This is a genomic window from Streptomyces sp. NPDC050422, from assembly GCF_044458665.1.
Taxonomy (GTDB): Bacteria; Actinomycetota; Actinomycetes; order Streptomycetales; family Streptomycetaceae; genus Streptomyces.
In genome coordinates, this window is the sequence record NZ_JBITIE010000025.1 from 1 (window position 1) to 57671 (window position 57671).

Below are 57671 nucleotides of genomic sequence, written 5' to 3' on the forward strand. Positions count from 1 at the left end.
CAGCCCGTTGGGCATCGGTCACCGACAACGGCGGAATCTTCGGACCCGGACGACTCATACCCAACCAACGACAAAACTCCGACTCAGGTCACTAGCTACGCGGGTTCGATTCCCGTCGCCCGCTCCATGCTTCGGGCCCGGCCCGGCGGATCCCCTCGGGGATGTCCGCCGGACCGGGCCCTTCGCGTTTCCCGGGGCGCGTCCTGCGGGGCGGTGTCGCCGCCCCGGGCCGGAGGCCTCAGAAGCTGATCTGGTTGATGCTCTGCGCTATCGAGTCCATGAACCTCTGGATCGACGGCGCCATGCCGGTCGACGCCAGGAAGAAGCCGAAGAGCACCGCGACGATCGCGGGTCCGGCCTTGATGGAGCCACCTCGGATCAGGACCACCAGGATGATCGCCAAAAGAAGCACCACAGACAGCGAAATGGCCACGACTGCTCACACCCTCGGTCGGTCCGCCTTGCCGGCCCGGAGGTGTGCGGCCGCGCACTCCTCCGTTGCGTCCATCGTGCCACCAACTCCCCTGTGGTCGCTGCCAGGTGACGGATCGACCTGTCGATATCACGCCATCTTGCGCCCCCTGCGCCCCCTGCGCGCCGGTCAGTTGACGGAGCCGGGCCGGACGCCGGGCGCGTAGTCGCGGGGCCGGCACCGGCGCTTCCACCAGCAGGAACCTCATACGGAGAGGCAATTGCAACGGCGATCGTTTCCGCATCCACACAGTTTATTCACAGGGAATACCGGCGGCTGGCGAGACGTAATTCACTCTCCCCAACTACCTGCGGATTTGCACCATTTAAGCAGGATCAATATGGGCATATCGGACAGATTTCGCGGGTTTGGCATTCCATCGGACGGGAACACGCGATATCCGACGGCGGTTTTACGAATGGCAATCGAGACGTCTAGGGTGCCTGAGATGTTCCACGCTCCGAACGTATTCCAGAGGGCCACGCTCCCACCGGCGACCCGGGAGTCGGAGCCCAGACCCCAAGCACCGGAGACGACGGAGGGCGGACCCGCACCGGTCCAGGACCGGCCTGCGCAGGCGGCTGCCCCGAAGAAGCGTGACCCCTACTTCGACAATGCCAAGTACCTGGCCATCGTGCTGGTCGCGGTGGCCCACTCGTGGGTTCCGGTCATGGAGGGGAGCAGGGCCGCGCGTGCGCTGTACATGGTGACGTACACCTTCCACATGCCGGCTTTCATCATCATCTCCGGCTATTTCTCACGCTCGTTCGACATGAGCCCGGCCAAGGTGAAGCGCCTGGTCACCGGGGTGGCCGTGCCGTACGTGGTGTTCGAGACGGCGTACTCGCTGTTCCGGCGGTACGTGGACGACCCCGACGCCCCGATCAGCCTGACCGAGCCCTGGTACCTCACCTGGTTCCTGGCCGCGCTGTTCATCTGGCGGCTCACCACGCCCCTGTGGCGCAATCTGCGTCATCCGCTGGCGGTCTCGCTCGTCATCGCCTCCCTCGCCTCGCTCGCCCCCAGCATCGGCGACGACCTCGACCTGCCGCGCGTACTGCAGTTCCTGCCGTTCTTCGTGCTCGGGCTCCAGCTCAAGCCCGAGCACTTCCAGTTGGTCCGCCGCCGCGAGGCGCGACTGCTGGCCCTTCCGCTGTTCGCCGGCGCGGTGCTCTTCGCCTACTGGGCGGCGCCCCGCATGCAACTGGGCTGGTTCCTGCGCAACTCGACCGCCCAGGACATGGGTAACCCCTGGTGGACCGGCGTGGTGATGACCCTCGCGCTGTTCGGCTGCGCGACGCTGCTCACCGCCGCGTTCCTGTCCCTGGTCCCGCGGCGCCACATGTGGTTCACGGTGCTCGGCGGCGGAACGATCTGCGGCTATCTGCTGCACGGGTTCATGGTGAAGGGCGCCGACTACGGCGGTGTCTTCGACCGGAACGAGTGGCTGGTCTCGCCGACCGGCCTGGTGCTGGTCAGCGTCGTCGCCTCGGCCGGGGTGACCCTGATGTGCACGCCGCCGGTACGGCGCGTCCTGCGCTGCGTGACCGAACCGGACATGAACTGGGCCTTCCGGCGGGACTCCGCGAAGCTCTGAGAGCAGGACGTCACCGCCGCACACCTGAACACGTCGGAGCCCGGCCCGTTCGGGCTCCGACGTGTTGGCTCAATCCCGTTGCTCGGCGGGCGGTTGCGGTGCGGTGAGCCCGAGCAACCCCCGTACCAGCGCATACTTCTCGGTCAGCCGGGTACGGGTCGCCGGTTCCAGCACCGCGAGGCGGGCCGGGTCGGCGTTGTGGGCGAGGTCGGCCTCCTTGACCAACAGGGCGCCGGGCGTGGCCAGGATGCGCCCCGTGTACGCCGGCAGGCCCTCGCCGGCCCGCTTCGTGACGGCGAGCACCATGTCCTTGACCTGCTGCGACAGCGCGGCATCGGCCAGCCAGCGCTCCGACAGCGCGTCGTCCTCGACAGCGTCGTGCAGCCAGGCCGCGGCGATCTGTTCGTCGCTGCCGCCCCTGACCCGTACCCCCTCGGCGACCGCCGCGAGGTGCTCGGTGTACGGCCTGCCCGCCTTGTCCCGCTGCGCGGCATGGGCCTCGCGGGCGACGGCCTCGACTTCGGCCAGGGTCAGCTGTGCTCGTGATGCGGTCATGCCCCGACCCTAGAAGGGGCGCGGCCCCCGATGCCCGTCCGCTCCGTGGCGAGGCCGCCGGGGGCCGTCATAGTTGCAGCGTCAATCGTTCGGTAAACTAATTACTGACGATTTCTTGACGCTCTCTTGACCCGACGAAGGATCAAGCTCATCGGACACGCAGACACGCTCATCGCCATGGGCGGCGCCTTCCTCGCCGCCGCAGTACTCGCCCGCGTCGGTAGCCGCATCGGACTCCCGACCATCCCACTGTTCATCCTGGCCGGCATCCTGCTCGGCCCCCACACCCCCGGCATCGTTCTCGTCGCCGACCCGCACGACCTGGAGATGCTCTCGGCACTCGGTCTGGTGCTGCTGCTCTTCTACCTCGGCCTGGAATTCCACCTCGACGACCTCAAAGCGGGCGGCCGCAAGATGGCCGTCGCGGGTGGCGCCTATCTCGCCCTGAACGTCGGCGCCGGGCTCGGCTTCGGCTTCGCGCTGGGCTGGGGCACCTCGGAGGCGCTGGTCCTCGCCGGGGTGCTCGGCATCTCGTCCTCGGCCATCGTCACCAAGGTCCTGGTCGACCTCGGCCGCATCGGCAACCCGGAGACCAAGCCGATCCTCGGCATCATCGTCGTCGAGGACGTGTTCCTCGCCCTGTACCTGGCGGCCCTCCAGCCCATCCTCTCGGGCGCCGACAGCCTCGCGTCGGCCGCGGTCGACGGCGGCAAGGCCTTCGGGTTCCTGCTGATCCTCGCGCTGGCCGCCCGGTTCGGCACCAAGGTCATCGGCAAGCTCATCAACACCCGGGACGACGAACTGCTCGTCATCTCCTTCCTCGGCGCCGCCGTCCTCGTGGCCGGCATATCGGAGTGGTTCGGGGTCGCGGACGCCATCGGCGCCTTCATGGTGGGCCTCATGCTCGGCAGCACCACCTCGGGGGAACGCATCCTCAAGCTGGTCCACCCGCTGCGCGACGCCTTCGGAGCGATCTTCTTCTTCGCGTTCGGCCTCTCCATCAACCCCGGCGACCTGCCGACCGTGCTGTGGCCGGTGCTGGCCGCCGTGGCGGTGACCCTCGCCATGAACGTCGTCGCGGGACTGGCCGCCGCCAAGGTGTACGCCTTCGGCCCGCAGGCCACGGCGAACATCTCCACGACCCTGGTGGCGCGCGGTGAGTTCGCCCTGATCCTCGCCACGATGGCGGCCGGCGCGGGGCTGGACGAACGGCTCTCCCCGTTCATCGCGGGCTATGTGCTCGTCCTCGCGGTCCTGGCTCCCCTGGCCGCCGGGCGCTCGCACTGGCTGGCCCGGTTCCTGCCCCGCGGGCGCGAGACGATTCCGCTCCCGATCCGGTGACGGACCGGTCCTCGTTGACGTACGTCCGGTTCGAACCGGTTGCACACGGTTCCGGATTCAGGACCGGCGCGACAGCAGCAGCAGTGCCCGGTCGTCGTTGACGTCCTTGGCGCAGGCCTCGATGAGATGCCAGGCCGCGCCCTCGAAGCCCGTGGTGACGTAGCGGTCGGCCTCGCCCGTCAGCCGGTCGATGCCTTCCGCGATGTCGCGGTCGGAGGCCTCCACCAGGCCGTCGGTGAACAGCATCAGCACGTCACCGGGGGCCAGATGGCCCTTCACGGCGTCGAACTCCGCCCCGTCGTACACCCCGAGCAGCGGGCCCTCCGCCGCCTTCTCCTCCCACTGGCCGCTGCCGGCGTGGAGCTGGAGGGCGGGCGGATGGCCGGCCGAGAGGAGTTCGTAGTCCCCCGACTCCAGGTCCAGGACCAGATGGATCGAGGTGGCGAAGCCCTCGTCCCAGTCCTGGCGCAGCAGATAGCCGTTGGCCGCCGGCAAGAAGCCGTGCGGCGGCAGCGATCCGAGGAGCCCGCCGAACGCGCCGGACAGCAGCAGCGCCCGGGAGCCTGCGTCCATGCCCTTGCCGGAGACATCGGTGAGCACGGCCTCCAGCGTGCGGCCCCCGTTGGTGCGGGCCGCTACGACGAAGTCCCCGGAGAAGGACTGCCCGCCTGCCGGGCGTAGCGACATCTCTCGGTGCCAGCCCTGCGGGAGGCGGGGCAGCGCGCTCTGCACCCGGATGCGTTCGCGCAGGTCGAAGAGCATGGTGCCGCCGCGCCGCCACGGCACGCCGACCCTGGCCCGGAACTGGGCGAGGATCAGACCGAGGAACCCGCAGGCGGCGACCGTCAGCACGGTGCCGGGGGTGACCCGGGCCGGGCCGTCCTCGTACGGACCGAGCCAGACGGCCTCCACGATAAGTGCCGCCGCGGCGGTCGCGTACAGACCGAGCAAGCTGGCGGGGCGCAGCAGCAGGCCGCCCGCGATGATCGGCAGGACGAGCACGGTCGGCGAGCACCACACCGGGTTCAGCAGGGTGCCGCAGGTGATCGCCGGAATGGTCAGCAGCAGCGCGGCCAGCGCGATCCAGTCCGAGCCGTCCCCGCGGAAGTAGTCGACCCCGGACCGGCGCAGCGTGGTGCGTACCCGGTGCGCCGATTTCCTCAATCGGGCCGGGTACGTCTCTGCTCCTGCGCGTCGGGCCATTGCGGGGACCTTATCCACCCGGCGGCCTCCGGTGCAGGGGGACCCCTGTGACAATGCGTTCGAAAACGCCTCGCCCGGCTGCCGAAGCCCTGGTAGTCATGGCATATGACTACAGAGCTCCGCGTATTGCAGCCGTCCGAATGGAACAAGTGGTTCGAGTGCCTGGAGCTCGCGTTCGGCGGGAACCCCGAGTCTCCGGAACAGCGGGAGCTGGAGCAGGAACTGACCGAGTGCGAGCGGTCGATCGGGATCTGGGACGGCGACGACGTGGTCGCGACCGCGGGGGCGTTCAGCTTCCGGGTGGCCGTGCCGGGCGGGGCGCTGGTGCCGGCGGCCGGGGTCACGATGGTGAGCGTCGCGTCCACGCACCGCAGGCGCGGTCTGCTGACCTCGATGATGCGCCGCCAGCTCGACGACGTACGGGCCCTCGGTGAGCCGATCGCGGTGCTGACGGCGTCGGAGCCGGCGATCTACGGCCGGTTCGGGTACGGGGCGGCGACCCGGCAGATGTCCCTGTCGATCGACACGGACCGGGTGCGGCTGAGCGTGCCGGAGGGCACGGACGGGATCCGGCTGCGGTACGCGAAGAAGGACGAGGCGGTCGCGGCGTGCGAGAGCGTGTACGCGCGGCTGGTGGCGGGACGTCCCGGCACCCCGGCCCACGGTCCCGGCTGGGAGCGCAAGCCGCTGGTCGATCCGGTGAGTACGCGCCAGGGCGGCTCGGCGCTGCAGTGCGTGCTGGCGGAGCGGGACGGCGAGCTCGTCGGCTACACGAACTACCACATCAAGCCCGAATGGGATACGTCGGGCCCCAAGGGCCGCATCGTGGTGGGCGATCTGGCGGCGCTGGACCCGGCGGCGTACGCGGCGCTGTGGCAGTTCCTCTTCGGGATCGACCTGACGTCGACGGTCGAGGCACGGAACCGTCCGGCGGACGACGCGGTGCTGCACCTGGTGTCGGATGTGCGGCGGTGCGGGGTCCGGCTGCGGGACTCGCTCCATGTGCGGCTGGTGGACGTGGGCGCGGCGCTGGAGGCTCGGACCTACCGGGGGCCGCTGGACGTGGTGTTCGAGGTCGAGGACGCGTTCTGCCCCTGGAATGCCGGGCGTTGGCGGCTGACGGCCGACGCGAAGGGCGGCGCGTCGTGCAAGCGCACGGAGGACGCGGCGGATCTGGCGTTGTCGGTACGGGAGTTGGGCTCGGCCTATCTGGGCGGCGAGGCACTGAGCTCGCTGGCGCTGGCCGGCCGGGTGAGGGAGCTGCGGGCCGGGGCGGTGGCGGAGGCGTCGTCGGCGTTCCTGTCCGACGTGGCGCCGTGGTTGCCACGGGGGTTCTAAGGGCTGTCCCGCAATTCCTGGTGGATCAGCGCGCGGCGTCAGATGCGGTGCATCGCAAGACGGAGAGGCGCCCGCATACTGGATGTATTCGGGCGTTTCGACAACGCGGCGAGGTGCCGTAGCTGTCGTCGTGCGCCCGCCAGGAATTGCGGGACAGCCCTTAGGCGGGGTGCGGGTTCGTCCGGCGACTGGCCTTGTCCCCAATCGCCGGACGGGCTTGATTTCGCGGCGTCGACTGCCGTGCAGCACCCTTCGGGCGCTCTGCCCTCAATCGCCGGACAGGCTGGATTTCTGGCACCCCGGGCACCAGAACAGGTTCCGGGCCGCCAGGTCCGCCGTACGGATCTGCGTACCGCAGATGTGGCAGGCCCGGCGGGCGCGGCGGTAGACGTACACCTCGCCGCCGTGGTCGTCCACGCGCGGCGGGCGGCCCATCGCCTCGGGCAGGTGCTCGGGGCGCACGGTGTCGATGCGGTTGTTGCGTACGCCCTCACGCATCAGCGCGCCCAGGTCCGTCCAGATCGCGTCCCACTCGCGGCGGGTGAGGTCCTTGCCGGCCCGGTACGGGTCGATGCCGTGCCGGAACAGCACCTCCGCGCGGTACACGTTGCCGACGCCCGCGACGACCTTCTGGTCCATCAGCAGGGCGGCCACGGTGATCCGGCTGCGGGAGATCCGCTGCCAGGCCCGCTCGCCGTCGTCGGCGGGGCGCAGCGGGTCGGGGCCCAGGCGGTCGTGTATCGCGCGCTTCTCGGCGTCGGTGATCAGGGCGCAGGTGGTGGGGCCGCGCAGGTCCGCGTGGTGCGCGTCGTTCCGGATGCGCAGCCGGACCGTGTCGGTGGGCGGCGGGGCCGGGACCGTACCGAATCCGAGCTTGCCGAACAGGCCGAGGTGGATGTGGACCCAGCCGGTGTCCTCGAAGCCGAGGAAGAGGTGCTTGCCGTGGGCCTCCGCACCGTCCAGCACCCGGCCGTCGAGCAGGGCGGCGCTGTCGGAGAACTTCCCCTGCGGGCTGCTCACCCGCACGGGCCGTCCCGCGAACCGGTCCCGGTGGTCGTCCGCGAGGCGGTGGATCGTGTGTCCCTCGGGCACGGCTGCGGTTCTCCTCGGTGAGGCGCGGGGCAGGGCGGACATGGCTGTGCCGCCGGGGGTACCGGCGGCACAGTTCAGGATATGGGGTGCTCAGCCCTGCTGCGGGTGGTGGGCCGGGATCGGGGGGAGCTCGCCGGTGTTCTCGTACGCCGTGAGCATCTCGATGCGGCGGGTGTGCCGCTCCTCGCCCGAGTACGGGGTGGAGAGGAAGATCTCGACGAACTTGGTGGACTCCTCGGCCGTGTGCATCCGGCCGCCGATGGAGATCACGTTGGCGTTGTTGTGCTCGCGGCCCAGCGCGGCGGTCTGCTCGCTCCAGGCGAGTGCGGCACGTACGCCCTTGACCTTGTTCGCGGCCATCTGCTCGCCGTTGCCGGAGCCGCCGATCACGATGCCGAGGCTGTCCGGGTCCGCGGCCGTCTTCTCGGCGGCGCGCAGGCAGAACGGCGGGTAGTCGTCCTGGGCGTCATAGATGTGGGGACCGCAGTCGACGACTTCGTGGCCCTGTGCCTTGAGCCACTCGACGAGGTGGTTCTTGAGTTCGTAACCGGCATGGTCGGATCCGAGGTACACGCGCATGGGAGGAGTGTGGCACGAGCGACGCCGGGTAACCGACGACGGGGTGCGGTGTGGCCCCGATGTGCGGGCCCTGTGTGTGCGATGCCACTGAGGCAACGATCCGGTCAAGGAACCGGAGGAAAGGGTTCCGCTTTCGGGGTTCACCGGGCTTCAATGCATCGCTTGCCGCTCCGCCACCGCGGCGCGGCGGAGCACGCAACCGAGTGATCCGAAAACGTGAGGATTCGATCCATGACGTCGCAGACGACTCTGGCAGGGCCGGGCCAACAGCCCGACGGGCCGGACCGTTCGGGCCGGACGGAGTCCGGGGACGGGCTCCAGGCCGGTCTCAAGAACCGTCACCTCTCCATGATCGCGATCGGCGGTGTGATCGGCGCGGGCCTGTTCGTGGGCTCCGGGGCCGGTATCGCCGCCGCCGGACCGGCCATCCTTCTGTCGTACGCACTGGTCGGCCTGATGGTCGTCTTCGTGATGCGGATGCTCGGCGAGATGGCGGCCGCCCGCCCCGCCTCGGGCTCCTTCTCCACCTACGCCGACCAGGCGCTGGGCCGCTGGGCCGGGTTCTCGATCGGCTGGCTGTACTGGTTCTTCTGGGTCGTGGTGCTCGCCGTCGAGGCCACGGCGGGTGCCAAGATCCTGGAGAGCTGGGTGCCGGGCGTGCCGCAGTGGGGCTGGGCACTGATCGTGATGCTGGTGCTGACCGCGACGAACCTGGTGTCCGTCGGTTCGTACGGCGAGTTCGAGTTCTGGTTCGCCGGCATCAAGGTCGTCGCGATCGGCGCGTTCGTGATCATCGGCCTGCTCGCCGTCTTCGGGGTACTGCCCGGATCGGACCACGCCGGATCCGGACTGGCCCACCTCACCGACACCGGCGGCTTCTTCCCCAAGGGCCCCGGCGCGATCCTCACCGGCGTACTGATGGTCGTCTTCTCCTTCATGGGCAGCGAGATCGTGACGCTGGCGGCCGGTGAGTCGGAGAACCCGCAGCGCGCCGTCCAGAAGGCCACCAACAGCGTCATCTGGCGGATCGCCGTCTTCTACCTGGGCTCGATCTTCATCGTGCTGACCCTGCTGCCGTGGAACGACCCGTCGATCCTCGAGAAGGGCAGCTACGTCGCGGCGCTCGACGTCATCGGCATCCCGCACGCCGGCCAGGTAATGGACGTCATCGTGTTGACGGCCGTGCTGTCCTGCCTCAACTCCGGCCTCTACACGGCCTCCCGGATGGCGTTCTCGCTCGGCGGCCGCGGTGACGCCCCCAAGGCGTTCGCCCGGACCAACAAGCGGGGCGTGCCGCAGGCGGCGATCCTCTCCTCCGTGGTCTTCGGCTTCGTCGCCGTCTTCTTCAACTACCAGTGGCCCGACACCGTCTTCGCGTTCCTGCTGAACTCGTCCGGCGCGGTCGCCCTCTTCGTCTGGCTGGTCATCTGCTTCACCCAGCTGCGGATGCGCGGCATCATCCTGCGCGAGTCGCCCGAGAAGCTGGTCGTACGGATGTGGCTCTTCCCGTACCTGACCTGGGCGACCATCGCGATGATCTCGTTCGTGCTGGTCTACATGCTGACCGACGACGCCGGGCGTGAGCAGGTGCTGCTCTCGCTGCTGGTCGCGGTGCTGGTGGTGGCCGTGTCGCTGGTACGTGAGGCGCGCAGGCGCCGGAGCGGCGAGCCGGTCGCGGGCGGCGAGAAGTGACCATCCATACCTGACGCTCCTTGTCAGGTATACCGGGGAGGCTCTCCGTCGTGACGACCTCGCGGACGAGGTCGTCAGCGCATCGAGCGAGCGACTGGAGAGCCTCCGCCATGACTGCCGTCCCCGCCGGATACCAGACCGGCTTCGCAATCCGCCCCGACCTCGTCGTCGAGGCCGCCGACGCCGAGGTCGTACGTACCGCCGTGACCCGGGCCGCCCGGGAGGGGCTCCGGGTGGGCGTCCACGCCACCGGCCACGGGCTGGCCGGCCCCGTCGAGGGCGGCGTCCTGATCAGCACCCGGGCGATGGACTCGGTCCTGGTCGACCCGGTGCGCCGCACCGCCCGGATCGGCGCGGGCGTCACCTGGGGCCAGGTCATCGAGGCCGCCGCCCCGCACGGGCTCGCCCCGCTCAACGGCTCCTCCCCCGGCGTGGGCGCCGTCTCGTACACGCTCGGCGGCGGGCTCGGCGTGCTGGCCCGGGAGTTCGGGTACGCCGCCGACCTGGTCCGCTCGTTCGACGTGGTGACGGGGGACGGGGTGCTGCGCCATGTCAGCGCCGAGGACGAGCCCGAACTGTTCTGGGGGCTGCGCGGCGGCGGGCACCGGCTGGGCGTGGTGACCTGGATGGAGACCGGCCTGGTCCCGGTGGCCCGGCTCTACGGCGGCTCGGTCCTCTTCGACGGCGACGGGGAGGCGGGTGCGCAGGTACTGCGGCGCTACCTGGAGTGGACCCGGACCGTGCCCGTATCGCTGACCTCCTCGGTCGGCGCGCTCGTGTACCCGGACATTCCGCAGGTGCCGCAGGAGATGCGTGGCCGGTACGTGGTGTCGGTGCGGGTCGCGTACACCGGCTCGGCCGCAGAGGGCGAACGCCTCGTCGCGCCGCTGCGGGCGATCGGCCCCGCACTGGCGGACTCGCTGCGGGAGATGCCGTACACCGACAGCCACACCATCCACAGCGATCCGCCGTTCCCGCACGCCTACTACGGGGACGGGCTGATGCTGAGCGGGATCGATCCCGAGCGGGCGGCACGGGTGCTGGAGCTGACCGGGCGGAAGGCGCCGATGATGACCGTGGTGCAGCTCAACCACCTGGGCGGCGCCCTGGCCGCCGCGCCGGACCCGGACAGTGCGGTGCCGTACCGGGACGCCGGCTTCCTGCTGCGGCTGCTGTCGCCGCTCGACGGTACGGACGTGGCGTCGGTCCGGGCGCTGTACGAGGAGGTGGCCGCCGTCCTGGGGCCGCTGGTCGTCGGCCGTTCGCTGAACTTCTCCTTCGGCGGCGGAGACCGTACCGAGGGGTTCCACGGACCGCGGACGCGCGAGAGGCTCGCCGGTCTGGTGTCGCGATACGACCCGGCGAGCCTCTTCGGAGGGAGCTACGGCATCAGCCGCGACGGCCGATGAGCTTCCAGGACGCGGGCAGCGCGCCCATGGCGAGCACGGCCTTCAGCGCGTCGCCGAGCAGGAACGGCGTCAGGCCGGCCGCGATCGCGGCGCTCGCCGACATGCCGGTGGACAGCGCCAGGTAGGGCACGCCGACCGCGTAGATGATCGCCGAGCCGAGCACCATCGTGCCCGCGGTGCGCAGCACGGAGCGGTCGCCGCCGCGGCGGGCCAGGCCGCCGACCACCGTGGCCGCGAGCAGCATGCCGAGCACGTAGCCGAAGGAGGCGCCGCCCGCGCCGGAGCTGCCGGCCGAGAACCACGGCATGCCGGCCATGCCGACGAGCGCGTACACGGCGAGCGCGAGGAAGCCGCGGCGGGCGCCGAGCGCGGTGCCGACCAGGAGCGCGGCGAAGGTCTGGCCGGTGACCGGGACCGGGGAGCCGGGGACCGGGACGGCGATCTGGGCCGCTATGCCGGTCAGCGCGGCACCGCCGAGCACCAGGGCGGTGTCCACGGCGTAGCGGTGCCGGGCGGCGGGCAGCAGGTCGGCGAGGACCGCTCCGGTGCGGACGGGGGCGGCGGCAGCAGTGCTCATCGGGACTCCGCGGGGTGAGGGCAGGCGAGGGTGGGTGGGGACGGACTGAGGCTGACGTTAGCCGACGGAGTATGGCTGGATCACCATCAGCGGCCCACAAAGCGTCGGTTGGGGGTTTGGTGGGGTTCACACAACAGACAGCGCGCAATCACGTCGAGGCGTGATGCTCGTCACTGAGGTGGGGGCGGATAATGCCGCATGCGACCGGGAAGGGACTCGGGGGTCAGACTGTGAATTCCCTCTAAAGCGACGGTCCATGACGGTGAGCGACCCCACGCGGCCGGGTGTGCGCGGCGTGTGAGCCTGGTGCCCGTATAGCGGACGGTCGTTCCCCGTGAACGGAGCGCGTGTTCAGACTGGGTACCCATCCCCCGTCTCACCGACCGAACAGAGCTCGTCCATGCCTCGGACCTCCGCGCCTCCCCCCACAGGCTCCCCGGCCGTCGCCTCCGACACCGGAAGCGACTCGGCCCTCACCCACGGACTCAAGCAGCGCCACCTGTCGATGATCGCCCTCGGCGGTGTCATCGGTGCCGGGCTGTTCGTCGGCTCCGGCGCGGGCATCGCCGCCGCCGGACCGTCGATCATCATCGCCTACGCGGTCTCCGGGCTGCTGGTCATGCTCGTGATGCGCATGCTCGGCGAGATGTCGGCGGCCAACCCGGCCTCCGGTTCGTTCTCCGTCCACGCCGAGCGGGCGATCGGCCCGTGGGCCGGGTTCACGGCGGGCTGGGCGTTCTGGGTGCTGCTCTGCGTCGCCGTCGGCCTGGAGGGCATCGGCGCCGCGCAGATCATCGGCGGCTGGCTGCCCGGGACTCCGGAGTGGGCCTGGGTGGCACTGTTCATGGTGGTGTTCCTGGGCACGAACCTGGCCTCGGTGACGAAGTTCGGCGAGTTCGAGTTCTGGTTCGCGGCGCTCAAGGTCGCCGCGATCACGCTGTTCCTGGTGCTGGGGATCCTGGCGATCCTCGGCGTGCTCCCGGGCACGGACGCTCCGGGCACGGCCAACCTCAGCGGTGAGGGCGGATTCATGCCGAACGGCTCCGAGGGGCTGGTCATCGGGCTGCTCGCCTCCGTCTTCGCGTACGGCGGTCTGGAGACGGTCACCATCGCCGCGGCGGAGTCCGAGAACCCGGTGCAGGGGGTCGCGAAGGCCGTGCGGACGGCGATGTGGCGGATCGCGCTGTTCTACGTCGGCTCGATGGCGGTCATCGTCACGCTGGTCCCGTGGGACGACGCGAAGGTGGTGGAGGTGGGCCCGTTCTACGCGGCCCTGGACCACCTGGGCATCAGCGGTGCGGCGGAGATCATGAACGTGGTCATCCTGGTGGCGCTGCTCTCGGCGATGAACGCCAACATCTACGGCGCCTCGCGCATGGCCTGCTCACTGGTGGCCCGCGGCCAGGGCCCGAAGCGGCTGGGCCGGGTCACCTCGGGCGTGCCGCGCACGGCGGTCCTGGTCTCGTCCGTGTTCGGGTTCCTGTGCGTGCTGCTGAGCCACTGGCGTCCGGACGACGTGTTCCCGTGGCTGCTCAACATGATCGGCGCGGTGATCCTGGTCGTCTGGATCTTCATCGCGGTCTCCCAGCTGATCCTGCGCACCCGGATGGAGCGCGAGGCGCCCGAGAAGCTGGTGGTGCGGATGTGGCTCTTCCCGGGCCTGACGGTGGTGGCGCTCCTCGCCATGGCCGGCATCTTCTTCCTGATGCTCCGCCAGCCCGACACCCGTGACCAGCTACTGGCGACGGGTGCGCTGACGGCGGTCCTGATCGTGATCGGTGTCGTACGACAGCGGCGCGCCACGACCACCACGGACGGGTAACCCCGGTACGCGGAAACGCCGGGCGGGCCCGATCACCCGGGCCCGCCCGGCGTTTTCGCGTGCGCCTGCGGGGCCGTGGTCCTACGCCGAAGGGCTGATGACCTCCCAGTCACTCCTGCTGTTAGCCTGCTCTTGCATATAGGTTGCAATAACAACAGTTCAGCAGCTGGAGGGTTCGATCATGGCCACGTACACGCTCCCGGAACTCCCGTACGACTACGCGGCGCTCGAACCGGTCATCAATCCGCAGATCATCGAGCTCCACCACGACAAGCACCACGCCGCGTACGTGAAGGGCGCGAACGACACCCTGGAGCAGCTGGCGGAGGCCCGGGACAAGGAGGCATGGGGGGCGGTCAACGGGCTCCAGAAGAACCTCGCGTTCCACCTCTCCGGCCACATCCTGCACTCGATCTACTGGCACAACATGACCGGCGACGGCGGTGGCGAGCCGCTGGCCGCGGACGGCGTCGGGGACCTCGCGGACGCGATCACCGACTCGTTCGGCTCCTTCGCGGGCTTCAGGTCCCAGCTGACGAAGGCCGCGGCCACCACGCAGGGCTCCGGCTGGGGTGTCCTCGCGTACGAGCCGCTCAGCGGCAGGCTGATCGTCGAGCAGGTCTACGACCACCAGGGAAACGTGGGCCAGGGCTCGGTCCCGGTCCTGGTCTTCGACGCCTGGGAGCACGCCTTCTACCTCCAGTACAAGAACCAGAAGGTCGACTTCATCGAGGCCATGTGGCGTGTCGTCAACTGGCAGGACGTCGCGAAGCGTTACGCGGCTGCCAAGGAGCGCGCGGACGTGCTGTTGCTCGCACCCTGAACGCCGGGCCGAAAGGCCCCGGCGCACCGAGAACGTCCTGCCTCGTGATCGTCTTCTCAACTGTCGCCGGGCAGGCGGATGAAGGAGGGCCCCCTGCGAGGACGTGACTCGCGGGGGGCCTTCTGTGTGGCGGACAGCGGTACGGATCAGCCGGCCAGCGGACCGCTGAGGGTCGGCACGGGCACAACGCCCCCTGCGGGCACGGCCGTCCGGACCGTCTTCCCATGGTCCGTCAGGTTCATCGTCGCCACGGTGCTCCCGACCTCCCCCGTTATCCAGTCGAGCCGGGTACGCACGAGTCGGCCGCTCCCGTCGACCCAGACCTCCGCGTGGACGGGTATCGAGCCGAGCATCTCCTGCAGGACGTCGGCCTGGGCGCGCACGTCCTTCGCCATCCGCAGGGTGACGGTCTCCCAGCCGAGCTCTCCGCGGTAGTGGTCGGCGCCCATGCCGTCCACCTGGTCCTCGCCGAGGTACTTGACCTCACCCATCTGCGCCACCTGCTCCAGGACGTGCCGGGGGTCGTTCACCGGGGCGCGCAGCAGGTAATGGGCCTCGGCACGGTCCTGGCGGATCGACCCCCAGCGGCCCTTCGACTCGGAGAACCCGCCGACGTAGACAGTGCCGTCGTGGAAGATCTCGTCCACCCGGGGCGACTTCTTGCCGGGGCTGTCCGGGCTGCTGAGACCGACACCGAGGCGCCCGCGGTTGCCGGCCCAGTCGAAGTCGCCGTCGATGGAGACGACGAAGCTATCGGTCCCGCCATCGGTCCCGCCCCCCACCAGGATCTCCTCGTCGATCCGGGCGCTGCTCTTCTGCATGGCCGCCACCGCAGTACGTACCGCGGCCCCGTAGTCGACCTCCGGGGCGGCGACTGCCGCCGGCTCGGCCGTGGCCGAGGCCTCGGCCTCGGCCGGTCCGGATCCGTCGGAGCACCCGGCGCACAGCAGTGCCGCGACGAACACGAGGGGAACGAGGGCGCGCCGCATGGTCTCTCCGGAGGGTGGTGGCCGCCGCACCGGCAGGTCACCGACACCGGGCGGGTGATCGTACCAACGTCCCCACGTCCCCACGTCCCCACGTCCTCAGGTCGATGTCAGACCTCTGCCGCATGCTTCGTCCCATGGACACCAAGGACTTCTGGAAGCTGATCGACGACGCGCGCGCCCTGGTCGTCGACCCCGCCGACGCCGAGGCCGTGGCCGGGCGGGTGGCGGCGCTGCTCGCGGAGCGGCCGGCGGACGACATCCTCGCCGCGCAACAGCTGGTGTGGGACCTGATGGCGGCTTCCTACCGGGCGCCGCTCTGGGCCGCGGCCTACACGATCAACGGCGGATGCTCGGACGACGGTTTCGACTACTTCCGGGGCTGGCTGATAGCGCAGGGCCGGGAGGTGTTCGAGCGGGTGGTGGCCGATCCGGACGCGCTGGCCGGTCTGCCGGCGGTCAGGGCGGCGGCGACCGAGGGCGTGGACCTGGAGTGCGAGGACGTGCTCGGGGTGGCGTGGGACGCCTACCGGGAGGCGACGGGCGAGGAGTTGCCGCAGGAATCGTTCACGATCGACTACCCGGCGCTGGACCCGGAGTGGGACTTCGACTTCGACGACGCGGAGCGGGTGGCGCTGCGGCTGCCGGAGCTGGACGCGCTGTACGGGTGAGGGGCGGGGCTGCGGGGCCGGCCGGGGACCGGCCCCGCAGCGCACACGGTCAGTCGAAGACCGGGCCCTGCGTGCGGGTCCGCTTGATCTCGTAGAAGCCCGGGATCGACGCGACCAGCAGCGTGCCGTCCCAGAGCTTCGCCGCCTCCTCGCCCTTCGGGGCGGGGGTGACGACCGGGCCGAAGAAGGCGATCTGCTCGCCGTCCGCGCCGGGCACCGCGATGACCGGGGTGCCGACGTCCTGGCCGACCTTGTCGATGCCTTCCTGGTGGGAGGCGCGCAGCTCGGTGTCGTACGCGTCGGAGTCGGCGTAATCCGCGAGCTCGGCCGGCAGGCCGACGTCCTTCAGCGCACCCTCGATCGCCTCGCGGGTGGGGCCCTCGCCCTGGTTGTGGAAGCGGGTGCCGAGTGCCGTGTACAGCGGGCCGACGATGTCGTCGCCGTGCTTCTGCTGGGCGGCGATCACCACGCGGACCGGGCCCCAGGCCTTGTTCTCCAGCAGGTCGCGGTACTCGTCGGGCAGCTCGTCCAGCCGGTTCTCGTTGAGCACGGCCAGGCTCATCACATGCCAGCGGACCTCGACGTCGCGGACCTTCTCCACCTCCAGCATCCAGCGGGAGGTCATCCAGGCCCAGGGGCAGAGCGGGTCGAACCAGAAATCGGCGGGGGTCTTGCCGGTCACCGTGCTGTTGTCAGACATCTCTCTCCTCATGAGGACCGATCGCATCCTGTGCCCGAGAACACCGCCGGGCGCTTCCGCCATTCCCGAACGCGTGGCCGGAAGACGGCATGGGAGGATCAAAATATTCGAAGGTGACACAAAGGAGTGTGCTCGTGCCTGGTGAGAACCTGTCCCGCGACGAGGCCCATGAGCGGGCCGAGCTGCTGACCGTCGACGGTTACGACGTCGTCCTCGACGTCCGGTCCGCGGTCGGTGGGCCCGACGGAGAAGGTGAGCAGGGAGCCGGTCCACGGACCTTCCGCTCGGTGACGACGATCCGGTTCCGCTCGGCGCGTGCCGGTGCGTCGACCTTCGCCGATCTGATCGCCCCGTCCGTGAACGCGGTGACGCTGGACGGTACGGCGCTGGACCCGGCGGCCGTCTTCGACGGGGTGCGCGTGACCCTGGCCGATCTGTCGGAGGGCGAGCACGTCCTGGTGGTCGACGCGCAGTGCGCGTACAGCAGGACCGGCGAGGGCATGCACCGCTTCGTCGACCCGGAGGACGGCGAGGTCTACCTCTACACCCAGTACGAGCCGGCGGACTCGCGGCGCGTCTTCGCCAACTTCGAGCAGCCCGACCTCAAGGCCCCCTTCCGCTTCCAGGTGACGGCCCCCGAGGAGTGGACGGTCTGGAGCAACGGGGCCGAGGAGTCCCGCGAGGGCGGGGTGTGGCGCTTCGCCGAGACGAAGCCGATCTCGACGTACATCACGGCGGTCGTCGCCGGTCCGTACCACTACGTGACCGACTCCTACAGCCGTACGTTCGATGACGGCACGACGCTGGACATCCCGCTCGGCGCGATGTGCCGCAAGGGGCTCGCCCGGCACTTCGACGCCGACGACGTCTTCCTGATCACCAAGCAGGGTCTGGACTTCTTCCACGACAACTTCGACTACCCGTACCCGTTCGGCAAGTACGACCAGGCGTTCGTGCCCGAGTACAACCTCGGTGCGATGGAGAACCCCGGCTGTGTCACGTTCCGCGAGGAGTACATCTACCGCGGGAAGGTGACGCAGGCGGCGTACGAGCGCCGGGCCAACGTCATCCTGCACGAGATGGCCCACATGTGGTTCGGCGACCTCGTCACCATGCAGTGGTGGGACGACCTGTGGCTCAAGGAATCCTTCGCCGACTTCATGGGCGTCTTCGCGATGGTGGAGGCCACCCGGTTCAAGAACGGCTGGATCACCTTCGCGAACAACCGCAAGGCCTGGGCCTACCGCGCCGACCAGCTGCCGTCCACGCACCCGGTCACGGCCGACATCCGTGACCTGGAGGACGCCAAGCTCAACTTCGACGGCATCACGTACGCCAAGGGCGCCTCGGTGCTGAAGCAGCTGGTGGCGTACGTGGGGCGGGACGCGTTCCTGGAGGGCGCGCGGCGCTACTTCAAGAAGCACGCGTACGGCAACACGCGGCTGGGCGACCTGCTGTCGGTACTGGCCGAGACGTCCGGCCGGGACATGACCTCCTGGTCGCGCTCCTGGCTGCAGACCGCCGGCGTCAACTCGCTGACCCCGGTGGCGACCTACGACGCCGCGGACCGGATCACCGAGCTTGCGGTCCTCCAGGAGGCGGCCGAGTCCCACCCGGAGCTGCGGCCCCACCGGGTCGCGGTCGGCCTGTACCGGCGCACGCCCGACGGTGACCTGGTGCGTTACGCCCGGGCCGAGGCCGACGTGGCAGGGCCGCGCACCGTGATCAAGGAGCTGGCCGGGGCCGAGCGGCCCGAGCTGATCCTCGTCAACGACGACGACCTGACGTACTGCAAGGTCCGCTTCGACGAGGTGTCGCTGGCCACGCTCCGGGCCCACCTGGGAGACATCACGGACCCCCTCGCGCGGGCACTGTGCTGGTCCGCGCTGTGGAGCCTCACCCGGGACGGGCTGATGCCGGCCCGCGACTTCGTCTCGCTGGTCCTGGCCTTCTCCGGCCGGGAGACCGATATCGGCGTCCTGCAGATGCTGCACGCCTGGACGCAGACGGCACTGGTGCACTACGCGGCCCCGTCGTGGCGCGAGGAGGGCGGCCGGGCACTGGCCGAGGGCGCGCTGCGCGAGCTGCGGCTCGCGGCGCCGGGCAGCGAGCCCCAGCTGGCCTGGGCCCGCTTCTTCGCCGCGGTCGCCTCCTCGGACACGGACTTCCAGCTGCTGTCCGGGCTGCTCGACGGCACGGCCCGGATCGACGGGCTCGACGTCGACCAGGAGCTCCGGTGGGCGTTCCTGTCGCCGCTGGCCTCGCACGGCGTGGCCGACGAGACGGCCATCGGCGCCGAACTGACCCGCGACGACACGGCATCCGGCAAGCGGCACCAGGTGCGCTGCCTGGCCTCGCGGCCCTCCGCCGCCGTCAAGGCGCAGGCGTGGGCGGGCGTCGTGGAGTCGGACGCGTTGTCCAACGCGCTGGTGGAGGCCACGATCCTGGGCTTCTCGCAGTCCTCGCAGCGGGAGTTGCTGGCGCCGTACGCGGCCAAGTACTTCGAGGTGATCGAGCGGGTGTGGGCCGAGCGGTCCATCCAGATCGGGATGGCCGTGGTGAAGGGCCTGTTCCCGGACCTTCAGGACGACCCCGCCACCGTGGCGGCGACGGACGCGTGGCTGACGGCGCACGCGGATGCGGCGCCGGCGCTGCGGCGGCTGGTGCTGGAGGCGCGGGACGACCTGGCCCGGGGGCTGCGCGCCCAGGCGTGTGACGGCGTAGCCGTCTGATTCGGTGCCGGCCCGTCCGGCGTGACCTTCCCGTCAGGGTGCCCGGCACCACGGCGAGGGTTCCGTCCTCAAACGCCGGACGGGCGGGGTTTGCCGGGTGAGGCAGGTTTGCCGGGCGGCGGGGTTTGCCGGGTGAGGCAGGTTTGCCGGGCGGCGGGGTTTGCCGGGTGAGGCAGGTTTGCCGGGCGGGCGGGGTTTGCCGGGTGAGGCAGGTTTGCCGGGCGGGGTTTGCCGGGCGGGCGGGGTGAGGCGTGCGCGTGCGGCGCGTGGGATCGGCGGTGCGCCCCCGGCGGCAGGCTCGCAATCCCCGGCGGGTCAGCCCTTTTCGGCTGTCGAACGTCCGTACTTTAGGACGGCGTTGTCCTGGAATGTCGACGGGCATGTAACAGGGGTTAAGTGCCCCGCCGCCGGCGGGATACACCGGAGCATGAACCAGAACACCCCGCTCTCTCCCTGCCAGCTCCGCATCACCTCCGATGTCCGGCAACGCGTCATGTCCGCTGCTCAGTTGAAGGCCCGCGGGGTCTCCTCCGCACAGGCCTCCGCGCAGTGCCGGGACGGTGGCCCGTGGCAGCAGCCGCTGCCGGGCGTCTTCGTCCTGCACCCGGGACCGATCGGCGGCCGGGAGCGGCTGCGGTCGGCCCTGCTGTACGCGGGACGGCCACCGGCCTCCGGGCGGCGGACCGTACCGGCGCAGGCGGGCGGCGGCACGGACCCCGGCTACGGCGAGGCGATGATCACCGGGCTGGCCGCCCTCTCGCTGTACGGCTTCGCGGCCGCGCCCCCCACCCTTTCCACGGACCGCGTCGAGGTGCTGGTGCCCCGCGTCCGCCGACTGCGGTCGGTCCGCTATGTCCGTCTGGTGCGCTGTTCCGAGCTGCCACGGCCGGAACAGGTGGACGGGATGCCCGTGGCGCCGGTGGCCCGCGCCCTCGCGGACGCCGTGGCCGGGCTCGCTGACGCCCATGCGGTACGCCGGCTGCTCACCGAGGCGGTCCGCGGCGGCCACTGCGAACCGGCCGTCGTGGTCGGGGAGTTGAACCGCGCCAAGGTGCTCGACCGCCCCCAGGTGGTGAACGCCGTGGACTCGCTGCTCGCCGAGAGCCGGGCGCTGGCGGAGGAACGGCTGTACGACATGGTGCGGACCCACGGGCTCCCGGAGCCGCTGTGGAACGTGGACCTGCGACTGCCCGGCGGCCCGCACCTGGGCGCGGTCGACGCCTACTGGCCCGAGGAGGCGGTCGCCGTGGAGCTGGACACCAGGGCCCCGCGGCACAGCCGGCTCGACGACGGCCCCCGTCAGGAGGAGCACGAGGCCGAGTGGTCCGCGTACTCCGCCCGGCGTGAGCACCTGGAGCGGCTCGGCGTCACCGTCGTCCACCTCACTCCCAGAAAGCTGCGGGACACCCGGGAGCATCAGGCGGCCGTGGTCCGGACGGCGTTGATGGCGGCGGCCGACCGCGAACCGGCCGCGTACGTGATGATCCTGCCCCGGTGAGGCACCTCCGCACGCCACGTATCCGCCGTTTCGTCCCATGTGACGCTTCGGCCCCACTGGCGGAAGTCCGCCATGTACACAACTAGCCCCTCACAACTCTCCACAAACCCCTGTCATTTACGAAAGGGTGAGCGGTCATCCGGTACCGATTTCCGGACTCTCTCTTTCACATACAGGGATGCTGATGACCTCCGAATCCCCCAGCTACATACCCGGGGCGAGACGCGTGGCCCGCGTCGCGGCCGCCGCCGGACTGGTGGCCGCACTGGTCGCCACCGGTGCCGCCCCCGTCTTCGCGGCCGACGACCCGGGCACCGCCCCCGTCAAGGCCGCCGCCGGCGACAGCCCGGCGGACAAGCTCGGCACGGCCGACGCCGATGTTCTCGCCAAGGCCAGGGCCAAGGGCGAGAAGAACATCACGATGATGGTCGCCACCGCCCCCGGTGCGACCGAGCAGGTCAGCAAGCAACTGGACGCCGTCAAGGGCTCCGTGCTGGGGCGCTCGTACGACAAGCTCGGCTATGTGCGGGCGACCGTGCCCACCGCTGCCGCCGAGGCCACCATCAAGGCCGCCTCGAAGCTGGCCTCCGTCCACGGCATCGATCTCAAGCAGGAGATCATGCTGGACGACCCGACGCCCACGGCCGACCGGGCGACCGGCAGCCGCGCAGCGGTGAAGTCGACGGGGACCTACCCGGCGCCCGGGAAGAAGACCCCGGCGAAGAACCCGTACAACCCGTCCTTCGAAACGGGCGCGGTGGACTTCGTCAAGCAGCACCCGAAGGCCGACGGCCGGGGCATCACCATCGGCGTCCTGGACGCGGGCGTCGACATCGCGCACCCCGCGCTCCAGAAGACCACCACCGGCGAGCGCAAGATCACCGACTGGGTGACGGCCACCGACCCGGTCAGTGACGGCGACGGCACCTGGCTGCGGATGACGGACGCCGTGTCCGGCCCGACGTTCACCTACGAGGGCCGTACCTACTCGGCCCCCGAGGGCTCGTACCGGATCAAGGTGTTCAAGGAGTCCGCCACCAAGGGCGGCGACATGGCGGGCGACCTCAACCGCGACGGTGACACCACCGACACGTGGGGCGTCCTGTACGACCCGGTCACCGGCACCACCCGGGTGGACCTGAACAACAACGCGGACTTCTCCGACGACGCCGTCCTGAAGCCGTACAAGGAGAAGCACCAGGTCTCCTACTTCGGCACGGACGACCCGCGGACCGACGTCGTCGAGCGCATCCCGTTCGTCGTCGAGACCCGCAAGAGCGTCGTGTACAACGCGGCCGGGGACACCTCCGACTACGTGTCCATCGGTGTCATCGAGTCCGAGCACGGCACGCACGTCGCGGGCATCACCGCGGCGAACGGCCTGTTCGGCGGCAAGATGAACGGTGCCGCGCCCGGCGCGAAGATCGTCTCCTCGCGCGCCTGCACCTGGTCCGGCGGCTGCACCAACATCGCGCTCACCGAGGGCATGATCGACCTCGTCGTGAACCGCGGTGTCGACGTCGTCAACATGTCGATCGGCGGACTGCCGCCGCTCAACGACGGCAACAACGCCCGCTCGGAGCTGTACAAGCGCCTCATCGACATCTACGGCGTCCAGCTGGTCATCTCGGCCGGCAACGACGGTCCGGGCGTCAACACCATCGGTGACCCCGGTCTCGCCGACCACGTCATCTCGGTCGGTGCGTCCATCTCCAAGGAGACCTGGGCCGCCAACTACGGCTCCGGCGTCACCAAGAAGTACGACATGCTTCCGTTCTCCTCGCGCGGACCGCGTGAGGACGGCGGCTTCACGCCGACCCTGACGGCTCCCGGCGCGTCGATCAACTCGACGCAGACCTGGCTGCCCGGCAGCCCGGTCAAGGAGGCGGGCTACTCCCTCCCTGCCGGCTACTCCATGCTCCAGGGCACGTCGATGGCCTCCCCGCAGGCCGCCGGCGCGACCGCGCTGCTGCTCTCCGCCGCGAAGCAGAAGCACATCGAGGTACCCCCGGCCGACCTGCGCACCGCGCTGACCAGCACCGCCACCCAGATCAAGGGGGTGCCCGCGCACGCCCAGGGTGCCGGCCTGATCAACATCATCGGCGCCTGGAAGCAGATCCAGAAGAAGGGCGCCCCGGCGCACGAGTACACGGTCAAGGCCCCCGTCGACACCGCGATCGACTTCGCGCTGAAGACCCCCGGCTTCGGCACCGGCCTGTACGACCGCGAGGGCGGCCTCAAGGCCGGCCAGAAGAAGTCGTACGACGTCACGGTCACCCGCACCACGGGCCCGGACAAGAACGTCAAGCACAAGCTGTCGTGGAAGTACGACGACGGCACCTTCGAGCTGACCGGCCCGAGCACCGTCTCGCTGCCGCTCGGCAAGCCGGTGACGGTCAAGGTCCAGGCGAAGCCGGGAAGCGCGGGCGTGCACAGCGCGATCCTGCAGCTCGACGACGCGAAGACCTCCGGTGTGGACCAGCAGATCCTGACGACGGTCGTCGTCGCCAAGGACCTGGTGAAGCCGGGTTACGCGTACACGGCGTCCGGCTCGGTGCAGCGCAACGGCACCACGTCGTACTTCGTGAACGTGCCTGAGGGCTCCAAGACCCTCGAGGTCGCCATGAGCGCCCTGCGCTCGGGCAGCCAGACCCGCTTCATCTCCATCCACCCGTACGGGGTCGCGGTGGAGGACAGCGGGACGCCGTTCTGCTACCCGAACTACGAGAACCCGGCCAACACCTGCCGCCCCGACGTGCGCTCGTACGCCGACCCGCAGGCCGGTGTCTGGGAGATCGAGGTCGAGGCACGCCGTACGTCTCCGCTGCTCGACAACCCGTACAAGCTGGACGTCTCGCTGCTCGGCGCCACCTTCGACCCGGCGGTGCAGACCATCGCCGAGGCGAAGATCGGCACCCCCGCCGCGGTGAACTGGACGGTCACCAACAACGCGGGTGACCTGACGGGCAAGCTCAAGGGCGGCTCGCTGGGCTCGGCCGACGTCGAGCGTCCGTCGATCTCCACAGGCGGCGAGTACGTCAAGGAGGTCACCATCGGTGAGGGCGTCGAGAAGCTGGACGTCGCCATCGGCTCCACCTCGGACGCCAACGCCGACCTGGACCTGTACGTCTACAAGGGCGGGGACGAGGTGGGCTCCTCCACCACGGCGGGATCCGAGGAGACCGTCAGTCTGGTGAAGCCCGCCGCGGGCACCTACACGGTCGTCATCCAGGGCTACGACGTCCCGGCCGGCACCACCGAGTACGACTACCGCGACGTGTACTACTCGCCGTCGCTCGGCAAGATCAACGTCGACGAGTCGAAGGCCGTAGACCTGGCCAACGGCGCATCGGCCCAGGTCGGTGCCGAGGTCGCGGTCGCCGGGGCGGCCCCCGAGGGCCGGCAGTTCTTCGGCGAGGTCCAGCTGGTGAACGCGCGCGGCACCGCCGCGGGCACCGGCAGCGTCGTGATCGAGAAGGTCACGCCGTAACCGCATCGCGCTGAATATGTGATCCGCACGACAGTGGGGCGGGTGCCCAACGGGCGCCCGCCCCACTGTGCTGCGCGCCACGTGTCCGCAGGTCGGACAATGGATTGGACAAGGAAGCCGTGGACATACGCATCATGAAGCGGCAACCGTGCCCGTTCGTATGTCTGAAGGAGTCCCCGTGAAGGTCGGAATCGTCGGCGCCACCGGTCAGGTCGGCACAGTCATGCGCAGCATCCTGGCCGAGCGGAAGTTCCCCGTCGCCGAACTGCGCCTCTTCGCTTCCGCACGCTCCGCGGGCTCCACGATCGCCTACGAGGGCACCGACATCACCGTCGAGGACGCCTCCACGGCCGACTACACGGGCCTGGACATCGTGCTGTTCTCGGCCGGCGGCTCGACGTCGAAGGCGCTCGCCGAGAAGGTCGCCGCACAGGGCGCCGTCGTGATCGACAACTCCTCCGCCTGGCGCAAGGACCCCGAGGTCCCGCTGGTCGTCTCCGAGGTCAACCCGCACGCGATCGCGAACCGCCCCAAGGGCATCATCGCCAACCCGAACTGCACCACGATGGCCGCCATGCCCGTGCTGCGCCCGCTGCACGACGAGGCCGGTCTCCAGACGCTGACCGTCGCCACGTACCAGGCGGTGTCCGGCTCCGGAGTGGCCGGCGTCGCCGAGCTGCACGGCCAGGCGTCCAAGGTCGTCGCCGACGCCGACAAGCTCACCCACGACGGCGGAGCGGTCGACTTCCCCGAGCCGGCCGTCTACAAGCGCCCCATCGCCTTCAACGTGCTGCCGCTGGCCGGTGCCATCGTGGACGACGGGTCCTTCGAGACGGACGAGGAGCAGAAGCTCCGCAACGAGTCCCGCAAGATCCTGGAGATCCCGGAGCTGAAGGTGTCCGGCACCTGCGTCCGCGTCCCGGTCTTCTCCGGTCACTCGCTCCAGGTCAACGCCCGTTTCGCCCGTCCGATCAGCGTGGAGCGCGCGTACGAGCTGCTGAAGGACGCCCCCGGCGTCGAGCTCTCGGAGATCCCGACCCCGCTGCAGGCGGCCGGCCAGGACGCGTCCTTCGTCGGGCGGATCCGCGTCGACGAGACCGTGGAGCACGGTCTTGCGCTGTTCGTCTCCAACGACAACCTGCGCAAGGGCGCCGCGCTGAACGCGGTGCAGATCGCGGAGCTGGTGGCGGCTGAGCTCGCCGGCTGACGCCGGGGGGAGGCGGGGCGGGGCGCCGTGCGGGGCGGGTGCGGTGCCGCTGCGGGTGCGGTGCCGCTGCGGGTGCGGTGCCGCTGCGCGGAGCTGTCCCCTCCCCGCCCCTTCCCGAAACCGGGGGCAAGCCCCCCGGGCCCCCTTTTGTCCTCAATCGCCGGACGGGCTTGAGATTCCGCGCGGCGGGCTTGAGATTCCACGCGGCGGGCTTGAGATTCCCTGCGGCGGGGCACAATCAAGCCCCTGGAGTCCCCCCGGACGGAGTCTGGGGGGAGATTGAGGAGCGGGGTCCGGGGCGGAGCCCCGGGGGTGCTCAGGGGCGCCGTACCTCGAAGTGCCAGCAGCCGTACTCCACGGCCCGCACGTGCACCAGCGCCACCTCCGGGTCGGCGAACGCCTCCGCGAAGACCTCGTCGTACCCCCGCTCCTCGTCCGCCGGGATCTCCAGCAGGCGGCCGCCCACGATGTGACCGTCCGCGTCGTAGCGGCGGACGGTGCGCAGCGCGCCCGCCCGCGAGAACGGATAGCCGGGCCGGCCGGCCGCGGGCCCGTCGCACACCTCGGCGTGGATGAAGACCGGGCCCTCCTCGTCGTACGCCCCCGGGCGGGCCCAGGTGGCCGCCGCCCAGCGTCGCAGCGGCGCGTACGACACGAGGGCGATCTCCTCCCCCACCTCGTTGCCCCGCAGGCAGCAGCGCAGCGGGCTGCCCGCGTCCGTGGCGGTGTACGGGACGCAGGGGCGCCCCGCGTCGTCCGTGTCCCGGAGTTCCTTCAGCGCGGCCTGGTCGATCGCGCGTGCCTCGTAACTGGTCATATGACGAGAATGGCCCGCCCCACCGGCGCGGTCCGGCGGAAAATGGACATCGCCCTGGGTGCGGGTCACGTGGAAGGATGACCGGAAACATCACATATCAAGGAGATGACCGCGTGCCTGGCACGAATCTGACCCGCGAAGAGGCACAGGAGCGGGCGCGCCTGCTGACCGTGGACGCGTACGAGATCGATCTCGACCTCTCCAGAGCGCAGGAGGGTGGGACCTACCGGTCCGTCACCACCGTGCGCTTCGACTCCGCCGAAGCCGGTGCGGAGACCTTCATCGACCTGGTCGCCCCGGCGGTGCACGAGGTCGAGCTGAACGGCAAGGCGCTGGACGTCGCGGCCGTGTTCCGTGACTCCCGGATCGCGCTGGCGCATCTGGTGGCGGGTTCCAACGAGCTGAAGGTCGTCGCCGACTGCTCGTACACCAACACGGGCGAGGGCCTGCACCGCTTCGTCGACCCGGTCGACGAGCAGGCCTACCTGTACACCCAGTTCGAGGTCCCGGACGCGCGCCGCGTCTTCGCGAGCTTCGAGCAGCCGGACCTGAAGGCGACCTTCCGGTTCACCGTGAAGGCCCCGTCCGGCTGGACCGTGATCTCCAACTCGCCGACGCCGGAGCCGAGGGACGACATCTGGGCGTTCGAGCCGACGCCGCGCATCTCCACGTACATCACCGCCCTGATCGTCGGCCCGTACCACTCGGTGCACAGCAGCTACGAGAAGGACGGCCAGTCCGTCCCGCTCGGCATCTACTGCCGCCCCTCGCTAGCCGAGTACCTCGACGCGGACGCGATCTTCGACGTGACCCGGCTGGGCTTCGAGTGGTTCCAGGAGAAGTTCGACTACGCGTACCCCTTCGCCAAGTACGACCAGCTCTTCGTCCCGGAGTTCAACGCGGGCGCGATGGAGAACGCGGGCGCGGTCACCATCCGCGACCAGTACGTCTTCCGCTCCAAGGTGACGGACGCGGCGTACGAGACGCGGGCCGAGACGATCCTGCACGAACTGGCCCACATGTGGTTCGGCGACCTCGTCACCATGGAGTGGTGGAACGACCTGTGGCTGAACGAGTCGTTCGCCACGTACACGTCGATCGCCTGCCTGGCGTACGCCGACGGATCGCAGTGGCCGCACTCCTGGACCACGTTCGCCAACTCCATGAAGACGTGGGCGTACCGCCAGGACCAGCTGCCCTCGACGCACCCGATCATGGCGGACATCCGTGACCTGGACGACGTCCTGGTCAACTTCGACGGCATCACGTACGCCAAGGGCGCCTCGGTCCTGAAGCAGCTGGTGGCGTACGTCGGCATGGACGCGTTCTTCCAGGGCGTCCAGGCGTACTTCAAGGCGCACGCCTTCGGCAACACCCGCCTCTCGGACCTGCTGGGCGCGCTGGAGAAGACCTCCGGACGTGACCTGAAGACCTGGTCGAAGGCGTGGCTGGAGACGGCCGGCATCAACGTCCTGCGCCCGGAGATCGAGACGGACGCGAACGGCCACGTCACCTCGTTCACCGTGCTCCAGGAGGCGCCCGCGCTGCCCGCGGGGGCGAAGGGCGAACCGACGCTGCGCCCGCACCGGATCGCCATCGGTTTCTACGATCTGGACGGGGCCGGGAAGCTGGTCCGCACCGACCGGATCGAGCTGGACGTCGACGGCGAGCGCACCACCGTGCCGTTCCCGGCCGGCGCCGCGCGTCCCGCCGTCATCCTCCTCAACGACGACGACCTCTCGTACGCGAAGGTCCGCCTCGACGAAGAGTCGCTGCGGGTCGTCACGGAGCACCTGGGCGACTTCACCGAGTCGCTGCCGCGCGCCCTGTCCTGGGCGTCCGCCTGGGACATGACGCGCGACGGCGAACTGGCCACGCGCGACTACCTCTCGCTCGTCCTGTCCGGGGTGGGCAAGGAGACGGACATCGGCGTCGTCCAGTCGCTGCACCGTCAGGTGAAGATGGCGCTGGACCTGTACGCGGCTCCGGAGTGGCGTGAGGCCGGGCTGACCCAGTGGACCGAGGCGACGCTCGCGCACCTGCGCGCGGCGGAGCCGGGCAGCGACCACCAGCTGGCCTGGGCCCGCGCGTTCGCGGCCACGGCCCGTAACCCGCAGCAGCTCGACCTGCTGCAGGCGCTGCTCGACGGCACCGAGTCGATCGAGGGCCTGGCCGTCGACACCGAGCTGCGCTGGGCCTTCGTCGAGCGGCTGGCCGCCACCGGTCTGCTGGACGACGAGGAGATCGACGCCGAGTACGCGCGTGACCGGACCGCGGCGGGCGAGCGCCACGCGGCGGCCGCCCGGGCGGCGCGGCCCTCCCAGGAGGCGAAGGCGGAGGCGTGGGCCTCGGTCGTCGAGTCCGACAAGCTGCCGAACTCCCTCCAGGAGGCGGTCATCGGCGGCTTCGTCCAGACCGACCAGCGCGAGCTGCTGGCCCCGTACGCCGAGAAGTTCTTCACCGCGGTGAAGGACGTCTGGGAGTCGCGGAGCCACGAGATGGCACAGCAGGTCGCCATCGGTCTCTACCCGGCGCTCCACGTCTCGCAGGAGACCCTGGACGCCACGGACGCCTGGCTGGCCTCGGCCGAGCCCGGTGCCGCGCTGCGGCGGCTGATGTCGGAGTCCCGGTCGGGCGTGGAGCGTGCGCTGAAGGCCCGCGCGGCGGACGCGGAGGCGGCGACCGCGTAGGTGGGTACGGGCGGCGGGGGCGGGTGTCCAAGACACCCGCCCCCGCCGTGCGTTGGGCCGAAGAGGCCCCGGTAAAGGTGGTGTGACCCTGTGGTGTAGGTTCCGGGCACGACATGGGGGTACCTGGCGTTTCTGCGGCAGTCGAGCTGCCGCCTTCATTCGGGGGGATGCTGAAATGCGAAGAATCCTGGCCGTTTCGGGCTCGGTGGCGCTTCTTGCCGCCGGCGCTCTCGCGGGGGCCGTGCCCGCCGCCGCGGCCGACGATTTCGCCTTTGACATGGGGCGCGACTGGACGCTCATGCCGGGCGAGGGAAGGGCCGATCTCGGTCCGGAATCCTGGTACAACGAGGCCGACGGAACACTCGTCTACGCCTTGAGCAAGAAGCAGTTGAACGACCCTTCCTGGGCCGCCGGGGGCGTGCCGGCGGGGCTCGAGGTCTCGCTCGACTCGAACTGCAGGAAGGCGAGCACGGTCGGCGTCTTCCTCTGCAACGCCGACGGTGACGTCTCCTATCCGGAGGTCTCCGCCACGGCGACGGCGGCGGACGGCACCACCGCCTACGTCGGGCTGGCGTACGCGCCGAGCGGCACGAACGTCGACAAGGCGGTCAAGGAGGCCCAGACCGCGGCGACGTTCTCCGAGGACGGTCTGCACGCCGCGCGCACCGTCACGGTCAGGTCGGCCGAGCACGTCGCGCAGAACACGCTCGCGCTGAACACGCCGACGCTGAAGGCGGGCGGTTCGGTCACCCAGTCGATCACCGTGCACGCGGTGGACACGGGGCGTCTCTCGATCATGTTCGCCCCTTCGGAGGGCCAGCGCGGCTGGGAGGAGTCCGAGGCCGACATCAGGATCGACTCCGTCTCGCGCGGCGACAACACGAGCTGTGACCACACGCTGGGATCGCTGGCCTACGGCGAGATCTACTGCGATGTCACGCCGGGCGACGTCACGATCGACTACACGCTGAGTGCGGGGGCGAAGACGGCCGCGTGGAAGGTCGATGCCGCCGCGGTGTACGAGGTCTACAACTGGGGCACCCACAACCCGGAGACGTCGAGCAGCTTCGTGATCGACAGCCCGTACCCGGTCAGGCCGCACCATCTGCTCCTGGCCCGTGGCAAGGACGGGCTGCTCCGCTCCCACTACGGGACCGGGAGCGCCTCGCAGCCCTTCCGCGACTCCGACGAGATCGTCGGCCACGGCTGGAACATCTACAACCAGCTCACCAAGCTCGCCCCGGTCACCGTGCAGGCGGGCGGCGGCGGTCTGGTGGGCCGGGACACGTCCGGTGTGCTGTGGCACTACCGGACGACCGGCGACTGGAACACCCTCGCGGGGCGGACCAAGGTCGGCGGCGGCTGGAACGCGTACAACAAGCTGGCGGGTGTCACGGACGTGACGGCCGACGGCAGGGCGGACCTGCTGGCCCGAGACAAGTCCGGTGTCCTGTGGCTGTACAAGGGCACGGGCAACAACACGGCCCCGTTCGCCGCGCGGACGAAGGTCGGCGGCGGCTGGGGCGTCTACAACGAGCTCACCGGCGCGGGCGACGTGACGGGCGACGGCAGGGCGGACGTACTGGCCCGCGACACCTCGGGGGTGCTCTGGCTGTACAAGGGCACCGGCAAGGCGGCGACGCCGTTCGCGGCCCGGACCAGGGTCGGCGGGGGCTGGAGCGCGTACCGCTCGATCACCTCGCCCGGTGACCTGACCGACGACGGCCGCGCCGACCTGGTCGTCCAGGACAAGTCCGGCGTGCTGTGGCTCTACCGGGCGACCGGCAGCGCGACGGCCCCGTACGCGGCGCGCGTCAAGGTCACCGGCGCGGGCGATACGTCGACGATCAGCGGGTACAACACCCTGCTCTGACGGTTTCGCCGAACACACACGTGAGCCCGGACCGGCGTCGCCGGTCCGGGCTCACGTGTGTGGCGGAAAGCCTGGTGAACCACCCGGCGAACGGGGCGCAGGGCTCAGCCGTTCGCCGGGCGGCAGTTCGCGGGGGCGGGACAGTCTTAGGTCCTGTCTGGAGTTCCAGCGCGGGAGAAGGAGCGGCGTCCGGTGCCGTCGGATCCAAGGCGGAGGAGGGAGTCGACGCGGAGCGTCGGCGACTGACGACAACGCCGGAGGCGACGGCACCGGACGCCGTGACGCCGCGGGGGAACTCCAGACAGGACCTAAGCGCCCGACTCCTCGTAGCGGCGGGCCAGTTCGGCCGTGCCGGACTCGGTCAACGATCCGTGCAGGCGCATCCTGGCCACTCCGCCGTCGGGGAAGGCGTCGAGGCGGACGTGGGTGACGACGGCCTGGGCGCGGAGCGGGAAGCGGTGCGGGGTGTCGGGCTGGAGCCTGGTGCGCGGGATGATCTCGAACCATTCGCCCGTCTCACCGTTGCGGCCCTGGAGGGCGATCCAGCCGGCCGCGTTGCCCTTGAGGTAAGCCGTGTCGATCTCGACCGCGCGGACCGCGCCCTGGGCGGGCAGCCGGAAGCGGACCCAGTCGTTGGTGTCGCGCACGCGGCGGCGGCGGTTCTCCCAGCCGTCGTCCATCTTGCGGGACGTGCCGGGCAGGATGATCTGGGTCGGCGAGGAGTAGAAGCGGTCCGAGGCGTCCTCGTAACTGCCGCCGTTCAGCACCGAGATCAGGTCGAACGTGCCGAGCGTGGCGAGCCAGGACGGGTCGGGGAGCACCTCGCCGTGCACGCGGAGGCGGGCGATGCCGCCGTCGGGGTGCTGGCAGAGGCGCAGGTGGGTGTAGCGCCGCCCGCCGGTGATCTCGAAGCCGTTGGCGGCGTGGCCGCGTACGGGGGTCGGCGGGATGATCTCCTCCCACTTCACGTCGTCGGCGAGGAGTTCGGCGGGGCCGGGCGAGCCCTCGACGGACGCGGCCTGGACCGAGACGCGCTGCGGGTAGTTGCCGCGGAAGTGCGCGGTGTCGACGACGATGCCGCGGATGACGCCCGGCGCGCCGAGACGGATCAGGGCCCAGTCGTGCTCGTCCGGGGCGGGGAACGGGTGGGCGGCGTCCGCGCCGCGCCGGCGGCGGGTCTCCCAGCCGTCCATGATCTTGCCCTTGTGGCCGAAGTGCTCGGGGTCGAAGGTGGCGCGCTCCCGGACGAGGAGGTTCTCGCGCTGGGCGAAGAACTCGTCGTTGGCGGCGATCACGCCCGCGCCGAGCCGGCGGTCGGCGAGGTCGACGAGTTCGGTGAAGGGGAGGTCGGTGGTGCGGTAGTCGGCGTACGGGTCGCCACCGCCGTACGGGGCCGCGTCGTTGGCGTGGGGGTCCTCGTGGTGGTTCTCATTCTGTTCGAAGGTCATGCGTTCACTGTCGTACGACGGAAGCCGTTAGGTCCATCGAAAGTTTTCGCATGCATCATTAAGACAGACTGAACGGTTTCGCCGCCTCGCGCAGCGCCGCGAGGATCCGGGTCACCGCCGGGCCGTCCTCGGCCCCCTGCCGGACCGCGGCCACCACATGGCGGCGGGGCCGGTCCGCCTCGAGGACCCGCATCACCACACCGTCCCGGCCCTGCCGCTCCGCCGAGGCCATGCGCGGGATCAGCGCGACCCCCATGTCCGCCTCGACCATGGCGAGGATCGCGGTCCAGCCGGAGGCGCTGTGCGCCTGCTCCGGGACGAAGCCCGCGGCCTCGCACGCGGCCGTGGTGATCTCGGACCAGGGGCCCGAGCCGCCGAAGATCCACGGCTCGGCGGACAGGTCCGCCAGCCGCAGCCCGGGTGCGGCGGCGAGCCGGTGGCCGGCCGGCAGCGCCACGTCCAGCGGGTCCGCGAGCAGCGGCAGCACGGCGAAGCGGGGATCCCGGGCAGTCGGGGCGTGGGCGGCCAGGGAGAGCGCCAGGTCCACCTCGCCGGCGACGAGCAGTTCGTACGCCTGCGCCGCCTCGGCCTCCCGGACCCGTACGTCCGGCCCCGGGCGGTCCTCGCCGCGCAGCGCCTGCACGGCCGGCACGACCAGGGCGGGCACGGCGGTGGCGAACGCCGCGATCCGCACCTCGCCCGCCTCGCCGTGCAGATAGCCGGTCAGTTCGGCGTCGGCGCGCTCCAGTTGGGCGAAGACCGCCTCGGCGTGGCGGAGTACGAGGTGGGCGGCATCCGTCAGCCGGACGCGCCGGCCCTGCGCTTCCAGCAGCGGTACGCCGAGCTGTCTGGAGAGGTTGGAGAGCTGCTGGGAGACGGCCGACGGGGTCATCAGCAGCGCCTCGGCGGCCGCGGTGACGGTGCCCCGGTCGTGCAGGGTGCGCAGGATGCGGAGCTTCTTGACGTCCCACTCGATCATGGCCGCAACCTACCGGAGCGCCCGGGGCCGTGTCCGGGTCCGGACATGCGGATGCGCCGCTCGGCACGTCGGTACCGGCGGCGCACCCGGGATGTCCGGGGGGACTAGGCCTGCTTCTTGGACTTGTCGAGGACCATGACCAGGCCCGCGATGACCGCGAACAGGGCGATGGGCGCCACGACGAACAGACCGATCGTGTCGATCACGCTCAGGCCGGGACCCGGGTCGTCGCCGTCGTCGCGGGTGAGCGCGAGCGCGGGGGACGACATCAGCAGCATCATCAGCGTCGTTCCGGCAGCGACGGCGCCGGCGCGCATAGCGTTCTTCTTGTCCACGGTGCAAACGTAGCGAACGCCTACGAGGGGCGCGCGCCCGGGGGTGCCGTACGGGGTCTCGGAGGCTCCTGACGGGGTCTGAGGACTTCCATCAGCCGGTGCAGCCGGGGCGAGGCGGCGAGTTCCTCCAGGGTCACCGGGTGGCCCTCGGCGTCGGCGATGGGCAGCCTCCAGTTGGGGTACTCGTCCCAGGTGCCCGGCAGGTTCTGCGGGCGGCGGTCGCCGATGGTGTCCGGGAGCCAGACCCCGGCCATGCGGGCGGGGGTGCGCAGCAGGAAGCGGTGGACGGCGCGGACGGCGGCCTCCTCGTCGTCGCCGCCCTCGGGGAGCAGGCCGAGGCGGGAGAGCAGGCCGAGCCACTCGGCGGTGTCGGTGCCGTCCTGGCTGCGTTCCTCGTCGAGGGGGCGGGTGAGCAGGCCGAGGCGGTGGCGCAGCGTCACATGGTCGCCGGTCAGCCGGGCGGCGGTGGACGGCAGGTCGTGGGTGGTGGCGGTGGCCAGGCAGTCCTCGCGCCACTCCTCGGGGGCGAGCGGGCGGCCGGTGCCCGACCAGTCGCGCTCGAACCAGAGCACGGAGGTGCCGAGGACGCCGCGGCGGGCGAGCGCCTCGCGGACGCCGGGTTCCACGGTGCCGAGGTCCTCCCCTATGACGACGGTGCCGGCGCGGTGGGCCTCCAGGACGAGGACGGCGAGCATCGCCTCCGCATCGTGGCTCACGTAGGTGCCCTCGGTGGGCGGGCTGCCCTCGGGCACCCACCAGAGCCGGAACAGGCCCATGACGTGGTCGATGCGCAGGGCCCCGGCGTGGGCGAGGAGGCCGCGCAGCAGTCCTCGGTACGGAGCGTAGCCGGACGCGGCGAGCGCGTCGGGGCGCCAGGGCGGCAGCCCCCAGTCCTGGCCGCGGGCGTTGAAGGCGTCCGGGGGTGCGCCGACCGACATGCCGTGCGCGAAGGCGTCCTGCTGGGCCCAGGTGTCGGCGCCGCCGGGGTGGACGCCCACGGCGAGGTCGTGGACGATCCCGACGGCCATCCCGGCGTCCTTCGCGGCGCGCTGGGCGGCGGCGAGCTGAGTGCCGGTCAGCCAGGCGAGCCGGCAGTGGTAGTCGACCCGGTCCAGCAGTTCGGCGCGGGCGCGGGCGGTCTCCTTGGAGCGGGGGTCGCGCAGGCCGGCCGGCCAGGCGTGCCAGTCGGAGCCGTGCACCTCGGCGAGGGCGCACCACAGGGCGTGGTCCTCCAGGGCCTGCCCCTGCTCGGCGAGGAAGTCGCAGTAGGCGGCGCGGCGGCCGGGCGTGAGGGGGACGCCCACGAGGATGTCGAGGGCCTGCCGCTTGAGCGCCCAGACAGCGTCCCGGTCGATCAGGGCGCCCTTGTTCAGCACGGCGTCGCTGAGCTCTCCGGCGCGGCGGCGCAGTTCGTCGAGGGCGGCGGGGTCGGGGGCGTGCCCGTACTCCGGGACGGACTCGATGCGCAGGTGCACGGGGTCGGGGAACCGCCGCGAGGACGGGCGGTAGGGCGAGGGGTCGGTGGGGGTGCCGAGGACCGCGGCGTGCAGCGGGTTGACCTGGACGAAGCCGGCGCCGAGGGAGCGCCCGGACCAGGAGGCGAGGTCGGCGAGGTCGCCGAGGTCGCCCATGCCCCAGGAGCGGGCGGAGAGCAGGGAGTAGAGCTGGACGAGGAAGCCGTGGCTGCGCTCGGGCGGCTGCGGGACCCGGGCCGGGGCGACCACGAGCGTGCAGGTCTCGGCGGGCGCACCCGGCGGCCGGACGGTCAGCCGGTGGACGCCCGGCGGCTGCTCGGTCCACCAGCCGGGCGTGGCGGGGGCCGGTCGCGCTGTCGGTGTCCCGGGGCTGTCGGCACCCTGGCCGGAACCGGCCGGAACCGTACCCCCGGTGGGGACGCGCATCGGGGCCGGCGGGGCCGCGGCGGGCTCCTCCGGGCGGACCGTCAGTTCCGTGCCGGGCGGCAGCGCGGTCAGGGCCGGGGGCAGCGGCTCCCCGGTCCACACCACCAGCGTGGCCGGGAGCAGCCGGGAGGCGGCCGCGGACTCGGCGGCGGCGAGCGCCTCCCGTACCGCTTCCGGCGTGGCGGCGTCGACACCGAGCGCGGCGAGAACCGCGACGACCGTGCCCTCGGGGACGGGCACCGTGACATCGGCGGACGGGGAGAAGGAGGTGGCGACGCCGTGCAGTGCGGCGAGCCGGGACAAACCCATTCAGACTCCTGGGGACTCCATGCCCCGAGCGCTGCCGGAAGAAGCCGGCTCGCTGGTCAGCGGGGCGAGGACGGCGAGCGGGGGTTCGCTGGTCAGTGGTGTGGCATCGGCGAGCGGGGGCTCGCTGGTCAGGGGTATGGCATCGGCCAGCGGCGCCTCGCTCGTGAGCGGGCCGGGCGTGCTGAGGGTGGCCGGGGGCGCGCTGATGAACGGGGCGGGACCCGGTACCTGTTTGGACAGGGCGGAGAGCAGAAGCTGCGCTGCGGCGGGCATGGTGGCCTCCTGGCCGTGGAGAACAGGACACAGCAGGCCTACCCAGCGGACGCGGCCGCAGACGTAGGCGTTATGACAACGAGTTCAACGTGCTCCGGGTCACAATCCGTTCCCCGGAGGCCGGTTATCCGTAAGACGTCCGCCGATTTCGGCCATTCGGCGCCGTCTTTCGCGTGCGCCGACGATCACCGCGAATCCTTCACCGCGACCGTCATATCGGGCATTTAACCCACAGCGACCATGCGCATTGACACCCTCGCGCGCGGGTGGTGGGCTCGGAGCCCACCGGTGGGGCGCGAGGGGAGACAGGCATGCAGCTCAGGCGCAGGAAGCACGCGACGGCCGTCGCCGTGGCCGTGCTCGGCGGGCTGCTCTCCGCAGGGGCCCCGGCCGCTGTCGCGGCCCCCTCGTCGCCCGGCACCCCGGCCGTCACCACTCCGGACCGCGGCAACGACGCCGCGCCGCCCGCCGTGTGGCCGCGGCCGCAGAGCATCAAGGCGTCCGGGTCCTCGGTCCCGCTCGCCGGCGAGGTGACCCTCGTCGCCGACGACCCGGCCGACCCGTACGCGGTCGAAGCGCTCCGCCAGGTGCTGCGCGACGTGGGCGTGCGGACCGTCCACGAGACGCTGCCCGGCGGCGGGCCCGTCATCCGGCTCGGCGGGGACGGCGCGCTGGACGCGCTGCGCACACTGCACACCCCGGAGCGCGGCGATCTGCCGTCCGGTGGCTACCGGATCGCGGTCGGCCGGGTCGCGGGCCGGGACACCGTCGCCGTGGACGGCCTCGGCGACGACGGCCTGTTCCACGCGGTGCAGACGCTGCGTCAGCTGACCGGGGGCGGCCGCATCGCCGGCGTCACCGTCCGGGACTGGCCGGCCGGCGCCGTACGCGGGATGACCGAGGGCTTCTACGGACAGCCCTGGTCCCAGGAGGAACGGCTCGCCCAGCTGGACTTCATGGGCCGCACCAAGCAGAACCGCTACCTCTACGCGGCCGGCGACGACCCGTACCGGCAGGCCCGCTGGCGCGAGCCGTACCCCGCCGAGCGGCGCGCCGAGTTCCGCGCGCTGGCCGAGCGGGCCGCCGCCGAGCACGTGACGCTCGGCTGGGCCGTGGCGCCGGGCCAGTCCATGTGTCTGTCCTCGGAGCGCGACGTGAAGGCACTCGCGAAGAAGATCGACGCGATGTGGGCGCTGGGCGTGCGGGTCTTCCAGGTGCAGTTCCAGGACGTCAGCTACAGCGAATGGCACTGCTCGGCCGACGCCGACACCTTCGGCAGCGGCCCGGAGGCGGCGGCCAGGGCGCAGGCCCGCGTCGTGAGCGAGGTGGCGCGGCACCTCGCGGACCGCCACCCGGGCTCGGAACCGCTGTCGATGATGCCGACGGAGTTCTACCAGGACGGGGCGACGGACTACCGCACCGCGCTCGCCAAGGAGCTCGACGAGCGGGTGCAGGTCGCCTGGACCGGCGTCGGGGTCGTACCGAGGACCATCACCGGCGGCGAACTGGCCGGTGCCCGCACCACGTTCCGCCATCCGCTGGTGACGATGGACAACTACCCGGTCAACGACTACGCGCAGGACCGGATCTTCCTGGGCCCCTACACGGGCCGGGACCCGGCGGTCGCCATCGGTTCCGCGGCGCTGCTGGCCAATGCGATGGAGCAGCCGTCCGCGTCCCGGATCCCCCTGTTCACCGCCGCCGACTTCGCCTGGAATCCGAAGGGGTACCAGCCGCAGGAGTCCTGGCAGGCGGCCCTGGACGATCTCGCAGGCGGCGACGCCCGCAGCCGGGACGCGCTGCGCGCGCTGGCGGGCAACAGTGCGGGCTCCGTGCTGGGCGGCGACGAATCGGCGTACCTGCAGCCGCTGTTCGCCGCGTTCTGGAAGTCCCTCACGGCCGACGGCGCCCCGGCACGCGACGAGGCGGCGCGCCGGCTGCGGGCCGCGTTCACCGTGATGCGCGAGACCCCGCAGCGGCTGGCCGGACTGGCCGGCGGGCGGCTCGACGACGAGGTGCGGCCGTGGAGCGAGCAGTTGGCCCGCTACGGCCGGGCCGGTGAGCTGGCCGTCGATCTGCTCCAGGCGCAGGCGCGCGACGACGGGGCGGCCGCCTGGGAGGCCTCGCTGGCCCTGGAACCGGCGCTCGAGGCCGTGAAGACGAGCGGCGCGACGGTCGGCAAGGGGGTGCTCGGCCCGTTCCTCGACCGGGTGCGCAAGGAGGCCGACGCCTGGACGGGTTCGGACCGCGACCACGGCACGGTGACCGAGGCCCCGGGCAGCTACACGGTGCGGTTCGGCCGGGCGCGCCCGCTGGAGGCCGTCACCGCGATGACGGTGCCCGGCGGCGACGCGGCGGCGTCGGGGGCGACGGTCCAGGCCCATGTGCCCGGCGAGGGCTGGCGGAGCCTCGGCGCCCTGTCGGCGCGGGGCTGGACCCAGTCGCCGGGCCAGGGCGTGCGGGCGGACGCCGTCCGGATCAGCTGGCCGACCGCCACCCCGGCGGTCACCGGCGCGCCACCCCTGATCATCCCCCCGCTCGCGGGCACCTCCCCGTCCACCGGAACGGCACCCCGGGTGCGCTCGCTGGTGCCGTGGTTCGGCGACGAGCCGGCCGCCCGGCTCGCCCTCGCACGCGGCGAGACGGACGCCGTGATCGGCGGCGATCCGCTGCGGATCGGCGCGCAGCTCTCCGCGCGCCGGCCGGCCGAGGTGCGCGGAGCGCTCACCGCGAAGGCGCCCAAGGGCATCAAGGTGCGGGTGCCGAAGCAGACGACCGTGCCGCGCGGCTCCCGTACCGAGGTGCCCGTGGAGATCACCGTCCCCGCGGGCACGCCCGCGGGTGAGTACGAGGTGCCGTTCTCCTTCGGTACCGAGGAGACCACCCTGACCGTCCGGGCCTTCCCCCGCACGGCGGGCCCCGATCTGCTGCGTACGGCCACCGCCTCCTCGTCCGGGGACGAGACCGCGGACTTCCCGGCGGCCGCGGCCTCCGACGGCGACGGGAAGACCCGCTGGTCCTCACCGGCCGAGGACGGCGCCTGGTGGCAGGCCGAACTGCCGGCCCCGGCCCGGGTCGGCCAGCTGGTGCTGGACTGGCAGGACGCTTACGCCTCCCGCTACCGCATACAGGTCTCGGCGGACGGCCGCACCTGGCGCACGGCTGCAACTGTCGACAACGGCGGGGGCGGGCGCGAATCGGTCCGGATGGACGCGAAGGACACCCGCTTCATCAGGGTCCAGGGCGACGCACGGGCGACCGAGTACGGCTACTCGCTCTGGTCGGTCGAGGCGTACGCCGTAGCGGAGTAGCCCGGCCGGGAGCCGTCGCACCACACCCGGTTCACCGCTCCCCCCGGCGATTGCCCGGCGCTCCCCCTTCGCCGGCCCGGCAATTGCCGGCGATTGCCCGCGTAGAAGTATTCACTCAGTACATATACCGAGTATATAGTCACGCCCCATGAGCACCCGTCACATTCTTCTGGGACTCCTTGCCGGAAGTCCCAGCCACGGCTACGACCTCAAACGGCGGTACGACGAACTCTTCCCCCAGGCCCGCCCGCTGGCCTACGGGCAGGTCTACACGACCCTGCAACGCCTGGTCCGGGACGACCTGGCCGCCGTGGAAGGCACCGATTCCGACGGCGGCCCCGAGCGGACCCTCTACCGCACCACGGACCAGGGGGCGCACGAGCTCGCCGCGTGGACCGAAGGGGTCACCCCGCCCGCCCCCTTCGTGACGAACGAGATCTTCGCCAAGGTCGTCATCTCGCTCCTGGTCGCGGGGGCCGAGCGCAGCGACCGGACGGCGGAGGCGGCCACGTACCTCCACGCCCAGCGTGCCGCCCACATGGTGCGCATGCACGAACTGACCGGGCTCAAGACCACACCGGGCGCCGACCTGAGCACCGTTCTCTCGGCCGACTACGCCCTGGCCCATCTGGACGCCGACGTGCGGTGGATGGCCACGACGGCCACCCGTCTCACCACCCTGACCGCGGAGGTCGACGCAGTATGAGCACGCAAGCCGCACAGCCCGCCGGGGCCGCAGGCCCGCTGATCAGAGCCACCGGCCTGACGAAGCGGTACGGAGCGTCGCAGGCACTGCGCGGCGCTTCGGTCGAGCTCCGGGCGGGCGAGATCCTCGCCGTCACCGGTACCAGCGGCAGCGGGAAGTCGACACTTCTGCACTGCCTGGCCGGCATCGTCCGCCCCGACGAGGGCGAGGTCTCGTACGGCCGGGAGCGGCTGGACCAGTCCTCGGAGAACCGCCTCAGCGAGCTGCGGCGCACCGAGTTCGGTGTGGTCTTCCAGTTCGGACAGCTGATCCCCGAGCTCACCGCGCTCGACAACGTGATCCTGCCGCTGATGCTCGCGGGGACCACCCGCGCCGCGGCACAGGACCGGGCGGACGAGTGGCTGGAACGCTTCGGCGTGCGCGGACAGGCCGCACTGCGGCCCGGGGAGCTCAGTGGCGGCCAGAGCCAGCGGGTGGCGCTGGCACGGGCCATGGTCACGGCCCCGAAGGCGGTCTTCGCGGACGAGCCGACCGGGGCCCTGGACTCGCTCGCCGGGGAGCAGGTGATGACCGCGCTGGTGCACGCCGCCCGTGAATCCGGTACCGCGGTACTGCTCATCACACACGACGCCCAGATCGCCGCGTACGCGGACCGGGAGGTGTGGCTGCGGGACGGGGCCGTGCACTCCGGTGCCACACCCTTCGTCGTCCAGGAGAACGCCCAGGAGGCCGCCCACCATGAGGGCTGACGCACGCATCGCCTGGAGCCTGGTCCACGGCTCGGACCGCCGCGAGTGGTGGCGGATCGCGCTCACCGCCGTGGGCGCCCTGCTCGCCACGGTCCTCGCGCTCGCCGCGATCACGGTCGCCGCCGTCCGGGGGCAGGTCTCGATCCCGTTCGGACACGGTTTGCTGAACCAGCCGGGCGAGCGCGGCGGTGTGGTCGTCGCCCTGCTGCTCCTGCTCGTCCCCGTGCTCGGCCTCCTCGGCCAGTGCGCCCGGATCGGTGCCGTGCACCGTGACCGGCGGATGGCCGGACTGCGGCTCGCAGGGGCGTCACCCGCGCAGGTGCGGCGGATCAGCGCGCTGGAGTCCGCGCCGGTCTGCCTGGCGGGGTCGGCCGGCGGACTCGCCGCCTTCGCCGTGGCTCTCGCCGTCCATGGACACACACCGCCCGCGGCGGCCTGGGTGGCCTTCGTCGTGGTCACGCTCGGCGTGCCGGTGATCGGCGCGCTGGTGAGCGTGTTCGCCCTGCGCCGGGTGGTCGCGTCGCCGCTCGGTGAGGTACGCCGGGTGCGTCCGGAGCGCGCGCCCCGGACGCTGCTGATCCTGTTCCTCGTGACCCTGCCGATCGCCGCCGGGGCGAATGCCCTCGTCGCGCGCGACAGCAGCCCGGCCGCGGTGTCGTTCCCGATGCTGATGTTCGTCGTGGTGTTCCTCACCGGCGCGGGCGCCGTCTGGGCGGCCGGTGCGTCGGCCGCCCAGATCGGTCGGCGGCTGACGGCGAGTGCCAAGAGCCCGGCCGTCCTGATCGCCGCGAGCCGGCTCAGGGACGACCCGTGGGCCGCCGCGCGCACCCATGCCGTGCTGCTCCTGGTGACCGTCGTCGGGATCGGCATCGTGGGCGTACGGGAAGCGATGCTGGCCGACCTCCACGAGCGGGACGGCCGCCTGCCGGAGGACCTCGGCTTCTACACCACCGGGCTCGACCTCGCCGGGGCAGCGGTCCTGGTGGCCCTCGTCATCGCCCTCTTCGCTCTTGCCGTAGGAACGGCGGAGTCCCTGGCCACCCGGCGCCGCGCCCTCGCCGCCCAGACCGCGGCCGGGGTGCCGCACACGGTGCTGGCCAGAGCCACGCTGCTGGAGACCGCGCTCCCGCTGGCCCCCGCGATCCTGCTCGCCACCATCGGCGGCATGGCGGTGCACCTCGCGTACTCCGCCGCCACCGCGCCCGGCACGGTTCCCTCGATGCTGCCGCTGCTCGTACCCGTGACGGTGTACGCCGCCTGTCTGCTGGCCGCCGCGACGTCGCTGCCGCTGCTGCGCCGCATGGCTCACCCGGCGGAGCTGCGGTTCGCCTGACGCGCTGCGCGCCCGCAGACACGGAAGCCCGGATCGTCAGGCTGAGATGCCGTCGATCCGGGCCATCGCGTCGTCCGCGCCGAACGGTTGCAAATAAGGCAGCCAGCGCGGGTCACGGTGTCCCGTGCCGATGATCCGCCAGGCCAGTCCGGTCGGCGGGGCGGGCTGCTGGTTCAGCCGCCAGCCGAGCTCGGGCAGATGGCGGTCGGCCTTGACGTGGTTGCAGCGGCGGCAGGCCGCCACCACGTTGTCCCAGGCGTGCTGCCCGCCGCGGCTGCGCGGAATGACGTGGTCGACGCTGGTCGCGGCGGCGCCGCAGTACATGCAGCGCCCGCCGTCCCTGGCGAAGAGCGCCCGGCGGGTCAGCGGGACGGGCCCCCGGTAGGGGACGCGCACGAACCGCTTCAGACGGACGACGCTGGGTGCCGGGACGGCACGGGTGGCACTGTGCATGAAGGCGCCGGACTCCTCGAGGCAGATGGCCTTGTTCTCGAGGACGAGGACGAGCGCGCGGCGGAGCGGTACGACGCCGAGCGGCTCGTACGACGCGTTGAGAACCAGGACATGCGGCACGTGGACGCCTCCTTGTACGCCGGCGGCGCGTGGCTCGCGCCGGGACGATCCGGTCTCAGTCTCCCCTCCTGCCTGGTCGAAGCGCCACCACGTGCGGGTAACGGGCCGGAAGGATTTTCCTCCGGGGCCGTGGCGCCCGTACGACGGGACGCGCCGGAACAGGCGCTTCGGGGGCCTGCCCGCTTCGGCCGTGCCCGGTGTGCGATCGGCCACAGGCCGGACCCTTCTTACCTCTTCCATATCCCCGGGTGAGACGCGTCTCTCCCCTCGATCACGGCAACGGAGCATTCCGGATGCCCCGTTAGTGTGGTTGTTCAGCGCTCGCCCAACTGGAGGTTTCGCCGTGCCCCTGTCCGCCCTGTTGGCCGCTGCCCCGTCACCCGAGCCCGGTGGCTCGCTGGACGAAGCCGCGAAGCAGGCAGGCAACGCCGCGAGCTGGGTCGAGGAGAACTGGTCCACCTGGCTGAACACCGGTCTGCGGATCGTGCTCATCGCCGCCATCGCGATCGCGTTGCGCATCGCCGTCCGCCGCACGCTGACCAAGCTCATCGAGCGCATGAACCGCAGCGCCCAGGCGGTGGAGGGCACCGCGCTCGGCGGTCTGCTGGTCAACGCGGAGCGGCGCCGACAGCGCTCGGAGGCGATCGGTTCCGTACTCCGTTCGGTGGCCTCGTTCCTGATCCTCGGCACGGCCGCCCTGATGATCCTGGGCGCGTTCGAGATCAATCTGGCCCCGCTGCTGGCCTCCGCGGGGGTCGCCGGGGTGGCGCTCGGCTTCGGTGCGCGCAACCTGGTCACCGACTTCCTGTCCGGTGTCTTCATGATCCTCGAGGACCAGTACGGCGTCGGCGACACGATCGACGCGGGCGTCGCCTCCGGCGAGGTCATCGAGGTCGGTCTGCGGGTCACCAAGCTGCGCGGTGACAACGGCGAGATCTGGTACGTCCGCAACGGCGAGGTGAAGCGGATCGGCAACCTCAGCCAGGGCTGGTCCACCGCCGGCGTCGACGTACAGGTACGCCCCACGGAGGACCTCGACCACGTCCGTACGGTGATCACCGAGGCCGCCCAGCTGATGGCCAAGGACGACCCGTGGACCGAGCGCCTGTGGGGCCCGGTCGAGATCCTGGGGCTGGACAGCGTGCTGCTGGACTCGATGACGGTCCGGGTGACCGCCAAGACGATGCCGGGCAAGGCGCTGGGCGTGGAGCGCGAGCTGCGCTGGCGCGTCAAGCGCGCCTTCGACGAGGCGGGCATCCGCATGGTCGGCGGCATCCCGGCGCAGCCGGACGAGCCCTCGGCCGCCGACCCGACGGCCGCGATGGCCGCCCCCTCGGCCTACGCCTCGGCCACCTCGCCCCAGTCCCTGGCGGCAACGCCGATACCTCCGTCCGCGCCGAGCATCACGAAGTAGGGCGCGGCCGTACGCCCGCCGCACAGCCGAGGGGCACCCCGCGAGGTCTGCGGGGTGCCCCTGATGCGCGTTCCGGGTCAACTCGGTTCGTCATGAGCGGCGTTGGGTACCCATGCTTCCGCGACACCGCCCCGGCCCGGGCCTCACCGCCCCCGTGCAGGTAACGCTTTGGCTTCCACCGCGGTGCGGACCATTGACGCCCCGGTGGCGTGCGCCCTACGGTCCTCTCACCGAATAGGAAACTTTCCTAACAGAGGGCAGGTGCAGTGGCCATGGCCGGAACCACACCGGGTACACCCCGCGTTCTGCGCGCCATGAACGACCGTGCCGCCCTCGATCTGCTGCTGGAGCACGGGCCCCTGTCGCGGACCCGGATCGGGAAGCTGACCGGGCTCTCCAAGCCCACCGCCTCCCAGTTGCTGGCCCGGCTGGAAGCGGCCGGACTGGTCGTCGCGACCGGGACCGCGGCCGGGCGCCCCGGACCCAACGCGCAGCTGTACGCCGTCAACGCGTCGGCCGCCCATGTCGCGGGGCTCGACGTGAACGCCCAGCGGATCGTCGCCGCCGTCGCCGATGTGACGGGCGAGACGGTGGGCGAGTTCGAGCTGCGGACCCCGGGTCGGCGCGCCGACAGCGTGGTGCGGCAGGTGGCGGACGCGCTGGACGGGGCCGTCAAGGAGGCCGGGCTGACCCGGTCCGACGTGCACCGGGTCGTCATCGGCACACCGGGCGCGTTCGACCCGGGCACGGGCCGGCTGCGCTACGCCTCGCACCTGCCCGGCTGGCACTCCCCCACCCTGCTGGACGAGCTGGCGGCCTTCCTGCCGATGCCGGTGGAGTACGAGAACGACGTGAACCTCGTCGCGGTGGCCGAACAGCGGCTCGGCGCGGCGCGGGGGCACGAGGACTTCGTGCTGCTGTGGAACGAGGAGGGGCTGGGCGCCGCCCTCGTCATCAACGGCCGCCTCCACCGCGGCTTCACCGGTGGCGCCGGTGAGGTCGGCTTCCTGCCGGTGCCCGGTGCCCCACTGGTCCGCCAGGTCACCAAGGCGAACGCGGGCGGCTTCCAGGAGCTGGCGGGCGCCCAGGTGCTCGCCAGGCTGGCCCGTGAGCTCGGCATCGACGACGAGGCGGTGCGCGGCCCGGGCACCCACCACGAGGTCGCGGCCGAGCTGGTGGGCCGGGCGGCCGCGGCCGTGGAGCGGGGCGAGGGCGGGCCGTACGGCCGGCTGCTCGATCTTTTCGCCACCGGTCTGGCGACCGGTCTCGCCTCCATGGTCGCCGTCCTGGACCCCGAGGTCGTCGTGCTGTCCGGTGAGCTGATCGCGCGCGGCGGAGAACCGCTGCGCGCCCGGGTGGCGGCCGAGCTCGCCGAACTGGCGGCATCCCGGCCCCGGCTGATCACCGGCCAGGTGACCCACCGGCCCGTCCTGCGCGGCGCGCTGGAGAGCGCGCTCGCGACCACCCGCGACGAAGTGTTCGACACCTCGCGCTGAACCACACCTCCCCCTGCTTGCCCGCACCTCCCCTTCCCCGTCCCAACCCTTCATCGGGAGACACCACCATGTCCGGAAACCGCCGGAAGCCGGCCGTCGCGCTCGCCGCGACCGCCGCGATAGCCCTGTTCGCCTCCGCCTGTACCGGGCAGAGCAGCTCCGGTGCCAGTGATGACGCGTCCAAGGAGACGACCATCAACTTCTGGCACGGCTGGAGTGCCCCGAACGAGGTCAAGGGGATTCAGGCCACGGTCGACGCCTTCGAGAAGGCGCACCCCAACATCCATGTGAAGGTCGTCGGCAACATGACCGACGACAAGATCAACCAGGCGCTGCGCGCGGGTGGTTCGAAGGCACCGGACGTCGTCTCGTCGTTCACCACGAACAACGTCGGCAAGTTCTGTTCGTCGAAGGCCTTCGTCGACCTCAACCCGTTCCTGAAGAAGGACGGGATCGACGCGGACGCGACCTTCCCGAAGGCGATGAACGAGTACACGCAGTTCGAGGGCGTGCGCTGCACGGTGCCGCTGCTGGGTGACGCGTACGGGCTCTACTACAACAAGGACGCGTTCGAGGCGGCCGGGATCGCCGGTCCGCCGAAGACCTGGTCCGAGTTCGCCGCCGACGCGAAGACGCTGACGAAGACCAAGGGTGACTCGTACGAGCAGCTCGGCTTCATGCCGAACTACCACGGTTACGAGTCGACGACCGAGCACTACCTCGGTGGCTGGAACCCGACGTACTTCGACGCGGACGGCAAGTCGAACATCGCCAAGGACCCGGCGTTCGCCACGATGCTCACCAACCAGAAGAAGCTGGTCGACTCGCTCGGCGGCTACCAGAAGCTGGAGAAGTTCCGCACCGGCTTCGGTGACGAGTGGGGCGCCAAGCACCCGTTCCACACCGGCCAGGTGGCCATGCAGCTGGACGGCGAGTGGCGGCTCGGCATGGCGGAGGACACCAAGCCGAAGTTCGAGATCGGCGTGGCCCCGATGCCCGTCGCCGACGACGAGGCCGACACCTACGGCAAGGGCTATCTGACCGGCACCATCGCCGGGATCGCCGCCACCTCCAGCAAGCAGAACGCCGCCTGGGAGCTGGTGAAGTACATGACGACCGACACCGACGCGGTGGTGAACTTCGCCAACGCCATCCACAACGTGCCCTCCACGCTCGCCGCGCTCAAGTCGCCGAAGCTGAAGTACGACCCGCGCTTCAAGACCTTCCTGGACATCGCGGCGAATCCGAAGTCCACCACCACCCCGCCCTCGGTGAACGGCGGCGCGTACCTGGTGTCCCTGCAGAACCTCGGCTTCGATATCGAGAAGGGCAACCAGAAGGACGTCAAGGCGGGCCTGGAGAAGACCGCGAAGGAAATCGACGCGGCGATCGCACAGGCGAAGTAGAGCCGACGCGATGAGCACGTACACACTCCGTTCGAAGCGCCGCCGCTCGGCGCTTCGGACGGCGGCCTTCATGTCGCCGTGGCTGATCGGGTTCTGCGTCTTCTTCGCCTACCCGCTGATCTCCACGCTCTACTTCTCCTTCACCAGCTACGACGGTTTCTCGGCCCCGGAGTTCAGCGGGCTGAAGAACTGGTCGTTCGTCTTCAACGACTACCCGCTGTTCTGGCCCGCCCTGCGCAACACGCTCTGGCTGGTCCTGGTCATGGTCAGCTGCCGGGTGGTCTTCGGACTCGGCGTCGGCATGCTGATCACCAAGATCAAGACGGGCGCCGGGGTCTTCCGGACGCTCTTCTACCTGCCGTACCTGGCGCCGCCGGTCGCCGCCACGCTGGGCTTCGTCTTCCTGCTCAACCCCGGTACGGGGCCGGTCAACTCGATCCTCGGCGACCTCGGGATGGGGACCCCCGGCTGGTTCACCGACGCCACGTGGTCCAAGCCGGCGCTGACGGCCCTCGCGGTGTGGGGGGTGGGCGACCTGATGGTGATCTTCATGGCCGCACTCCTCGACGTACCGAAGGAGCAGTACGAGGCGGCGGAACTGGACGGGGCGAACCCGTACCAGCGGTTCCGCTTTGTCACGCTGCCGAACATCTCGCCGATCATCATGTTCGCCGTGGTCACCGGCATCATCCAGACGATGCAGTACTACACCCAGCCACTCGTGGCCGGGAAGGTCGCCTCGGGTGTCATGGGCGGTTCCGGGCAGCAGTTCGAGCCGGGTTATCCCGACAAGTCGACACTGACGCTTCCGCAGCTGGTCTACAACCTCGGTTTCCAGCGCTTCGACTACGGCTCCGCCTGTGTGGTCGCGCTCGTTCTCTTCGTCCTCGCCATGGCGTTCACCGCACTGCTGATGCGGCGCCGCAGCGGACTGATCCAGGCAGGTGAGTGACGTGGCGCAGGTTCTCGACACCCCGAAGGCCGCCGGCCCGGTCAGTGACCCCGTCACCCCGGCCGAGCGGGTCGCACGCCGCAAGTCGCTGCTGCACTGGATCGCCGTGCACTCGCTCGGCGTCGCGGCCGCACTCTTCTTCGTGCTGCCGTTCGTCTTCCTCTTCCTCACCTCGCTGATGAGCGACCAGCAGGCACTGACCCGTGACCTGTGGCCGCACCCCTTCGAGTGGAGCAACTACAAGGAGGTGTTCAACACTCCGGGCTTTCTGACCTGGTGGAAGAACACCCTGCTGTACGCGGGCCTGGGCACCGTCCTCACGGTCGTGTCCTCGCTGCCCGTGGCGTACGCGCTCGCCAAGTTCCGCTTCCGCGGCCGGCATCTGTCGCTGATGCTCGTCATCTCGATGATGATGCTGCCGCCGCAGGTCGTCGTCATCCCCATGTACCTGTTCTGGGCCAAGCAGCTGGACATGTCCGGCACGCTCTGGCCGCTGATCATCCCGATGGCGTTCGGCGACGCGTTCTCCATCTTCCTGCTGCGGCAGTTCCTGCTGACCATCCCGAACGAGTACCTGGACGCGGCGAAGGTCGACGGCTGCGGCGAGTTCCGCACCCTGCTGCGCGTCGTGATCCCGATGGCCAAGCCGGGCATCGCCGCCGTCGCCCTCTTCCAGTTCTTCTACGCCTGGAACGACTACTTCGGCCCGCAGATCTACGCCTCCGAGAACCCGGCGGCCTGGACGCTGAGTTACGGACTGGAGTCCTTCAAGGGCGCACACCACACCGACTGGAACCTGACCATGGCCGCGACCGTTCTGGTCATGGCCCCTGTGATCGTCGTCTTCTTCTTCGCACAGAAGGCATTTGTCGAGGGCGTCACACTGACCGGAGTAAAGGGCTGATTCATGAAGCTCGCAGTAGTGGGTGGCGGGTCCACCTACACACCTGAACTGATCGACGGCTTCGCACGGCTGCGGGACACCCTGCCGGTCGAGGAGCTCGTGCTCGTCGACCCGGCGGCCGACCGGCTCGAACTCGTCGGTGGCCTCGCCCGGCGGATCTTCGCCAAACAGGGCCACCCGGGGAGGATCGTCACCACCTCGGACATCGACGCGGGCGTCGCCGACGCCGACGCGGTCCTGCTCCAGCTGCGCGTGGGCGGCCAGGCCGCCCGCAACCAGGACGAGACGTGGCCGCTGGAGTGCGGCTGCGTCGGTCAGGAGACCACCGGGGCCGGCGGCCTCGCCAAGGCCCTGCGCACCGTCCCGGTCGTCCTGGACATCGCCGAGCGCGTCCGGCGCACCAACCCGAACGCGTGGATCATCGACTTCACCAACCCGGTGGGCATCGTCACCCGGGCGCTGCTCCAGGCCGGGCACAAGGCCGTCGGCCTGTGCAACGTGGCGATCGGCTTCCAGCGCAAGTTCGCAGCTCTGCTCGACGTGACCCCCGGCGAGGTGCACCTCGACCATGTCGGGCTGAACCATCTGAGCTGGGAGCTCGGGGTGCGTCTCGGCGGCCCGGAGGGCGAGAACGTGCTGCCGCGGCTCATCGCCGAGCACGGCGACGCGATCGCGGACGACCTGCACATGCCGCGGGCGATCGTGGACCGGCTCGGTGTGGTCCCCTCGTACTACCTGCGCTACTTCTACGCGCACGACGAGGTCGTGCGGGAGCTCGGCACCAAGCCCTCGCGGGCGGCCGAGGTCGCCCTGATGGAGAAGGAACTCCTCGCCATGTACGGGGACCCTGCGCTCGACGAGAAGCCCGCGCTGCTCGCCAAGCGGGGCGGCGCCTTCTACTCGGAGGCGGCCGTGGACCTGGCGGCCTCGCTGCTCGGCGGCAGCGGCTCCACGCACCAGGTCGTCAACACGTACAACAAGGGGACGCTGCCCTTCCTGCCGGACGACGCGGTGATCGAGGTGCAGGCGAAGGTCGGCGCGTCGGGCGCGACGCCGCTCGCCGTGCCGGCGCTGGACCCGCTGTACGCCGGACTGATCGCCAACGTGACGGCGTACGAGGACCTGGCGCTGGAGGCCGCCCTGCGCGGTGGCCGCGACCGGGTGTTCAAGGCGCTGCTCGCGCACCCCCTGATCGGCCAGTTCGAGTACGCCGAGGCGCTCACCGACAAGCTGGTCGCGCACAACCGGGAGCACCTCGCGTGGGCGTGAACGGTTCGGTCCTCGCGATCGACGCGGGGAACAGCAAGACCGATGTGGCACTCATCGGTGAGGACGGCACCCTGCTGTCCACGGCCCGCGGCGGCGGCTTCCAGCCGCCGGTGGTCGGTGTCGGTACGGCCGTGGACGTGCTCGGCGCGGCGGTGGAGCAGGTGCTGGAATCGGCCGGTGCGGACGCCCGGTCCGTCGCCCATGTGTCCGCCTGTCTCGCCAACGCCGATCTGCCGGTCGAGGAGGAGCAGTTGACCGCAGCCCTGCGGGCCCGTGGCTGGGGCCGCACGGTGGAGGTGCGCAACGACACCTTCGCGATCCTGCGGGCCGGGGCGGACGAGCCGCGCGGGGTGGCCGTCGTGTGCGGTGCGGGGATCAACTGTGTCGGCATGGTGCCGGACGGGCGGACCGCGCGCTTCCCCGCGATCGGCCGGATATCCGGTGACTGGGGCGGCGGTTCGGGGCTCTCCGAGGAGGCGATGTGGTTCGCCTCGCGCGCCGAGGACGGCCGCGGTGAGCCGACCGAGCTGGCCCGTGCGCTGCCCGCGCACTTCGGGCTCGACTCGATGTACGCGCTGATAGAGGCGCTGCATCTGGGCCGGATCGAGTCCGGGCGGCGCCATGAGCTGTCGCCGGTGCTGTTCGCGACCGCCGCGGCCGGTGACGCGGTGGCACGCGGGCTCGTGGACCGGCTGGCCGATGAGGTCGTGGCGCTGTCCTCGGTCGCGCTGTCCCGCCTGGGGCTGCTCGGGGAGGAGGCCCCGGTGGTACTGGGCGGCAGCGTTCTGGCCGCCCGCCACCAGCAGTTGGACGACCGCATCGCCGGACTCCTCGCCGTGCGCGCCCCCAAGGCGGTGGTGCGGGTGATGAAGGAGTCCCCGGTGCTGGGTGCCGGGCTGCTGGGTCTGGACCGCACGGGCGCGGTGCCGGAGGTGCACGCCCGGCTTCGGTCGCAGTACGTCTGACCAACGGCTGTCGGCCGCTCCGGCGGGTGTCGGAGGCGTCCCGTAACCTTCGGGTTGTGGGACGCCTTCTGCGTACGGGAACCGATCAGTTGCCCCGGACGTGTTCATGAGTGGGGAGATCGATTCGCTTCGGGGGATTGCGCCGTTCGTCTTGATCGACGGCGTCGGCCTTGATCGAATGCTGTGTGACTGCAGCTGATCACAGGTGGCTGCTTCATGGACCGGTGCAGGATCCGGGCGTTCGCCATGTGGACGCCGGTCCCTGCGGCCATACTTCTGGCCGGGTACCAGTCCCCCGATCGGCCGGGGGGCGGGCCACCGTCAGTGACCGAGGGGGAGGTCAAGTGACATACCCGCCGAATGTACGCCCGGCGCCGCAGCACGCGCCGGAGCAGCAGCCTGCGCCCGCGTCCGTACCCGCGCCGGCGCCGCACAGCGCCCGGGCGGTCGTGGCGGAGCGGCTGCGTGCCGCGGCGACCACCGAGCCTGGCCGGCTCCAGATCATCGGGGCCGTGCTGGCCCTGCTCGTCGTCGCGTTCGGGGCCGTGACGGCGTTCGAGATCAACGACCGCGCGGCGGCGGCGAACGACGTGGTGGAGCACAGCCAGCCGCTCAGCGCGACCGCGGCGAACATCTACCGCTCACTGGCCGATGCCGACGCGGCGGCCGCGAGCGGCTTCCTGGCCGGACCGCAGGAACCCCGCCCGGTGCACGATCAGTACGTGAAGGACATCGACGACGCCTCCCGCCTGCTGGTGGAAGCCGCGGCCAACACGGACGCGTCGACGAAGTCCGGCCACGAGATCACCACGCTCAACGAGGAACTCCCGCGCTACACCGGGCTGATCGAGCGCGCCCGCGCCAACAACCGGCAGGGGCTGCCGCTCGGCGGCGCCTACCTCCGCTACGCGAACCAGAAGATGGCGAACGAGCTGCTGCCGGCCGCCGAGCGGCTGTACACGGCGGAGACGGACCGGCTGGACCAGGACTACCGGTCCGCACGGACGTGGCCCTTCCTCTCGCTCGGCGTCGGCGTCATCGCCCTGGCCGTGCTGTTCTGGGCGCAGCGGCGCAACTACCGCAGGACCAACCGGGTGTTCAACCACGGCCTGCTCGCGGCCACCGCGGCGGCGACCGTCGTGCTGCTGTGGCTGGCGGTGGGGCACACGGTGGCCAGGTCCGATCTGGCCGAGGCCAACACGCACGGGCAGCAGTCCCTGGACGTGCTCAACCGGGCGCGGATCGACTCGCTGAAGGCGCGCTCCAGCGAGAACCTCACGGTGGTCGCCCGCGGTGCGGTGCTCACCGCTGACGGCAAGAGCGACAAGTACGAGACCGACTACGGCACGGGCATGAAGGCACTCGGCGAAGAGCTGAGCAAGGCCGCGAAGCTCGCCGATGACACCGACGACACCGAGGGCGGCAAGCCCGTGGCGGACGCCATCAAGGCTGTCACCGAGTGGCAGGGCCGCCACCGGACCGCCCGCAAGACCGACGACGGCGGCGACTACGACCTGGCGCTGGAGCAGATCATCGGTTCGGAGAACTCGACGGGTGAGTCCTTCAGCCGGGTGGACGAAGCGCTGCGCAAGGCGCTCGCCCACGAGCAGAGCGAATTCACCCAGGCTGCCGAGGACGGGCGCGGCGCCCTGGGCGGGCTGCCGATCGGGGCCGCGGTCCTCGCCGTGCTGGGCGCGGTGGCGGCGATCGTCGGGGTCAACCGCAGGCTCTCGGAGTTCCGGTGACAGGGGGAGCGATGACAGCGAAGGACCCGAGGACGGGCCCGGGGACGGCCCGCAGGGGCCGGCTGCGCGGCTGGGGCGGGGTGACCGCCATGGCCGCGGCCTGTGCGGTGACGGCATCGCTGACCTTGCTGCCGCTCTCCCGCAGCGGCGAGTCCGCCTTCGACGCGGAGGGGGCCGGACCCGGGACGGCCCATGCCGTTCAGGCGCGGGCCGACGACTGCAAGGACCCGGAGGCCAGCCTGCTGCCCGGCCTGGCCGAGAGCGGCGCGATCAAGCGGATCAAGGAGCGCGGCAAGCTGATCGCCGGCGTCGACCAGAACAGCTTCCAGTGGGGGTTCCGCAACCCGGAGTCCGGGAATCTCGAAGGCTTCGACATCGACCTGGTGCGGGCCATCGCCAACGACATCCTCGGCAGCCCGGACAAGGTGATCTTCCGGGCGATCCCCACCAACCAGCGCATCGCCGCGCTGGAGAACGACAAGGTGGACGTCGTCGTCCGGACGATGACGATCAACTGCTCCCGGCTGGACCAGGTGTCGTTCTCCACGGCCTACTTCCAGGCCGGTCAGCAGGTCCTCGCGTCGAAGGAGGACACCGCGATCACCGGTTTCAACTCCTCGCTGGCCGGCAAGCGGGTCTGCACCGCCGAGGGCTCCACCGCGTACGAGGCGCTGGAGAAGGAGTCGTTCGGCTCCGTGTTCAAGGACGACCACGACGGCAGCGCGGCCGACGAGGACAAGCTGACCGTCCCCAACCAGCTGGACTGCCTGGTGCGGCTCCAGATGGGCGAGGTCGACGCGGTCGTCACGGACAACGCGCTGGCGGCCGGCCAGGCCGCCCAGGACCCGGCCGTGGAGCTCAAGGGAGACCCCTTCACCACCGAGTTCTACGGAGTGGCCACGAAGAAGGGTGCCGACGACCTGGTGTCCCGGGTCAACAAGGTGCTGGTCGACTACCGCGCCGGTGGCGCGGACAGTCTGTGGATGCAGTCGTACCGGAAATGGCTGAAGAAGGGTCTGCCCGGGATAACGGCGCCGCCGGCGCCCAAGTACCGGAACTAGAACCTGGTTCCCGGCCGGTGAGCAACTGATGACCGGCCGGCGGTCGACAGCACTGATCCTGCCGGGCCCCGCCCGGCAGGAAGAGCGGAGAGGTGATCGATGGGCGTCGCGGGCCCCTTCCCCAGCTACGCGGCCCGGCCTCCGGGCCCGGTCATGGACCGGGACGAGGCCGACCGCGCGCTGGCCCGGCTCGGTGCGGAGCACGAGGCGATCGAGACCTCGCTCCTCGCCCTGCAGGACCACGCCGGGCGCCGGCTGCTGGAGGGCGCCGACCTCACCGGTGTCACCAAGGAGCGCTGGAGCTCCACCGAGCAGTCGATCACGCTGTTGTGGACCTACTTCGACGCGTACGCGGGAGCGCTGAACCGGGCACGCGAGGTGCGGGCCCGGCGCCGTCAGCCCAACCGCGAGGACCTGGTGGCGCTCACCGAGCTGCTGCGCGGCGAGGGGATCACGGTCGCGCACGCCGCCGCCGGTCACGATCCGTCGATCACCGGCCCGGCCCGGCTCTCCGAGCGCTTCACGCTGGAGGAACTGGTCCACCGGATGAACGAGCTGTACGCGCGCTCGCTCGACATGGTCGTCGCCTCCGACTCCGTGTGGTCGGCGATGCCCGCCCGGATAGATCTGCTCGCCGCCGAGCTGCGCCGCACCCACTCGCTGGCGCACTCGGTCGGCGTCCGGCCCGGGGAGCACCCGGCGGGCGATGACCTGGAGTCGATCGTGCAGGAGCTGACCACGCTGCGGGTGCAGGTGATCTCGGACCCGCTGGCGTTCTGGCTGCCGGGGCCCGGCAGTTCGGCACCGGGCGGCGGCCGCCCGGACACGACGCGCTACGACCGGGCGGCACGGGCGCTGGACGACGTGCGGCGGGAGGTCGAGGCGGTGCTCGCGGTCCGGCAGGACGCCGAGCAGCGTCTGGTCCAGCTGCGCGATGTCCTGTCCCGGGCGGACCGCACCCTGACCGAGGCCAGGGCGGCGCGCGGTGAGGTGCTGGCGAAGATCGCCGCGTCCGAGGTGCCCGCGGTCAACGGGCCGCCGACGGCGCTCCAGGAGCGGCTGGCCGCCGCGTCGGAGTACCGCAGGCATGCCCAGTGGCACCGGCTCTCACCGTTGTTGGAGTCCCTGGAGCAGCAGGCCGGCGAGGAGTTGCTGAGGGCCCGGGAGCAGCTGACGGCGGTCACGGCGCCGCTGGCCGTCCGGGCGGAACTGCGGGGCCGGCTCGACGCGTACAAGGCGAAGGTCGCCCGGCACGGCCTGGCGGAGGACCCGGTCCTCATCGAGCGGTACGACGCGGCGCGCCGGATGCTGTGGAGCGCCCCGTGCGATCTGCGGGTCGCCGCGCTGGCGGTGCAGCGCTATCAGGACGCGGCGCTGGACATGCTGGCCGGGCGCGGGCCGTTGGGCCCCGAGGACCGGAGGGGGCGACCGTGAGACGTTCGGGGGCCTTGGGTCACCTGGTGTGCGGGACGGGTAGTGACGGAGCGTCGTGGCCGCCGCGGCTCCGGGGCGAACAGGGGGAATGACCATGAGTACGCAGTGCCAGCGCCCCGCGTGCGAGGGCAGTTACGAGGACATGGGCGGCGGTGAGCTGTACTGCGACACCTGCGGTCTGGCTCCGGTCGTGTCACCGAATGGCATGGTGAGTTCGCCGCCCACCGGTATCGCGGGCGGCGGCCGGGGCAGCAGGGGCAGCAACAGCTCCTCGGCCCGCAGCAGTTCGCAGGCGTCGTCGAGGGCCTCCTCACGGTCTTCGTCGCGTTCGTCGACGTCGCGGCGGTCGGTGTCGGGTCGGCTCTCTCGCGCGTTGTCCGGGAGCGCCACGTCGCGTTCGGTCTCGGTGCGTTCCTCGGCCAAGTCGACGGGCTCCTCGGGCCGCAACCGGCTGGGCGCCGGGCTGGTGCTCGTACCGGACGTGCCGCGTCCCGATCCGCGCACCGCCGTGATGGACAACCCGGAGGTGCCGGAGCGCAAGCGGTTCTGCTCGCGTTCGGACTGCGGGGCGCCGGTGGGCCGGGCCCGGGGCGAGCGGCCGGGGCGTACGGAGGGGTTCTGCACCAAGTGCGGCCACCCGTACTCCTTCGTGCCCAAGCTCCAGGAGGGCGACATCGTCCACGGCCAGTACGAGGTCGCGGGGTGTCTGGCGCACGGCGGGCTCGGCTGGGTCTACCTCGCCGTGGACCGTGCGGTGTCCGACCGCTGGGTGGTGCTCAAGGGCCTGCTCGACACGGGTGACCAGGACGCCATGGCCGCGGCCATCTCGGAGCGCCGGTTCCTCGCCGAGATCGAGCACTCCAACATCGTCCGGATCTACAACTTCGTCGAGCACCTCGACCAGCGGACCGGTTCGCTCGACGGCTACATCGTCATGGAGTACGTGGGCGGCAAGGCGCTCAAGGAGATCGCCAACGAGCGCCGCACCCCTGCCGGGAAGCGGGATCCGCTGCCGGTCGAGCAGGCGTGCGCGTTCGGCATCGAGGCGCTGGAGGCGCTGGGCCATCTGCACAGCCGCAACCTGCTGTACTGCGACTTCAAGGTCGACAACGCGATCCAGACCGAGGACCAGCTGAAGCTGATCGACATGGGCGCGGTGCGCAGGATGGACGACGACGAGTCGGCCATCTACGGCACGGTGGGGTACCAGGCGCCGGAGGTCGCGGAGGCCGGCCCTTCGGTGGCCTCCGACCTGTACACGGTCGCGCGGACGCTGGCGGTGCTCACCTTCGACTTCCAGGGGTACACGAACGTCTTCGTGGACTCGCTGCCGGACCCGGACAACATCGAGGTGTTCCGGACCTACGAGTCGTTCTACCGGCTGCTGGTGCGCGCGACCGATCCCGATCCGGCACGGCGGTTCGCCTCCGCCGTGGAGATGGCGGAGCAGCTGACGGGCGTGCTGCGCGAGGTGGTGTCGCTGCAGACGGGGCGTCCGCGCCCGGCGCTGTCGACGCTGTTCGGTGCGGAGTTGCGGGTCACCGACACGGAGCTCTTCACCATCCGTACCGGTGATGTCTCGCGGCTGGGTGCCAGGTCGCCGGAGCCCGGCCGGGCCGGGCTCTTCGGACGGCGCAGGGGCGGCGGGGTGCCGGTGGCACCGCCCGCGTCCCCGCCGGCCGCGGTGGCGCCGCCCGGCGGTGTCCCGGGCGCCCTGCCCGCCGGCCCGCCCGCCGGGTTCGCCGCGGGGGCCGGACCGCTGCCCTCCACCACGACGCATGTCCGCGGCGGAGCCCCGGGCTCCGGGGGGAACGGCATCCCGGCGCCGTACGCGCAGACCCAGGCGGCCATTCCGGCCCCCCGGGTCTCGGTCGAGAGCCCCGGCGCCGTGCCGGGGCCGTACAGCGCGATCGGACCACGGCTGGCCGGGCTCGATGTGCGCGG

General features: G+C 71.1%; 44 protein-coding genes (1 of these 44 running past the window's edge). 29 read left to right on the plus strand and 15 right to left on the minus strand.

Annotation, left to right across the window (positions count from 1 at the left end; genetic code table 11):
* Positions 1 to 238 precede the first annotated feature (238 nt).
* A complete protein-coding gene (locus ACIBJG_RS32560) occupies positions 239 to 433 on the minus strand; it encodes a hypothetical protein (RefSeq protein ID WP_399313043.1) in 195 nt (64 codons plus the stop codon).
* A gap of 487 nt (positions 434 to 920) precedes the next feature.
* Between ACIBJG_RS32560 and ACIBJG_RS32565 the strand changes: the two genes are divergently transcribed.
* The gene (locus ACIBJG_RS32565) at positions 921 to 2069 is read left to right on the plus strand and encodes an acyltransferase family protein (RefSeq protein ID WP_399313044.1); all 1149 of its coding nucleotides are present in this window, start codon (positions 921 to 923) and stop codon (positions 2067 to 2069) included.
* A gap of 69 nt (positions 2070 to 2138) precedes the next feature.
* Here ACIBJG_RS32565 and ACIBJG_RS32570 read toward each other — a convergent pair whose 3' ends face one another.
* Positions 2139 to 2624, minus strand: coding sequence for an HD domain-containing protein (locus ACIBJG_RS32570; RefSeq protein WP_399313046.1), 486 nt, complete (start codon positions 2622 to 2624; stop codon positions 2139 to 2141).
* A gap of 177 nt (positions 2625 to 2801) precedes the next feature.
* Between ACIBJG_RS32570 and ACIBJG_RS32575 the strand changes: the two genes are divergently transcribed.
* Positions 2802 to 3965, plus strand: coding sequence for a cation:proton antiporter (locus ACIBJG_RS32575; protein WP_399313179.1), 1164 nt, complete (start codon positions 2802 to 2804; stop codon positions 3963 to 3965).
* A gap of 57 nt (positions 3966 to 4022) precedes the next feature.
* Here ACIBJG_RS32575 and ACIBJG_RS32580 read toward each other — a convergent pair whose 3' ends face one another.
* On the minus strand, positions 4023 to 5168 hold the full coding sequence (locus tag ACIBJG_RS32580) for a PP2C family protein-serine/threonine phosphatase (protein ID WP_399313048.1): 1146 nt from the start codon (positions 5166 to 5168) through the stop codon (positions 4023 to 4025).
* Positions 5169 to 5273: 105 nt separating this feature from the next.
* Between ACIBJG_RS32580 and ACIBJG_RS32585 the strand changes: the two genes are divergently transcribed.
* Complete coding sequence (locus tag ACIBJG_RS32585) at positions 5274 to 6506, plus strand: GNAT family N-acetyltransferase (RefSeq protein ID WP_399313050.1); 1233 nt, start codon at positions 5274 to 5276, stop codon at positions 6504 to 6506.
* 267 nt (positions 6507 to 6773) lie between these two features.
* Here ACIBJG_RS32585 and ACIBJG_RS32590 read toward each other — a convergent pair whose 3' ends face one another.
* Positions 6774 to 7598: an Fpg/Nei family DNA glycosylase gene (locus ACIBJG_RS32590; protein WP_399313052.1), complete on the minus strand. Its 825-nt coding sequence runs from the start codon at positions 7596 to 7598 to the stop codon at positions 6774 to 6776.
* A 90-nt stretch (positions 7599 to 7688) separates the two neighbouring features.
* Positions 7689 to 8177 (minus strand): ribose-5-phosphate isomerase, encoded by a 489-nt coding sequence (locus ACIBJG_RS32595; protein WP_148018694.1) that lies wholly within the window; start codon positions 8175 to 8177, stop codon positions 7689 to 7691.
* 231 nt (positions 8178 to 8408) lie between these two features.
* Here ACIBJG_RS32595 and ACIBJG_RS32600 point away from each other — a divergent pair, with 231 nt between their 5' ends.
* Together ACIBJG_RS32600 and ACIBJG_RS32605 are read left to right on the plus strand one after the other, a co-directional pair.
* Positions 8409 to 9869, plus strand: a complete 1461-nt coding sequence (locus ACIBJG_RS32600; RefSeq protein WP_399313053.1) for an amino acid permease — start codon at positions 8409 to 8411, stop codon at positions 9867 to 9869.
* A gap of 110 nt (positions 9870 to 9979) precedes the next feature.
* Entirely contained in the window at positions 9980 to 11278 is a 1299-nt protein-coding gene (locus tag ACIBJG_RS32605) for an FAD-binding oxidoreductase (protein WP_399313055.1), read from the plus strand.
* Here ACIBJG_RS32605 and ACIBJG_RS32610 read toward each other — a convergent pair.
* On the minus strand, positions 11259 to 11855 hold the full coding sequence (locus ACIBJG_RS32610) for a biotin transporter BioY (RefSeq protein WP_399313056.1): 597 nt from the start codon (positions 11853 to 11855) through the stop codon (positions 11259 to 11261). The genes ACIBJG_RS32605 and ACIBJG_RS32610 overlap by 20 nt on opposite strands.
* Positions 11856 to 12255: 400 nt before the next feature.
* On the opposite strand from ACIBJG_RS32610, the gene ACIBJG_RS32615 reads away from it, so the two are divergent.
* Together ACIBJG_RS32615 and ACIBJG_RS32620 are read left to right on the plus strand one after the other, a co-directional pair.
* Complete coding sequence (locus ACIBJG_RS32615; RefSeq protein ID WP_399313058.1) at positions 12256 to 13677, plus strand: amino acid permease; 1422 nt, start codon at positions 12256 to 12258, stop codon at positions 13675 to 13677.
* 181 nt (positions 13678 to 13858) lie between these two features.
* Entirely contained in the window at positions 13859 to 14500 is a 642-nt protein-coding gene (locus ACIBJG_RS32620) for a superoxide dismutase (RefSeq protein ID WP_399313060.1), read from the plus strand.
* A 146-nt stretch (positions 14501 to 14646) separates the two neighbouring features.
* On the opposite strand, the gene ACIBJG_RS32625 is transcribed toward ACIBJG_RS32620, so the two are convergent.
* Positions 14647 to 15489: a hypothetical protein gene (locus ACIBJG_RS32625; protein ID WP_399313062.1), complete on the minus strand. Its 843-nt coding sequence runs from the start codon at positions 15487 to 15489 to the stop codon at positions 14647 to 14649.
* A gap of 134 nt (positions 15490 to 15623) precedes the next feature.
* Here ACIBJG_RS32625 and ACIBJG_RS32630 point away from each other — a divergent pair, with 134 nt between their 5' ends.
* Positions 15624 to 16157: a DUF4240 domain-containing protein gene (locus ACIBJG_RS32630; protein ID WP_399313063.1), complete on the plus strand. Its 534-nt coding sequence runs from the start codon at positions 15624 to 15626 to the stop codon at positions 16155 to 16157.
* Between the two features lie 49 nt (positions 16158 to 16206).
* Here ACIBJG_RS32630 and ACIBJG_RS32635 read toward each other — a convergent pair whose 3' ends face one another.
* Positions 16207 to 16857 carry a DsbA family protein gene (locus tag ACIBJG_RS32635; protein WP_399313065.1) on the minus strand — a complete coding sequence of 217 codons (651 nt, stop codon included), beginning with the start codon at positions 16855 to 16857 and terminating at the stop codon, positions 16207 to 16209.
* Positions 16858 to 16991: 134 nt separating this feature from the next.
* On the opposite strand from ACIBJG_RS32635, the gene pepN (ACIBJG_RS32640) reads away from it, so the two are divergent.
* The 4 genes from pepN (ACIBJG_RS32640) to ACIBJG_RS32655 all read left to right on the plus strand — a co-directional run bounded on the left by pepN (ACIBJG_RS32640) (position 16992) and on the right by ACIBJG_RS32655 (position 25784).
* Positions 16992 to 19589: an aminopeptidase N gene (gene pepN / locus ACIBJG_RS32640; RefSeq protein ID WP_399313067.1), complete on the plus strand. Its 2598-nt coding sequence runs from the start codon at positions 16992 to 16994 to the stop codon at positions 19587 to 19589.
* Positions 19590 to 20016: 427 nt separating this feature from the next.
* Entirely contained in the window at positions 20017 to 21087 is a 1071-nt protein-coding gene (locus ACIBJG_RS32645; RefSeq protein ID WP_399313069.1) for a hypothetical protein, read from the plus strand.
* Between the two features lie 178 nt (positions 21088 to 21265).
* The gene (locus ACIBJG_RS32650) at positions 21266 to 24577 is read left to right on the plus strand and encodes a S8 family serine peptidase (RefSeq protein ID WP_399313071.1); all 3312 of its coding nucleotides are present in this window, start codon (positions 21266 to 21268) and stop codon (positions 24575 to 24577) included.
* Between the two features lie 178 nt (positions 24578 to 24755).
* Positions 24756 to 25784, plus strand: a complete 1029-nt coding sequence (locus ACIBJG_RS32655; protein WP_326736196.1) for an aspartate-semialdehyde dehydrogenase — start codon at positions 24756 to 24758, stop codon at positions 25782 to 25784.
* Positions 25785 to 26100: 316 nt separating this feature from the next.
* Here the strand turns inward: ACIBJG_RS32655 and ACIBJG_RS32660 are convergent, their stop codons facing one another.
* Complete coding sequence (locus ACIBJG_RS32660; protein WP_399313073.1) at positions 26101 to 26601, minus strand: DUF1203 domain-containing protein; 501 nt, start codon at positions 26599 to 26601, stop codon at positions 26101 to 26103.
* 113 nt (positions 26602 to 26714) lie between these two features.
* Between ACIBJG_RS32660 and pepN (ACIBJG_RS32665) the strand changes: the two genes are divergently transcribed.
* Together pepN (ACIBJG_RS32665) and ACIBJG_RS32670 are read left to right on the plus strand one after the other, a co-directional pair.
* Positions 26715 to 29291: an aminopeptidase N gene (gene pepN / locus ACIBJG_RS32665; RefSeq protein ID WP_399313076.1), complete on the plus strand. Its 2577-nt coding sequence runs from the start codon at positions 26715 to 26717 to the stop codon at positions 29289 to 29291.
* Positions 29292 to 29466: 175 nt separating this feature from the next.
* Positions 29467 to 31164: an FG-GAP repeat domain-containing protein gene (locus ACIBJG_RS32670; RefSeq protein ID WP_399313078.1), complete on the plus strand. Its 1698-nt coding sequence runs from the start codon at positions 29467 to 29469 to the stop codon at positions 31162 to 31164.
* A 308-nt stretch (positions 31165 to 31472) separates the two neighbouring features.
* On the opposite strand, the gene alc is transcribed toward ACIBJG_RS32670, so the two are convergent.
* The 5 genes from alc to ACIBJG_RS32695 all read right to left on the minus strand — a co-directional run bounded on the left by alc (position 31473) and on the right by ACIBJG_RS32695 (position 36409).
* Positions 31473 to 32612 carry an allantoicase gene (gene alc, locus ACIBJG_RS32675; RefSeq protein WP_399313080.1) on the minus strand — a complete coding sequence of 380 codons (1140 nt, stop codon included), beginning with the start codon at positions 32610 to 32612 and terminating at the stop codon, positions 31473 to 31475.
* A gap of 58 nt (positions 32613 to 32670) precedes the next feature.
* Complete coding sequence (locus ACIBJG_RS32680; RefSeq protein WP_399313082.1) at positions 32671 to 33591, minus strand: LysR family transcriptional regulator; 921 nt, start codon at positions 33589 to 33591, stop codon at positions 32671 to 32673.
* Between the two features lie 104 nt (positions 33592 to 33695).
* Complete coding sequence (locus ACIBJG_RS32685) at positions 33696 to 33926, minus strand: hypothetical protein (RefSeq protein ID WP_326736202.1); 231 nt, start codon at positions 33924 to 33926, stop codon at positions 33696 to 33698.
* A 20-nt stretch (positions 33927 to 33946) separates the two neighbouring features.
* Complete coding sequence (gene malQ / locus ACIBJG_RS32690) at positions 33947 to 36136, minus strand: 4-alpha-glucanotransferase (protein ID WP_399313083.1); 2190 nt, start codon at positions 36134 to 36136, stop codon at positions 33947 to 33949.
* The gene (locus ACIBJG_RS32695; RefSeq protein WP_399313085.1) at positions 36137 to 36409 is read right to left on the minus strand and encodes a hypothetical protein; all 273 of its coding nucleotides are present in this window, start codon (positions 36407 to 36409) and stop codon (positions 36137 to 36139) included.
* A 311-nt stretch (positions 36410 to 36720) separates the two neighbouring features.
* Here ACIBJG_RS32695 and ACIBJG_RS32700 point away from each other — a divergent pair, with 311 nt between their 5' ends.
* From ACIBJG_RS32700 to ACIBJG_RS32715, 4 genes are all read left to right on the plus strand, one after another.
* Positions 36721 to 39720, plus strand: coding sequence for a beta-N-acetylglucosaminidase domain-containing protein (locus ACIBJG_RS32700; RefSeq protein ID WP_399313087.1), 3000 nt, complete (start codon positions 36721 to 36723; stop codon positions 39718 to 39720).
* 148 nt (positions 39721 to 39868) lie between these two features.
* Complete coding sequence (locus ACIBJG_RS32705; protein ID WP_399313089.1) at positions 39869 to 40426, plus strand: PadR family transcriptional regulator; 558 nt, start codon at positions 39869 to 39871, stop codon at positions 40424 to 40426.
* Positions 40423 to 41175: an ABC transporter ATP-binding protein gene (locus ACIBJG_RS32710; protein ID WP_399313091.1), complete on the plus strand. Its 753-nt coding sequence runs from the start codon at positions 40423 to 40425 to the stop codon at positions 41173 to 41175. Before ACIBJG_RS32705 ends, ACIBJG_RS32710 begins: the two co-directional genes overlap by 4 nt.
* Entirely contained in the window at positions 41165 to 42508 is a 1344-nt protein-coding gene (locus ACIBJG_RS32715; RefSeq protein WP_399313093.1) for an FtsX-like permease family protein, read from the plus strand. Before ACIBJG_RS32710 ends, ACIBJG_RS32715 begins: the two co-directional genes overlap by 11 nt.
* 36 nt (positions 42509 to 42544) lie before the next feature.
* Here ACIBJG_RS32715 and ACIBJG_RS32720 read toward each other — a convergent pair whose 3' ends face one another.
* A complete protein-coding gene (locus tag ACIBJG_RS32720) occupies positions 42545 to 43081 on the minus strand; it encodes an HNH endonuclease (protein ID WP_359085213.1) in 537 nt (178 codons plus the stop codon).
* Between the two features lie 343 nt (positions 43082 to 43424).
* Between ACIBJG_RS32720 and ACIBJG_RS32725 the strand changes: the two genes are divergently transcribed.
* From ACIBJG_RS32725 to ACIBJG_RS32775, 11 genes are all read left to right on the plus strand, one after another.
* Positions 43425 to 44495, plus strand: a complete 1071-nt coding sequence (locus ACIBJG_RS32725; protein WP_399313094.1) for a mechanosensitive ion channel family protein — start codon at positions 43425 to 43427, stop codon at positions 44493 to 44495.
* A gap of 272 nt (positions 44496 to 44767) precedes the next feature.
* Positions 44768 to 45991 (plus strand): ROK family protein, encoded by a 1224-nt coding sequence (locus tag ACIBJG_RS32730; RefSeq protein WP_399313096.1) that lies wholly within the window; start codon positions 44768 to 44770, stop codon positions 45989 to 45991.
* Between the two features lie 68 nt (positions 45992 to 46059).
* Positions 46060 to 47397 carry an ABC transporter substrate-binding protein gene (locus ACIBJG_RS32735; RefSeq protein WP_399313098.1) on the plus strand — a complete coding sequence of 446 codons (1338 nt, stop codon included), beginning with the start codon at positions 46060 to 46062 and terminating at the stop codon, positions 47395 to 47397.
* A 10-nt stretch (positions 47398 to 47407) separates the two neighbouring features.
* On the plus strand, positions 47408 to 48349 hold the full coding sequence (locus ACIBJG_RS32740) for a carbohydrate ABC transporter permease (RefSeq protein WP_399313100.1): 942 nt from the start codon (positions 47408 to 47410) through the stop codon (positions 48347 to 48349).
* A 1-nt stretch (position 48350) separates the two neighbouring features.
* The gene (locus tag ACIBJG_RS32745) at positions 48351 to 49253 is read left to right on the plus strand and encodes a carbohydrate ABC transporter permease (protein WP_399313102.1); all 903 of its coding nucleotides are present in this window, start codon (positions 48351 to 48353) and stop codon (positions 49251 to 49253) included.
* Positions 49254 to 49256: 3 nt separating this feature from the next.
* Positions 49257 to 50522 (plus strand): 6-phospho-beta-glucosidase, encoded by a 1266-nt coding sequence (locus ACIBJG_RS32750; protein WP_399313104.1) that lies wholly within the window; start codon positions 49257 to 49259, stop codon positions 50520 to 50522.
* Positions 50513 to 51487: an N-acetylglucosamine kinase gene (locus tag ACIBJG_RS32755; RefSeq protein WP_399313106.1), complete on the plus strand. Its 975-nt coding sequence runs from the start codon at positions 50513 to 50515 to the stop codon at positions 51485 to 51487. The genes ACIBJG_RS32750 and ACIBJG_RS32755 overlap by 10 nt, the downstream gene beginning before the upstream one ends.
* 344 nt (positions 51488 to 51831) lie before the next feature.
* Complete coding sequence (locus ACIBJG_RS32760) at positions 51832 to 53232, plus strand: hypothetical protein (RefSeq protein WP_399313108.1); 1401 nt, start codon at positions 51832 to 51834, stop codon at positions 53230 to 53232.
* A gap of 89 nt (positions 53233 to 53321) precedes the next feature.
* The gene (locus tag ACIBJG_RS32765; protein WP_399313181.1) at positions 53322 to 54293 is read left to right on the plus strand and encodes a glutamate ABC transporter substrate-binding protein; all 972 of its coding nucleotides are present in this window, start codon (positions 53322 to 53324) and stop codon (positions 54291 to 54293) included.
* Positions 54294 to 54392: 99 nt separating this feature from the next.
* Entirely contained in the window at positions 54393 to 55727 is a 1335-nt protein-coding gene (locus tag ACIBJG_RS32770) for a hypothetical protein (protein ID WP_399313110.1), read from the plus strand.
* A 94-nt stretch (positions 55728 to 55821) separates the two neighbouring features.
* Positions 55822 to 57671, plus strand: the 5' portion of a protein-coding gene (locus ACIBJG_RS32775; RefSeq protein WP_399313112.1) for a tetratricopeptide repeat protein. The gene runs 937 nt beyond the window's last position; the window shows 1850 of its 2787 coding nt (coding positions 1-1850); the start codon lies at positions 55822 to 55824; its stop codon lies beyond the right edge, outside the window.

What these genes read in the sequence shown, in the direction of transcription:
- ACIBJG_RS32765 (WP_399313181.1), top strand. Translation starts at nt 53,322, where the DNA reads ATGGCCGCGGCCTGTGCGGTGACGGCATCGCTGACCTTGCTGCCGCTC.
- ACIBJG_RS32740 (WP_399313100.1), top strand. Translation starts at nt 47,408, where the DNA reads ATGAGCACGTACACACTCCGTTCGAAGCGCCGCCGCTCGGCGCTTCGG.
- ACIBJG_RS32620 (WP_399313060.1), top strand. Translation starts at nt 13,859, where the DNA reads ATGGCCACGTACACGCTCCCGGAACTCCCGTACGACTACGCGGCGCTC.
- ACIBJG_RS32645 (WP_399313069.1), top strand. Translation starts at nt 20,017, where the DNA reads ATGAACCAGAACACCCCGCTCTCTCCCTGCCAGCTCCGCATCACCTCC.
- ACIBJG_RS32610 (WP_399313056.1), bottom strand. Translation starts at nt 11,855, where the DNA reads ATGAGCACTGCTGCCGCCGCCCCCGTCCGCACCGGAGCGGTCCTCGCC.
- ACIBJG_RS32695 (WP_399313085.1), bottom strand. Translation starts at nt 36,409, where the DNA reads ATGCCCGCCGCAGCGCAGCTTCTGCTCTCCGCCCTGTCCAAACAGGTA.
- ACIBJG_RS32580 (WP_399313048.1), bottom strand. Translation starts at nt 5,168, where the DNA reads ATGGCCCGACGCGCAGGAGCAGAGACGTACCCGGCCCGATTGAGGAAA.
- ACIBJG_RS32660 (WP_399313073.1), bottom strand. Translation starts at nt 26,601, where the DNA reads ATGACCAGTTACGAGGCACGCGCGATCGACCAGGCCGCGCTGAAGGAA.
- ACIBJG_RS32570 (WP_399313046.1), bottom strand. Translation starts at nt 2,624, where the DNA reads ATGACCGCATCACGAGCACAGCTGACCCTGGCCGAAGTCGAGGCCGTC.
- ACIBJG_RS32770 (WP_399313110.1), top strand. Translation starts at nt 54,393, where the DNA reads ATGGGCGTCGCGGGCCCCTTCCCCAGCTACGCGGCCCGGCCTCCGGGC.
- ACIBJG_RS32635 (WP_399313065.1), bottom strand. Translation starts at nt 16,857, where the DNA reads ATGTCTGACAACAGCACGGTGACCGGCAAGACCCCCGCCGATTTCTGG.
- malQ (WP_399313083.1), bottom strand. Translation starts at nt 36,136, where the DNA reads ATGGGTTTGTCCCGGCTCGCCGCACTGCACGGCGTCGCCACCTCCTTC.
- ACIBJG_RS32585 (WP_399313050.1), top strand. Translation starts at nt 5,274, where the DNA reads ATGACTACAGAGCTCCGCGTATTGCAGCCGTCCGAATGGAACAAGTGG.
- ACIBJG_RS32700 (WP_399313087.1), top strand. Translation starts at nt 36,721, where the DNA reads ATGCAGCTCAGGCGCAGGAAGCACGCGACGGCCGTCGCCGTGGCCGTG.
- ACIBJG_RS32600 (WP_399313053.1), top strand. Translation starts at nt 8,409, where the DNA reads ATGACGTCGCAGACGACTCTGGCAGGGCCGGGCCAACAGCCCGACGGG.
- alc (WP_399313080.1), bottom strand. Translation starts at nt 32,612, where the DNA reads ATGACCTTCGAACAGAATGAGAACCACCACGAGGACCCCCACGCCAAC.
- ACIBJG_RS32595 (WP_148018694.1), bottom strand. Translation starts at nt 8,177, where the DNA reads ATGCGCGTGTACCTCGGATCCGACCATGCCGGTTACGAACTCAAGAAC.
- ACIBJG_RS32565 (WP_399313044.1), top strand. Translation starts at nt 921, where the DNA reads ATGTTCCACGCTCCGAACGTATTCCAGAGGGCCACGCTCCCACCGGCG.
- ACIBJG_RS32715 (WP_399313093.1), top strand. Translation starts at nt 41,165, where the DNA reads ATGAGGGCTGACGCACGCATCGCCTGGAGCCTGGTCCACGGCTCGGAC.
- ACIBJG_RS32650 (WP_399313071.1), top strand. Translation starts at nt 21,266, where the DNA reads ATGCTGATGACCTCCGAATCCCCCAGCTACATACCCGGGGCGAGACGC.
- ACIBJG_RS32705 (WP_399313089.1), top strand. Translation starts at nt 39,869, where the DNA reads ATGAGCACCCGTCACATTCTTCTGGGACTCCTTGCCGGAAGTCCCAGC.
- ACIBJG_RS32710 (WP_399313091.1), top strand. Translation starts at nt 40,423, where the DNA reads ATGAGCACGCAAGCCGCACAGCCCGCCGGGGCCGCAGGCCCGCTGATC.
- ACIBJG_RS32615 (WP_399313058.1), top strand. Translation starts at nt 12,256, where the DNA reads ATGCCTCGGACCTCCGCGCCTCCCCCCACAGGCTCCCCGGCCGTCGCC.
- ACIBJG_RS32750 (WP_399313104.1), top strand. Translation starts at nt 49,257, where the DNA reads ATGAAGCTCGCAGTAGTGGGTGGCGGGTCCACCTACACACCTGAACTG.
- ACIBJG_RS32575 (WP_399313179.1), top strand. Translation starts at nt 2,802, where the DNA reads ATGGGCGGCGCCTTCCTCGCCGCCGCAGTACTCGCCCGCGTCGGTAGC.
- ACIBJG_RS32670 (WP_399313078.1), top strand. Translation starts at nt 29,467, where the DNA reads ATGCGAAGAATCCTGGCCGTTTCGGGCTCGGTGGCGCTTCTTGCCGCC.
- ACIBJG_RS32605 (WP_399313055.1), top strand. Translation starts at nt 9,980, where the DNA reads ATGACTGCCGTCCCCGCCGGATACCAGACCGGCTTCGCAATCCGCCCC.
- ACIBJG_RS32630 (WP_399313063.1), top strand. Translation starts at nt 15,624, where the DNA reads ATGGACACCAAGGACTTCTGGAAGCTGATCGACGACGCGCGCGCCCTG.
- ACIBJG_RS32680 (WP_399313082.1), bottom strand. Translation starts at nt 33,591, where the DNA reads ATGATCGAGTGGGACGTCAAGAAGCTCCGCATCCTGCGCACCCTGCAC.
- ACIBJG_RS32625 (WP_399313062.1), bottom strand. Translation starts at nt 15,489, where the DNA reads ATGCGGCGCGCCCTCGTTCCCCTCGTGTTCGTCGCGGCACTGCTGTGC.
- ACIBJG_RS32735 (WP_399313098.1), top strand. Translation starts at nt 46,060, where the DNA reads ATGTCCGGAAACCGCCGGAAGCCGGCCGTCGCGCTCGCCGCGACCGCC.
- ACIBJG_RS32730 (WP_399313096.1), top strand. Translation starts at nt 44,768, where the DNA reads ATGGCCGGAACCACACCGGGTACACCCCGCGTTCTGCGCGCCATGAAC.